This window comes from Oceanospirillum sediminis (genome assembly GCF_014164585.1).
GTDB classification, from domain to species: domain Bacteria; phylum Pseudomonadota; class Gammaproteobacteria; order Pseudomonadales; family Halomonadaceae; genus Oceanospirillum; species Oceanospirillum sediminis.
Map to the genome: position 1 here is coordinate 105,703 of NZ_JACJFM010000006.1, position 57,671 is coordinate 163,373.

Consider the following 57,671-nt stretch of genomic DNA (forward strand, 5'->3'; position numbering starts at 1 on the left):
CTCTGAAAGAGATCCCTGATAGCTCAGTTGGTAGAGCAGTAGACTGTTAATCTATTGGTCGCAGGTTCGAGTCCTGCTCGGGGAGCCAGATTGTGAAAAGCCGATGTTTTCAATGAAACATCGGCTTTTTTTATGCCTGTTTTTCACTCAGCTGTCCGTTTCATACCAGTCTCTTTTTGTTTTATGCTTGCCTGATAAGGTAGTGTCGTCTCAGGCTTTTGCTATCGCCTCTGTTTTTTCTTTCTAATCAGCTTGGTTCCGCTGATCTTCACGATCAGGTTGATCCCACTGATTAATTTCCGTTGACTCTGTTCTGATACCCTTTTAATTGCCGTTGTTGCGCTATGTAGAGGGCTTTCTGTTAAAAATCTGACCCGAAAGTCGCGATTAAAAACTAAAATCAGATGATAAAGGGTTTGACACTTTTTCTTTTTTGCAGCATTGTTTATCCATATTCAAACGGTCGTATGAAATATCTGTATTAAACAACACGGTGTTTTCTGGATCTGATCCTGATTTAAATATTTGAGTGTTGTCGGCAGATGGTCATAGGCGAAGAACAACTGGCTTCAGTAATCCGCATGTATCACAACAACAAGCATGGATTACTGAGTAAAGCACAATACCCAACTGGGAGAGCAGTGGATGATTTACGCAGGTAAAGCCATCACGGTAAAAGAGATTGAAGGCGGTATTGCAGAGCTTACCTTTGATCTGCAGGGTGAGTCGGTTAACAAATTCAATCGTGTCACTATTGAAGAACTGGGTGCAGCAACTGAAGCGTTGCAGCAAGCACAAGGCTTGAAAGGCCTGGTGATCAACAGTGCTAAAGATGTATTCATTGTGGGTGCAGATATCACTGAATTCCACGATGCATTCAATCAGTCTGAAGAAGAGCTGGTTGAGATGAACATGGCAGTGCACGAAGTATTTAACCGGGTTGAAGACCTGCCATATCCAACGGTTACTGCGATTAACGGTATTGCGCTGGGCGGCGGTTTTGAGATCTGCCTGTGTACTGATTACCGTGTCGCATCGACTGCAGCTCGTGTGGGTTTGCCTGAAGTTAAGCTGGGCATTATTCCTGGCTGGGGTGGTACCGTTCGTCTGCCGCGTATTATTGGTAATGACAACGCGATCGAGTGGATCTGTGCGACTAAAGAGAAAAAAGCAGAAGCAGCGCTGAAAGAAGGCGCGGTCGATGCGGTTGTTGCACCTGAGAAGCTGCATGCAGCAGCGGTTGACCTGATCAAAGAAGCTAACGCAGGCAATCTGGACTGGCAGGCTAAGCGCCAGGAAAAACTGGAGCCGCTGAAGCTGAATATGATTGAGTCCATGATGTCGTTTGAAACGGCGAAGGGCTTTGTTGCAAGCCAGGCCGGTCCTCACTATCCAGCACCTATTGAAGCGATTAAGAGTATCCAGAAAGGCGCGGACAATGGTCGTGAAAAGGCTCAGAAAGCGGAAGCGAAATGTTTTGCCCGTATGGCGCGTACGTCAGTGGCAAGCAGTCTGGTTGGTCTGTTCCTGAACGACCAGTATCTGAAAAAGAAATCCGGCGCTTATGAAAAAGATGCTCAGCCAGTAAACAAGGCTGCGGTATTGGGTGCAGGTATTATGGGTGGTGGTATTGCATACCAGTCTGCCTATAAAGGCACGCCGATAGTGATGAAGGATATCAATGAGGCAGCGATTCAGCTGGGTCTGAGCGAAGCGAAAAAACTGTTGGCTAAGCGTGTTGAGCGTAAGCGCATGACACCAGAGCAGATGGCTGATGCTCTGAACGCGATTCGCCCGACGCTGAGTTACGGTGACTTTGGTGATATCGATCTCGTGGTTGAGGCTGTGGTTGAGAATCCTAAGATTAAAGGTGCTGTACTGGCAGAGCTGGAAGATCAGGTGACTGAAGACACGATTCTGACATCTAACACTTCAACCATCTCCATTACTTCTCTGGCAGAGAATCTGAAGCGTCCGGAAAATTTCTGTGGTATGCACTTCTTTAATCCGGTGCACAAAATGCCGCTGGTTGAGGTGATTCGCGGTGAGAAGACCAGCGAAAAAGCCATTGCAGCAACAGTTGCATACGCTAAGAAAATGGGTAAAACCCCGGTTGTGGTGAATGACTGTCCGGGCTTTCTGGTGAACCGTATCCTGTTCCCTTATTTCGGCGGCTTTATGGGACTGATCGAGCACGGTGCAGATTTCCAGCGTGTGGATAAGATCATGGAGAAGTTTGGCTGGCCAATGGGTCCTGCTTACCTTCTGGATGTTGTCGGTATGGATACTGCCGAGCATGCCAATAATGTTATGGCGGCGGGCTTCCCGGATCGTATGGCCCGTGAAGGCGAAAGTGCGCTGAGTGTGATGTTTGCAGCTGAACGTCTGGGGCAGAAGAACAAGCTGGGCTTCTATGCCTATGAAGAAGATCGTAAGGGTCGTCCGAAGAAAGTGGTTGATGAAAGCGCTTACGAGCTGCTGAAGCCTCTGGTTCAGGATCAGCGTGAGATGACGGATGAAGAGATCATCGAACGTATGATGATTCCTCTGTGCATCGAAACCGTACGTTGTCTGGAAGATGGCATTGTGGAAACTGCCGCAGAGGCTGATATGGGTCTGATCTTCGGTATTGGTTTCCCTCCATTCCGCGGTGGTGCGCTGCGCTATATCGACAGCATGGGTCTGGAAGCTTTCTGTGCGATGGCTGATAAGTATGCGCCGGAACTGGGTGCGCTGTACGAGCCAACCGAGAAGATGCGTGCGATGGCGACAGAAGGGAAAACTTTCTTCTGAGCCTGTACTGACCAAGCCTGAATGGGTAAGACGCTCTTTTGTCTGATGCAGATAAAAGGGTGCACCTGATACGCCAGATGCAGGCCGGAGCCTGCCCGAGAACAGAATTTTAGGAGTTAATCATGAGCCTGAATCCTCGTGATGCAGTAATTGTAGATGGCGCGCGTAGTGCCATGGCTAAAGCCAAAAATGGTGCTTTCCGAAATGTGCGTGCAGAAGAGCTGTCTGCCGCGCTGATGGATGGCCTGCTGGATCGCAATACGGGCATCGACCCGGCAGAGATTGATGACATCATCTGGGGTTGTGTAAACCAGACGCTGGAGCAGGGTTATGATGTGGCCCGTAATGCTTCGATCCTGACTCGTATTCCTAAGACAGTTCCAGCACAAACCGTTAACCGCCTGTGCGGTTCTTCCATGTCAGCGCTGCATATTGCCGTAGCAAACATTCAGGCTGGCCTGGGTGATATTTATATGGTCGGTGGCGTTGAGCATATGGGGCACGTTGACATGATGCACGGTGTTGATGTCAACCCATCGGCATCTAAGCATGCTGCAAAAGCCGCTATGATGATGGGGCTGACTGCAGAATTGCTGGGCAAGATGCATGGTGTCAGCCGTGAAGATCAGGATGCACTGGGTGTGCGTTCTCATCGTCTGGCCCATGAAGCCTCTGAAGCCGGTCGTTTTGAGAAAGAAATCATTGGTGTACAGGGTCACGATGCGGATGGTTTTGTGAAGCTGATCACTCACGACGAAGTAATCCGTCCTGAAACCTCTATGGAAAGCCTGGCGCAGCTGCGCCCGGTCTTTGATCCACGCAACGGTACAGTAACCGCAGGTCAGTCTTCTGCACTGTCTGTGGGTGCATCCGGCATGATGGTAATGTCTGCTGAGCGTGCTCAGGCGCTGGGCCTGACGCCAATCGCTAAAATCCGCTCTATAGGTGTGGCGGGTTGTGATCCTTCTATCATGGGTTATGGTCCTGTACCGGCTTCTCAGAAAGCACTGAAAGCGGCAGGTCTGACCATTGATGATATGGACTTTGTAGAGCTGAACGAAGCCTTTGCGGCACAGGCGATCCCTGTGCTGAAAGATTTGGGTCTGCTGGACAAGGTGGATGACAAGGTCAACCTGAACGGTGGTGCGATTGCATTGGGTCACCCGCTGGGTTGTTCCGGTACCCGTATCTCAACCACCCTGCTGAATGTAATGGAGCAGCGTGGCGGTACGCTGGGTCTGGCGACTATGTGTATCGGTATGGGGCAGGGCGTAGCCACTGTCTTTGAGCGTCTGTAATCTCGATCGCTTTGCGATAACGGGGTTGCGCCCTTTCCTCTGAAGGATGTAACCCCTCGCAATTATTATTGCGAAAGAATTTGAGCGTTCTTACTCAGCAACGCTCAGATAAGGATGTGTGATTGAGCCTGCACATCCTGCCATATTAAGGGTTCTCCCTGCTTCTGAACCCTTAATTTTGTATATGGCACCTGCACACTTGATTAGCTTCAGGAATTCGAAGTACCGGCCTCTTCTGTCAGGCCGGTTTTTTTATGACCCTAACCTGTTGCGCCATTTTCTTTTTGACACGCTTTGATCATCATGCTCAGAACATCTCTGACAGCAAATAGAGGATAACTCCATTTTACTATTTGATCATCCGGGACCCCAGTCATTGTGTTTACCAGAAGTGCTGTATTTCAGTGTAGGGTTGCCAGACACATGATGTGACAGGAGTTTGGTATTTTGTTCGGCAAGTTATTTATTTTTATGAAAATTTATATTAAGAGTTGTCTTATTTAAGTAAATAGTCTAGCCTCGCATATGAGGTGAACTTCTTACCTTATGAGAATTTCACATTCACTAGTCTAGCGACTTTTATGGTCGCTTTGCGTACTTTATGCAACCAGCCCAGGCTTGTCCTGAGGCTGGTTTTTTTATGTCAGAAATCTGTGCAGGGAAATATTTTTCATCTGAGATATGGTGGATATAAAGATACCTGGTTCGCTGGAAGGCAGGTATCATCTTGTTTCTGCTATGTATATTTGTATGAGTGCAGAGAGATAAGTTTGTATGAGTATGTATTTTAAACTTGTCTTAAGTGTGTAAATCGTCTAGTTTGAGCCGCGAGGTGATGTTCTCACCTGATTGAGAATTTCACATTCACTAGTCTAGCGACTTTTACAGTCGCATTTTGCGTATATGATGCGGCCAGCCGGGATGCTTCCGGCTGGTTTTTTTTGGATTTGTTATCTCTGTCGGGTAACTATTCTCAGAAATAGTCTGAAGCTGCACTGATCTTCGGCTTCTCTCAGGTTCTCTGATCAAGCGCTTATTTTTGTTAATTAAATGATTTTACTGGCTTACCTGTCAGTTCTCCCAGTTGTCTTGCTATTTTGCTGGCTTTGTACAGAGGTGAGGTGCCACTCAGGTTAAATTGTTTTCCATTGGCGAATATCAGATTGACAGCGCCTTTTTTGCGGGGCTGTAGTTTATCCTGAGACAGCTCGATGGATTCAATCGCTTCGACGGGAATACGTTGCTCCTTAATCAGGTAAAAACATCTTAACCGGCGTACCAGTTCATTTTTTTCGTGATCAAGATAGATCTCATGACGAGCAAAGAACAATAGATAACCGAGGGTTCCCAAGGCTACCCATGCCGGGATAGGGAAGTCATTGGTATCGAGAAAATAGCCATTCATCGCCACCACGATAAGTATAAAGCCACCGAAAAACCAGGATATAAACCGGTTGTTTCTCCAGAGTGTGGTTTTCTTTTCCATGCTCAGGCCCCTATGATATAGCGTATCAATAAAGCCAGTATGCTCAGGCCAATCACAGGCGGCAGAATAAGTCTGGCAAAGATAGCGGTATTGTAGAAAGGCGGCGGTGGTGTAAAACCTCTGGAGGTGTCTGACGAATTATCCTGTCGCTCTGGCATCATTGATCCTGATTCTGGTATGAGTCTGTAAAGAGTGGTGCGTGTGAAGCCTGATACAGATTATAAGTTCTGTACCAGGTGACTGCTTCGATTAGAGTCCCGGTCAGGACAGGAGTTCATCGCTTGATGGCTTTGAGGATAACAAACTTCTTATTACTGGTGACGGTCACGCAGTTACCAAATAGCCGTTTTAGAGCCACATGATAGCCAAGATGTCTGTTACCAATAACCCAGAGCTCCCCGCCTTGTTTCAGAACCTGTTTTGATTCTCGGAACATCTGCTGGGCGATAAAGTCGCCAACAACATTGTTCTGATGGAAAGGCGGGTTATTCAGAATAAGGTCTGCACTGTTTTTTTCAATACCTGCAAGACAGTCTGTAGTTTTAAATATTGCATTCCGGTCGGGGAAGGCTCGTTGAAAGTTGATTCTGGCAGAATCAACCGCCATAAAAGACTCATCAACAAAAGTGATATCCGCATCAGGGAAGCGTTCCGCGGCCATCAGGCCGACAACGCCGTTGCCGCAGCCGAGGTCAATAATACTTGAGCCGTCCAGCGTTTCAGGCAAATTCTGCAAAAAGAAACGAGTGCCTATATCCAGCTTTTCCCGGCTGAAAACACCACCATGATTGCTGAGTTTAAAGCGGGTATGGTTAAAACCACAGTTTTCCAGCTGAAGCGCAATAGGATAAGGAGATACTGGTGGAGCCAGAGACAGATTTGGTTCAGAAAAGATCAGTCGGGCTTTTTTGACTGCCAGAGAAGTGTGTGTCTGACCAATCAGTTGTTCAAATAATTGTAAAGTTGATGTGTGAATATGCTTTGCCATACCGGCAGCAATAATACGGGTGTTTGATGTCAGCAATGGACGGATGCGGTATAGCTGCTCCTCCAGCATCGACAGGCTTTTCGGAATTTTGATCAGAATAATATCCGGTGACTGTCGAGGGGATTCCAGACTGGTCAGCAGGTGTACTGTATTGTCCGGGATATTATTTTGCTGCAGGTTGAATAAAGTACCCTGATGAGCCAGCCATGAATCACTTTGCATGGAAGGCGAGTATTCATTTAGCGCGGTACTCAGTGCGCCAAACTGGTCATTAATAATCAGAATGCTGGTGTCTGTTTCAGGAGATAGCTCATGAATATGATGCAGGAGGTATTCATCGGCTGCATCCCAGGCTCGCAGTGTTTCTTTTTTACGAACCGGAAAGCGGGAAAAATGGAAAGTCCCCTGGGGGCTGTTAAGCTGTTCCATCTGATTATTCACTGTTATTGAAGAAAGGTTTGCTGGCAAATATGCAGGCAATGGAGTGCAGATAATTGACTCCATTGCGCCAATCGAGGGTACTTATTTTTTGGTCGTCTGATTATTCGGATTATTTTTATCCGGGGTAATGCTGCTGACTTCCAGATAGGGCGATGCATCCAGTTTTTCTGCATTCATCATACGTGCGATACGCTGTACAGAAGATAAAAGCAGATTCTGCTCCCACTCCTCCATTCCCTGGAACTTGTTGATGAACTCTTCCTGCAGAGGCTTAGGGGAGTTTGCGAGTAACTCTTTACCATCATCGGTCAGGCGAACATGTACTTTGCGCTTGTCTACGGTGCTTCGTTCACGAACCACCAGATTTTTGGCTTCCAGACGATCCAGAATGGTGGTTACTGTCGCCTGGCTCAGGTTGACGATATTAGATAACTCGCGGATGGTATGGTTTTCATCCACCTGCTCCAGAGCTTGTAAAATAACTAGTTGTGGGCCAGTCAAGCCAGTGCTTTTATTAAGCTTCCGAGAGTGAAGATCAATGGAACGAATGATCTGCCGGATGGCCACAAGCACTTCTTCATAGGATTGCATTTGATTGACTTACTTCTACCGGGATTGTGAGCAAATAAGTAATACTAGCGATTTTATATCCTTTGATCACTATGATTTGACCTATTAAGAGAAAAAAAGCCAGCATACGCTGGCAAAAGAGAGAGTTACGGAAAATTCTGGCCGGAATTATGATGAGATGGCAATGGCCGGGTTTATGTCATGATGAGTATCTGCATCATCGTTTAAGGGATGCAGAGGAGCAGGATGGCGGCTGTTAAGGTAATGGGGCCTTGGTTGCAAATCGCTGAACGGTTTTTGTGCAATGTTTTCCATACTGTTATAAACACACATTAAGATAGAGCGAGGGTCAGCTGAAATGTTGTCAGGTGAACCATGCATGATATTGCACTCATGGAAAACAACCGTGCCGGCTTTGCCTGTCACAGAGGTTATCTCCTTATTACCCATCAACTCCTTCATACTGTGCTGAAGTGGTACTCCGAGCATCTGTTTTTTAAGCGAGGTGGCAAAATTGTTGTCTTTAGTACTGCCTTCACAGCAGACAAATTGTTTGTGAGATCCTGGAATAACGTATAAAGGACCATTTTTCTCATGGTTGTCCGTTAGCATAATCCATGCAGTTACAGCCCTCATCCGGGGCATGCCGTCCTCAACATGCCAGGTCTCAAAATCTGAATGCCAGGGAAAGGATCGACCGGTGAAAGGAGGTTTAATATTGACCCTGGACTGCATAGCATATACTTCTGAACCTAGCAGTCGACGTGCAATGTTTAATATCCTGGGGTGGCTGAAAAAGTTTTTGACTAATTGATTATGCTCAATAGGGTTAAAAATCGTACGTAAGGCATTGCTATCAGGCTCTGTTATCAGCTCCTCTCGCCCTGACATAATCTGTTTTAATTGACCGATTTTATACTGTAATGCTTCTACCCAATCCGACATATAGTCTGGTAAAACCAAAAAACCATCATTGATATAACGTGCTATTTGTTCTGGGCTCAGAGTGCTTTCGAGCTCAGGCTTGTGGTAAGGGTACACCACAGGATCATGACGATGAGTGATTGTTTCTTTTTTCCCCTGCCTTGATGGATACAAGTCGGTCTCTTGCTGTTGCACTGAAAGTCTCCGTTTAAGTGTTTATTACATTTTGCTGTGTTACCAGGCTTAAGCTATCGCCATGTAAATATTACACCTATAATTATTTTTTTGAAGTCCTTCCTTGTTTTTATGTGTTTTTTTGAAATTTTTATCTGAAAAATATATAGTTCTCTAACTATTAACAGATTGTTTTTAAATGAAGGGCTTATGTTGGATCAGTGGATCGGTTTTAGTTTGGGGGGAGAGCGTTACGTCCATTCTGTTGAGGTCGTAAAAGAGGTACTGCCATTTTCAGAAGTATTCCCGGTACCTGGCGCACCACCTGAAATTATGGGAATCGTCAATATTCGTGGTGAGGTGGTGACTATTGTTTCAGGGCATCAGCTTCTGACACTCATGAAACCTGACAAGGGAAGCAATCTTTTTATTCTGGTTCTGGAGCTGGATATTGGTCTGTGGGGCGTTGTGGTAGATGCTGTCACGGAGATTGCAAGCTTTGATTCTCAGTCTATTGAACCTGCGCCGGAAACAAGTCAGAAAGCAGAGGTCATCAGAGGGATGGTTTATAAGGATAATCTGCTGCATATTGTGGCTGATTTTACGCCCCGTTGCAGTGTTCTCTCTCAGCAGATTTAAGGTAAGAGTGATTATTTTGTCGAGTTGTTATGGCTGTACATGAGACTGGTTGCTTCCAATCTCATGTACAGTCAGTGTCATAAATTGATTTGCTTACTCAGCGGCGCAGATCGCCTCACCGTGATTATGTACTTCAATCAATTTGGCATGCAGGCTCTGAATTGCTTTATCATAATCTTCATCAGCCAGGATAAACTGGATGTCAACCTGACGCATCGATTGTTGCAGAGCTAAAACGCTGATACCCGCTTCAGCCAGCGCATTCACCATGCTGGCCAGAATACCCGGAACTTTCATATTGCTGCCGATAGCAGACACGATAGAGATCTTGTTCAGATTGATCTCTGAGTTCGGATACTTCTCCTGCATTGCCTTCTGAATACGCTTAATGGTTTTCAGATTGCCTGACAGGTAGTAAGTCAGAGTGTTGGCATTGTTGCCACGAGAAACCAGGTCACCTTTAAAGCGTTCGATAATATTCAGAATCTCACGACCGTATCCGGTCATACTACCCATCATATCCTGCTCGAAGATTTCCAGTGCGTAAACGTTCTGGCGACCCGCAATAATCTCAACAGATGGCGATTCACTGACGTAGTCGTTGGTGATCAGGGTGCCCGGATGGTCCGGTTCAAAGGTGTTCATAATGCGCAACGGCAGATCGCTCTGACGCAGGCCTTTACCTGCTTTCGGGTGGATCGCTTCCATACCCAGATTTGCCAGTTGATCCGCTACGTCATAGTTGGTGCGACCAATCGGTACCACATTATTTTCACCGACCAGACGTGGGTCGGCGCTGCTGAGGTGGAACTCTTTATGGATAATCGCTTCACGGGCATCGGTCAGTACTGCGATACGGCTGAATACCATCTCACTGTAACCGCGGTCGAAGGTTTTCATCAGACCTTCGGAACAGTGGGCATACCCCGTGGCGATTGGCAGCGTGTTTTCCAGATCAATCTCTGCAAAGGCTTTTGCAATGCCTTCGTCCAGAGTAAAGTGCTTGTCTGTGTCCCAGCCACTCAGATCAACAAACTGAGCATTTACGCCATCACGCTTCAGTAGTTCCGCCATGTTCCAGGCGCTATGGGCTTCGCCCAGGCTGGCGAGCATTTCACGCACGGTCATCAGGTGATCACCCAGGGCGAAGTGGCCGTGCTGACACACACGTTCCAGATCATTCAGGGTTTGTTCCGTCTGATCCAGACGATTTCCGATAAACTGGTTTGCTTTCTCGCACAGTTCACCTCCGCCAAACAGCTCCTGGTTGATGTTGAACAGATAGTTGCGAAGGCCAGTCAGTTTTTCACGCCATACACGTTGATCTTCAGCACCGGCAAATGCACCATAAATGCCTGGCTGACCATTTTTCTTATGCTCCAGCAGCAGGTTGGTAACACCGCCATAGGCTGATACGACCATAATTCGCTGATAGCCCTTGCGATGCAGGATGATGTTGTCACGTACCGCGGCGTAGTCGCTCATGGACGTGCCGCCAATTTTCTCTACAGAATGTTGCTTGCTCATTGAATATGTCTTTCAGCTATCCGGCTTATGCCAGAGGCGCTGCTTTCTCTCAGGTAGTCATTGATTTTTGCCACTGTCATGCTTTTTTAACATGTGTCAGTTAGCAGGGAGGGGCATTATATATGGATTTTGCATTTCTGGGACTGATTTGTGCCTGAATCTTTAGCAGGGTGTCGCAAAAGATGCGTTTATCCATATTAATGCCGTTCTGGCGACCTCAACGTTCTGGATGGCTGAGATCGCAAGGGGGTTGTAGGCAGGTATCAGGTAACGCTTTCAGCTTCCAGAGGGTACACACCGTTTTCGTCGTGAACCTCTTTGCCGTTCAGTGGAGGGTTGAATGCGCAGGCGAAAACAATATCTTCACCTTCATGGGCGCGTAACAGGTGCTTATCGTGTTTATCAAGGATGTAGATTGTACCGGGGCTAATCGGGTAGATTTTGCCATCATCAACCGTTTCTACTTCGCCATAACCACTGATACAGTAAACTGTCTCCAGATGGTTCTGATAGTGAATCGGTGTTTCTGTGCCTGCAAAAATAGTGGTGATATGGAAAGAAAAGCCCATGTTGTCATCTTTTAATGACATGCGAACACTTTGCCAGTTATCTGTTTTGATACAGCGTTCTGAATTTTCAAGATCCTGTAGCTGACGAACGATCATAATAAACTCTTTACGGTGTTCAGTGCTCTTTGCAAGTGCGTTGCAAAGAGCGCTGAAGTGATTGGAGGATTAACAGTTATACGGATGGATTTTCCGGGCTATCAGAGATTTCTCAGCTGGCTTTTTTCAGTGGTTCAATCATCTCAAAGTAATCAGCAAATGCCCGCTCAATGATATTCAGTCCCTCATCCAGTTGCTGCTCAGATATGGTCAGAGGCGGAAAGCATTTTACGACTTCGCCTTCAGGTCCGCTGGTTTCAATAATGAGCTGATGTTTGAAGCAGGCTGAAGTGATTTCGTCAGCCATTTCTCCGAATGGGCAGCAAATACCCTGCATCAGGCCGCGGCCTTTGCGGTAAAGCTGCGGATGACTGTCACAGATTTGATTCAGTCGGTGTTTCAGTTGTTCGCTTCTGGCATGGATGTGACTGGCAAATTTTTCATCAGCCCAGTAGGTTTTCAGAGCCCTGGTTGCCGTAACAAAGGCATGGTTATTACCGCGGAATGTGCCATTGTGCTCACCTGGTTTCCAGATATCAAGCTGGCGATTGAGCAGAGTTATAGCAAAAGGTAATCCGTACCCGCTCAGTGATTTTGACAGTGTGATAATGTCGGGCTTGATATCAAAAGGATCGAAACTGAAAAAGGTGCCTGTACGGCCACAGCCAGCCTGAATATCATCTGCAATAAACAGAATACCGTGTTCTTTACATAGCAGGCTCAGTTGTTGCAGCCATTCGCCGGAGGCTGTATTCAGACCACCCTCACCCTGGACGATTTCTACAATAACAGCAGCAGGTATATCCATGCCGCTGGAGTTGTCCGATAGCATTTTGCGGAAAAGTTCCAGAGTGTCAAAGTTTTCACCCAGATAACCGTCATAAGGCATGCGGGTTACACCTGAAAGCGCCTGGCCTGCACCGTTTCTGTGATGGCAGTTGCCGGTTGCTGCCAGAGCGCCCAGTGTGCAGCCATGAAAGCCATTAGTAAATGAAACCACGTTATGGCGACCGGTTACTTTACGTGCCAGTTTCAGTGCAGCCTCGACTGAGTTGGCGCCCGTAGGTCCGGTAAACATGACTTTATGATCCAGATTTCGAGGCTTCAGAATCAGATCGCGGAAGGTTTCCAGAAACTCAGCCTTTGCCCGGGTGTGCATGTCGAGGCCGTGGCTGACACCGTCTTGCTGTATGTAATCAATCAGAGCGTTTTTCAGGGTGTCATTGTTGTGGCCGTAGTTCAATGAGCCTGCTCCAGCGAGAAAGTCAATGTATTCTTTTCCGCTTTCATCGGTCAGGGTGCAGTCTTTTGCAGTAGTAAATACTACTGGAAATGAACGTGAGTAGCTCTGAACTTCTGATTCGTAATCCTGAAAAATCATATTACTCTCCATTAGATTTCTTTGATGTTTGTTCTGAATAAGTTTCTTTGATACAGGCAGGTTCAGCGATGCTTGAGTGGACCTATCTCAAACAGGTCTTCTGATTCGTGCTGATTTCTGAAATGCAGTTCCTGGTCCAGAAAAGCATGGGTGCGTGAGGCAGAACCCAGCTCTCTTGCAAGGGAACGAAAGGTTCCCCAGGAAGCATTATTGTCCGGAGATATTGTGGTGTGTATGTATCGAATACTGCTGCAGCTGTCGCGCTCCAGAATCGCTTTGATCATCTGGCTGGCCAGTTTCTGTCCGCGAGCGCTTCTGGCAACCGCAACCTGCCAGATAAACAAGGTGTCAGGCCGGTCGGGGCGAATAAGGGCTGATACAAAGCCTGATAACGTATTGTCCTGCCATGAGCAAACAGATGTATCTGCCCATATTGAGCTGCAGAGCATATAGCAGTAACTGGAGTTCAGATCCAGAGGTGGGCAGTTCTCTACCAGCTCGTGAATACTTAATCCATCTTTAAGTTCGGGTTTTTTAAATAAAAATGCAGAGGAGTATGTACTTGTGTTGTGACTACTGTCACTAAGGTCGCTAATCATGATATTTTGTTTAGTGGTCAAAGTATATTTAATACCATAAAGCTTTGCTTGGTTTCTTTCAAGTCCTGTTTTTTAAGGATTTTATTTCTGGGGTTAGAGATCTAATGTTTAGTGTTGTTGTTTTTAATGGCCAATACCTGATAAAAATTGAAACCGATAGAGTCTGGCGCAGGCCTGATGAGGTAAGCGTTTTAGCGATATGAAAGAGTGTTTTGACAGGTGTTGTAAGACAGGTTTTTTAAAACAAAAAAGAGGCCCGGACAGGCCTCTTTTACCGATATGAAAATTATCTGAATTTTTTGTGACTAAGGAATCTGTACGATGGTCATGGTGTGAGTACCTTTGACATCACCCCGCGTGACAATAACAGAATCACCGGATTCCACCGCTTTACGCTCTATAAGCTGAGCTGTGGCCTTGTCGATGGCATCTGAATCGGTGCTGGGCGTGTCAAATGGAATAGTCGTCACCCCACGATACAAAGAAACTCTGTGCTGAGTAATTTTCTGGCTGGTAAAGGCGTAAATTGGCAGACCAGAACGAATACGGGACATCAACAGTGGTGTCAGACCTGTGCGGGTCATGCAGATAATCGCTTTCACTCCCTGCAAGTGGTTGGCAGCATACATCGCAGACAGTGCTACGGCTTCATTGATGTAAGTGAAGCCTTCGTGCATTCTGTGGTTGGATTTCTGTGAGATTCGTTCCTGTTCAGCCCCCAGGCAAACTCTCTCCATTGCCTGAACGGTCTCTACCGGAAAGTCGCCTACAGCGGTTTCTGCAGATAACATAACGGCATCTGTACCATCCAGTACGGCATTGGCCACATCGAAGACCTCTGCCCGGGTTGGCAGAGGGCTGGATATCATTGACTCCATCATCTGAGTGGCTGTAATCACAACTTTATTCAGGCTGCGTGCCCTCTGAATCAATTTTTTCTGCACGCCGATCAACTGGGCATCACCAATCTCAACGCCCAGGTCGCCACGAGCGACCATCACACCTTCTGATGCATTAATGATATCGTCCATCAACTCCTGGCTGGATACCGTTTCTGCCCGTTCCACTTTAGCGATCAGACCGATTTCCTGCCCCGCTTCGCCCAGTAAAGTCCGGGCTTCACGCATATCATCACCTGATCTGGGGAAGGATACAGCCAGATAGTCCACATTCAGAGCAATAGCGGTCTGAATATCCTTTTTATCTTTATCGGTCAGTGCCGCAGCAGACAAGCCACCACCCTGCTTGTTGATACCTTTGTTGTTAGACAGCTTACCGCCTACTATCACGGTACAACGTACTTCTGGTTTACAGACTTCATTCACTTGTAGCTGAACACGGCCATCGTCCAGCAACAGAATATCTCCAGAAGCGACATCATCAGCCAGTTCTGGGTAATCAACGCCGACAGCCTGTTGGTTACCTGCATCACGAGGCATGGTCATATTCAGAGTAAAGGTGTCACCCACAGTCAGGTTAACAGGGCCTTCAGCAAAGCGAGCGACTCGAATCTTGGGGCCTTGCAGGTCGCCCAGAACAGCAACAAAACGGCCGATTTCAGCCGCTGTTTTTCGTACCGCCTCTACGCGAGCCTGATGATCTTGTGGATCTCCATGAGAAAAATTGACCCGGACAACATCAACATATTCCAGTAATTGCTTCAGTATTTCTGGTTTGTCGGTGGCCGGGCCAAGGGTTGCTACAATTTTGGTTCTGCGCATTTAAGCGTTCCTTTCGGATTGTGTACTGATCACACCGACATCAGGCGTTGAGTGGTGTCCAGCATTCGATTAGAAAAGCCCCATTCATTGTCGTACCACGCCATCACTTTTATCAGATTACCCTGTACTCGGGTGTGGTTTGCATCAAATACGGATGATGCAGGGCAGTGGTTGAAATCAACAGAGACCAGGGGCGCTTCATTATACAGCATGACTTTGGAGTCATTCGCTGCTTTTTGCATCATTTTATTAATGCTATCAGCTGTTTGTGGCCGTTCTACGACAACACTCAGGTCGACCAGAGATACATTACAAGTGGGGACTCTGACTGCAAGCCCATCCAGACGGCCTGCCAGTTCGGGTAATACCAGACCAATAGCGGCAGCGGCTCCGGTTTTTGTTGGAATCATGGACTGAGTGGCCGAACGTGCCCGATAAGGATCTGTATGATAAACATCGGTCAGATGCTGATCATTGGTGTAAGCGTGAATAGTGGTCATAACGCCATTCAGCACTGACATTTCATCATGCAGAACCTGTACAACAGGCGCCAGGCAATTAGTAGTACAAGAGGCGTTGGAAACAATCTGATGTTCACTGGTCAGCCATTGATCATTAACGCCATAGACAACGGTGAAATCCACATCAGTTGCTGGCGCTGATATCAGTACTTTTTTTGCTCCCGCGGCAAGATGTGCCGCTGCTTTATCTCTGGTAGTAAACAGTCCGGTACACTCCAGTACCACATCAATTTGCAGGTCCTGCCAGGGCAGCATAGCAGGATCTTTGATAGCAAACACCTCTATCGCACGGCCATCGACAGATAGTGAGTTGTCATCATGCTGTACACTGGCGTTAAAACGTCCGTGGACGGAATCGTACTGTAGCAGATGCGCATTAATAGATGCATCGCCCAGATCATTGATAGCGACAATATCTATCTGCTTTTTATAGTGACCTTCAAAACAGGCTCTCAGAATATTACGGCCTATACGGCCAAAACCGTTAATTGCGACTCTGATTGGATGCATAACAGACCCCTCCGTGTCGGAAATTTCAGTTCTGTTATTTCAGAGTGGATGCTAACTTGCCGGAATGCAAAGATTTTTCTGATATAAGTCCGTAGATATCCGGCTATTACATCTGTTTTTCATCTGATTTGCTGGATATCAGGTGGCAGCTAAGGTAGTTTATACGCTTTTTTTCCTGCCCTGGTGATTTTCCAGGGAAAGAGAATGGTGTTAACGAGAAACACAGAGTCAATCTACTGATGCACTTTTTAGTGAGGCCTCCTGGCCGGATAAATGAGGTCAGTGACTAATGCGTTATTGATTTTTACCTCATATTTTCGATATAAGATGCCGCACAGTAATAACCAAATTAACATTGCCCGCTGCTATGGGCATCGGGATTAAAATCAGAAAAACTGGCTTTTTCAGACGAAAGCAAGCTATTTTCTTGAGAAAACCTGTTATTCACAACAGCCTTCGATTAAGAGACATATAATGGGAAAATCGTTAGTAATTGTCGAGTCTCCGGCCAAGGCTAAAACGATCAATAAATATCTGGGCAAGAATTTTGTGGTTAAGTCCAGTGTTGGCCATATTCGTGATCTGCCAACCAGTGGCGGAGCGAAAGAGCCGGTTGATGCGAAAGCCAGAGCTAAAGCCGCTGCCTTAACCCGGAAAATGAGCCCGGATGAGAAAGCGGCGCACAAAAAGCGCAAAGCTCGTGAACAGTTGATTACTCGTATGGGAATTGACCCTGAGAACGACTGGCAGGCCAATTACCAGGTGTTGCCTGGTAAGGAAAAGGTGGTTGCTGAGCTGCAGAAGCTGGCCGCTGATGCCGATGAAATTTATCTGGCAACGGATTTGGATCGAGAAGGAGAAGCGATCGCCTGGCACCTTCGTGAAACTATAGGCGGTGACGATAATCGTTATCGCCGTGTGGTATTTAACGAAATCACTAAAAATGCTATTCATGAAGCATTTGAGGAGCCGGGGCGTCTGGATATGAGCCGTGTGAATGCTCAGCAGGCACGTCGATTCCTTGACCGTGTTGTGGGCTATATGGTATCCCCTCTTTTGTGGGGTAAAGTAGCTCGGGGCCTGTCCGCCGGACGTGTACAATCGGTCGCTGTGCGCCTGATTGTCGAGCGTGAACGTGAAATTCGTGCTTTTACTCCGGAGGAATTCTGGAGTGTGCATGCTGACCTTAAAGGCCAGGGTGTTGCACCTTTCCAGTGTGAAGTTTCTAAACAGGATGGCTCTGCATTCCGTCCGGTTAATAAAGAGCAAACTGACGCTGCGCTGGCGATACTGGAAAAAGCGGCTTTCACCGTTGCCAAACGGGAAGATAAGCCAACGAAGACCAAACCTTCTGCACCTTTTATCACTTCGACGCTGCAGCAGGCAGCCAGTACGCGTCTGGGTTTCAGCGTAAAGAAAACCATGATGCTGGCCCAGCGTCTATATGAAGCAGGCTTTATTACCTATATGCGTACTGACTCGACCAATCTGAGTCAGGAAGCGGTTGAAAATTGTCGTACTTATGTCGACGAGAACTTTGGCCAGAACTATCTGCCTGAGACGCCGAACAGTTACTCCAGCAAAGAAGGGGCTCAGGAAGCGCACGAAGCGATTCGTCCATCAGACGTGACTCGAAAATCGACTGAGCTTACGGGCATGGAGCGTGACGCGGAGAGGCTTTATGAGCTGATCTGGCGACAGTTTGTGGCCTGCCAGATGGTGCCAGCGGAATATCTGAGTACCTCCCTGGTTGTGGGTGCCGGTCCGTTTGAGCTGCGTGCCCGTGGGCGGGTACTGAAGTTTGATGGTTTTACCCGTGTGATGCCATCAAACAGCAAGAAAGATGAAGATCAGTCATTGCCGGATCTGAATGTTGGTGATTTACTGAATCTGGAACAGTTACTGCCCAAACAGCACTTTACCAAGCCGGTCGCTCGCTTTACAGAAGCAAGCCTGGTAAAAGAGCTGGAAAAACGGGGGATTGGCCGACCATCTACTTATGCTTCGATTATTTCCACGATTCAGGACAGAGGCTATGTCCGGTTGGAAAATCGGCGTTTTTATGCGGAAAAAATGGGCGATATCGTGACGGACCGCCTGGCTGAAAGCTTTACTGACCTGATGGACTATAGTTTTACCGCCCGAATGGAAGAGTCACTGGATGATGTGGCAGAAGGTCATAATGACTGGAAAAACTTGCTGAATACTTTCTATGGTGATTTTAGTCAGAAGCTGGCCGCGGCGGAGTCCGAAGAAGGCGGTATGCGCCCGAATCAGGCGGTTGAAACCTCTATTGAGTGCCCGACATGCAGTCGCCCTATGCAGATCCGTACTGCCAGTACCGGTGTGTTCCTGGGGTGTTCTGGTTATGCTTTACCACCGAAAGAGCGTTGTAAAACCACTATCAACCTGACATCTGGCGAAGAGGCAATCAGTGCTGATGCAGATGATGAAGCAGAAACACAGGCGCTGAGAAAGAAACATCGTTGTCCGAAATGTAGCACCGCGATGGATAGCTATCTGATTGATGAAACCCGGAAAATTCATGTCTGCGGTAATAACCCGGATTGTGATGGTTATGAAATCGAAAAGGGTGAATTCAAGATTAAAGGCTACGATGGGCCTGTTATTGAGTGCGATAAATGTGGCGCTGAGATGCAGCTGAAAAATGGCCGATTTGGTAAATACTTTGGCTGTACCAGTGAAAGCTGCAAGAACACGCGTAAGCTGCTGAAAAGTGGTGAACCTGCGCCACCAAAAATGGACCCGGTTGCTATGCCTGAGTTGCAGTGCCAGAAGGTAGAAGATCACTATGTATTACGTGATGGCGCATCCGGTCTGTTTCTTGCGGCCAGTCAGTTTCCGAAAAACCGGGAAACACGTCCACCCCTGTTAATAGAAATACTGCCGCACAAAGAGGAAATTGACTCAAAATACAACTTCCTGATGACAGGGCCGACCCATGATTCAGAAGGTAATCCGTCAGTAATTCGTTACAGCCGGAAAAACAAAGAGCAATACCTGATGAGCGAGGTTGAAGGAAAAGCGACAGGATGGCAGGCGTTTTTTGAGGGTGGTCAATGGGTTATCCGGGAGAAGAAAAAAACTTCCAGAAAAAGCACGAAAAGTTAGTTCTTTAAATAACAATTCGCGCTACACTATACAGATTAAAGGCCGGTTTGAAACAAACCGGCCTTTGTTGTCTGACCGGCTTTGCGATGCTGAGTATCAAGGGTAACAGATGCAGAAACCCGATGATCTCAAGTCAGTAAAAAGGTACTAACTGACTGCTTGTTGCTTATTCGGAAAATCTCTTTTCAGGTAAAAAAAATAATGTCATCTTTTGCTTCACGTACGATGCAGAAGCTGTATTCTGCACGTCTGCTTGCTGAGCATTTAAATGCACTTGAGCAGCAGGATGAGTTGGTCAGATCTGCTTTCAGAATGGCTCATACTGAAGCTGTTTTGTTTCAGATGCAGGGAGCTTTACAGTCTTTACTGTATGAAATTGCAGAAACAGCCCGACTACCTCAGGGTGAATGGCTGACGATTAAAGATTTACAACAGGCGGCAGATAAGCATGAGCGTTGTCTGCCTCAGTTAAACATTCTGCTTGAGTTGCAGAATGATAGTTTCAGCTGGCTGAATCAGTTCCAGAAGCGTTACCAGAGTTGCTGGTTACCAGAACGTCAGAGTACTGATAAAGACGTTCATGTCGCTGCTCAGACGGCTAATCTGATTAGCACTGCGCCAGAAGAGGTGTCAGAGATTGAGCAGCTGAAACTATGGTTAACGAATATGCAGGCGCTGGTCAATGATTTGCGCCAGACAATGCAGGAATTTTGATGTTGCAGGATGCCGGGTCTCAAATATTGTTAAGGGGTAACGACCTTGTCTGATAGTCCATTTCTGGAAATAGTTGAACTTTCTGATGGCGATGTCATCCTGCAGTCCGTGGACGATGAACAGGGTGAGCCTCTGGTGCGTATTCGGTTTTCTTCGGAAATCGTTGAGCATCTGGGCAGTGCCAGTTTTGATATCGCCCGTGAAATGCTGGATAAAGCGATTCAGGACAACCGATTATGGGGTGATGAAGGCGAGGACGACCTGTCAGCGGACAGGGTTGTTCATTAGCGATTATTGTGCAGCTCTTGCTGTATATCTATATGTCCCTGTAATTATAAAAATACCGGTCTGTCATGCAGACCGGTATTTTTTTGCTTCTGTGAAATTCTGATACCTTTTTTTCTGTTTCCTCTGCAGGCTATCCGACTGGCTGCTATGGTTATTTTCAGAGTAAATTTTCACTGACTGTAAAACTGGCAGGCGAGTATATTTTATATATACTATTTAGTGATATTTCTCGCAATGATGGTGTTTTATTATTTTCTGATCTGGTTTTCATGTTATTTATAGTCATTTTTTTTTGCCAAAAAAAATATCATCCAGTGTAAAATATCGCCGGGCTGCAGGATGGATATAAAAAACAGCTGTTGATGTGGCATTTTCGGGGGTTCTGACCCTTTTTCCTTAGAATCAGTTAAAAATTTAGCGATTACAAACGCTTAAATGTAAGACTTTAGGTGCAATATTCGCCAAATTGATAACCTGATTACCAGTTTTTGCCCAAGACTTTTGAAACAGAATCCGTATAATTCTGCGCCATCTGACCGGAACTAAGGACAAAATGTCTCATCTTAATGCCTGGTATTCAGGCCCTGATGGCGTGACCGGTAAACTATAACTAAAAACAGGGATATCCAGAGACTCTACAGCAGACAAGACAGGTGCTGTAGTGAGGCCAAAAGCTGATATCTGGTGTCAGTTCAATCCCAATAATTGACAATGGCGAAGCTCGTATGACCGCAAAATCTGCAGATGTGTTGCTGGTAGGGGCCGGTGCGATGAGCACCACCCTGGGGATGCTGCTGAAGCAGCTGGACCCGACGATTAACCTGATCATGGTCGAACGTTTGGACCATGTGGCTCATGAAAGTACCGACGGCTGGAATAATGCCGGTACCGGACATGCAGCCTACTGTGAACTGAATTACACTCCGGAGCAGGCAGACGGCAGTGTCAATACTGCAAAAGCATTTGCCATTAACTCTGCTTTTGAAATCAGTCTCCAGTTCTGGTCCTACCTTGTTGAACAAGGCGCTATGCCCTCCCCCGAACAGTTCATTAACCCAACACCACATTGCAGTTTTGTGTGGGGCGAAAAGAACGTTAATTTCCTGCGTACCCGCTACGAAGCTCTGAGCAAAACACAGTCTTTTACCGACATGGAATACAGCGAAGATCATGATGTTATTCGTCAGTGGATGCCTCTGGTTATGCAGAATCGTTCTGCAGATGAAAAAGTAGCGGCAACCCGTGTACGTTATGGTTCTGATGTGGATTTCGGTTCCGTTGCCCGTAACATGGTGAAATACCTGGAACAGCAGGACGGTTACGAGCTACTGCTGGAGCACAATGTTCAGGATCTTAAGAAAGACTCCGATGGTCGCTGGAACGTTACTCTGAAGGATAAAGATGGCAAGAATGTGACAATCAATGCTGGCTTTGTTTTCCTGGGAGCTGGTGGTGGCGCTCTGCCTCTGCTGCAGAAGTCTGATGTGCCGGAAGGCAAGGGCTATGGAGGCTTCCCGGTCAGCGGTATGTGGCTGGTATGTAAACGTCCTGAAATTGCACAGCAGCACATGGCTAAAGTGTATGGTACAGCGCCAATTGGTGCGCCTCCGATGTCTGTTCCTCACTTGGATACCCGGGTTATTAATGGGGAAAAAGCACTGCTGTTCGGACCTTTTGCTGGTTTCACCACGAAATTCCTGAAAAAAGGTTCCATGTTCGATCTGCCATCCAGTATTAAGAGTGATAATCTGAGTTCTATACTGTCGGTAGGTATGAGCAATATGGATTTGACCCGTTATCTGATTAGTGAGGTACGTCAGTCTCACACAGCGCGCTGCGATTCACTGCGCAATTTCTTCCCGGATGCCAAAGATGAAGACTGGGAACTGGCTATGGCCGGCCAGCGTGTCCAGATTATCAAGAAAGATGAGAAGGGTAAGGGAAAACTGGAGTTTGGTACCGAAGCGATTACAACAAAGGATGGCTCTCTGGCTGCTCTGCTGGGAGCATCACCAGGTGCATCGACCTCAGTTAATACAATGATCTCAATTATTGAGCGTTGTTTTGCTGATCGTCTGGCAACCGATGAGTGGCAGACTAAGATGAAGCAGATGGTGCCATCTTATGGCCAGTCTCTTACCGAAGATGATGTACTTTTGAAAGATGTTCGTGAGCGCACACTGCGAACTCTGAAACTGGATCGCGAGACTGAGCAGGCAGAAGCCTGACAGTTCACCTCTGGCAGCCGTTTATGACTGTGGGAGGTTGTAAACGGTGAGGCGGTTCAGGGTTTAGCGACAGAAAAGTCTCACGCCAGAAGCGAGGAAAGCCGATACTGTTCCGGGTATCGGCTTTTTGGGTTATAGGATTCCTATTTATATCAATAGTTTTCAGAATCGTTCATGACTTATGTTCGTTGAGTTGTTGGCCTGTTCTGATGACCAATAATGAGTCATTGTAATTAACTTACCAGGAAATACTGTCTGAATATGGAAGCAATGGACCCGGATATGGGCATTATGGACCCTCAGCAGCTGGTTAAACTGGCGACGATGAAAATGCCTTTTGGTAAATATCAGGGCAGAGTGCTGATGGATCTGCCGGAAGAATATTTATTATGGTTCCGCAAGAAAGGATTCCCACAAGGTGAATTGGGCAGGCTGATGGCTCTGATGCTGGAACTTGAAGTGAATGGTCTGAAAGAATTGCTGGAGCCTTTACGGCAGCACTGAATCATATGAAAACACTCTGAGCAAATATAACACTTTTGCTATAACTGATTTCTCACTTTTTCTGCTCTGTTTGCATTTTGTTGCCATCTGTTTACAGAAATAGTCTGTTTACTCCAAATATCATACATCTTTTTTACCCGGTTACATCCAGGCACAAACCAGTACACTCTTAAGCCGGTTAATCCTCTAGAATTCTGCACAGTTTTCTCTTCACTATTATCTGATAGCTCAGGATATTTCCGGGATGGAGCCCTTATAACAATAACATCCAGACAGGAGCAAGGGGCATGAAACTCCCTGAAACATATATGCGTCTGGTCGCCACACTGCCTTTGCTGGCGGCCATCAGTTATGGCTACTTAAATCATCATCTCAATCTGCAATACACTATGCTTCTGCTGATCGCAGGGTTTATTGGTGTACTGGTCCCGGTGTTTATTCCCAGCAGGAGGCACTGGATTGCTTCTGAGTCAGAAGAGGGTGAGGTCAGCACAGCTTCATTAAACGCTATGAGCCAGCAGCTGATCTCCCAATACCCTGAGTCATCAACAGAGAATCGGACCGGGCAGAGTCTGCAGCAATTGTTCGGTATGGCTCGTGCCCTGGGGCCAGTCAGCAGCCAGACCGCCATTGCAACGGCGGAGGTCTCCTGGCTGGCAGACAAAATGAATCAGCATCTGGTTTGTCAGAAACAGGAAACAGAAAAGATTGTACAGCGCCTGGAATCAATCACGGTGACGATGCATCAGGTGTCGGTCAATGCCGCCAGCGTGACAGATCTGGCTGTACAGGCGAAAGTATCCAGTCGCTCTGGCCGACAGGAGCTGGAGCAGACAATCAGTCAGATGCGGGAGATCAGCAGTAATACTGATCACACTCTGAGGCTGATTAACGATCTGAATGAAAAGTCTGAACGTATCCAGGATGTCACACGAGTCATTGAGGGTATTGCTGAGCAGACAAATCTGCTGGCTCTGAACGCTGCTATTGAAGCCGCTCGTGCCGGAGAGCATGGCCGTGGGTTTGCGGTTGTCGCGGATGAAGTACGCAACCTGGCCAGCCGGACTGCGGACTCGACTCAGCAGGTTGGCAGAATTGTAGAAGAAATTCAGTCCAGCACACGGGAAGTGGTTAAGACTATTGAATCTCTGGTGACCCGTATCAGTACCGGATCTGAAAAAATTGCAGAAACCGGCGTCCGGCTTGAGCAGATGAGTGCTCAGTTTGATGAAGTTGAAGACCAGATTTCTGGTATAGCAGAGGGTGTTAGTCAGAGTTATAGCCATGTTGAAGAGATCTCAGCTTCGGTGAAATCTCTGAAAGAGGAAGTCGCCGGAGGCCATCAACAGATGAATGTGCTGGCGAAGCAGGCAGATCAGCTGATGCATAGTGCTGAGAAAATTACCGCAACTCTGTCAGATCATGCCGCAGAAGGTCAGCACTATCAGGCTTATCAGACTTGCCTGGAAGGTGCCAGGCGTATCCAGGAGGTTTTCGAGCAGGCGATCAGCAAAGGACAGATTACCTTTGAAGCGCTGTTTAACAGAACTTACCAGCCCATCGCCGGATCGAATATAGGCCGCTGTTCCAGCCATTATGATCAGTTTACTGATCAGGTACTGCCTTCTATCCAGGAGGAGTTATTACAGCGACATAATTATGGTTATGCTATCCTGCTGGATGATCATTGTTATATTCCTACCCATAATCGACAATACAGTCATCCGGAAACCGGAGACCCGTCCATAGATGCTGTACAGTGCAGGGGTAAACGTATTTTTGATAACCCGGTCGGTGTGCGTGGGGCCAGAAATAAAGAAAAACTGCTACTACAAACCTACAAACGGGATACCGGTGAAGTACTCCATGATCTGTCAGTCCCGGTTGTGATTAATGGCCGACACTGGGGAGCGTTCAGGGTGGGGTATTTACCAGAATAGAAGTTTTTTAACAGGCAAACTGATTTATTGGAGAAACAGATATGCCTGTAAAGGATGACAGGACATTGCTTAGCCATCAGCTCTGCTGGTGGCTTTCGAATATCAGGACATACCAGGGAGGTTTTATGTCTGGATCTTTTATTGCTGAGCACTCGTTACTATTGGCAGCTGCTGTTCCACTCATCTCAGAAGCTGACTCATCTCACTTAACTCTTCTTGCTGTTGATGCTTCTCCGCCTGTTATGCTGGCAACAGAATTTAAGACGACCCTGCCGGTAGATCATTATCTGATCAGTGAAAAGCTGGACGGGGTCAGAGCATTCTGGAACGGAACGGCTTTTCTTACCCGTCAGGGGCATGAGATTAAGGCTCCTGACTGGTTTACCTCAGGATTGCCGGATATCCGGCTTGATGGCGAGCTTTGGATTGGCAGACAGCGTTTTGCGGAATTATCGGGCATTGTCCGCCGTGAGCAGCCTGATGATGACTGGACACGTGTGCATTACGTTATTTTCGACCTGCCAGAATACCCCGGTGTGTTCAGTCAACGCAGTAAGCAGCTGACACAGCTGGTGGCAAAGATTGATCAGCCCTGGATAGCAGGTGTGGACTATTTTCAGCTGAGCAACTTGTCAGAGCTGGAGAGCACATTGAAGCAGTTAAGTCAGGCTGGTGCAGAAGGCCTGATGTTGCATCATAAAAAAGGAATTTATCAGGCTGGCAGGAGCACTGCATTACTGAAATATAAACTATATCAGGATGCTGAAGCCGTAGTGGTGGGCTACACTCCAGGTAAAGGTCAGTTTTCTGGTATGACGGGTGCCCTGGTGGTGCGTTTACCGGATGGTCGGCAGATGAAAATAGGTTCTGGTCTTAGCCATAGTGAGCGACGTAATCCACCTGCTAAAGGAAGTACAATCACTTACCGTTTTAATGGTTACACCACAACAGGATTACCTCGTTTTGCCCGCTTTATGCGGGTCAGAGATGACTTTATCTCTTCTCAGTCGACGATACAGACAGAGTAAAACACATCAGAACAGTTATCTGATATCGATAGAAAAGTCCGGTATAAACAGAGCATAAGTTGAGAGTTGACCACTTATGCTCTGTAGCCGAATCGGCAGATCCGTTTGCCAATCTGTTTTCTGCGCTGAATTACAGCTCATCAATCTGGCGACGAATATCTTCAACTTTGCGCTGCATCACTTTTTCCAGATGATCAATCTCTTTCAGCAGCAGGGCTTTCTTATCTTCTGATTTTTGCTCTGCAGCAACCAGCTTATCCAGTTCATCGACAGCACGAAGATAGAAAGGAGATGGCTCTGTGGTATGACGATAGGTTGTCAGGCCTTCATTCACCCGGCGATCTTTATGAACACGCTGGAATTTGAATTTTTTGCTTTTAGCAAACCAGTCACCCGAATGTCGGTGGAAATAGATTTTCAGAATGTCATGATCACCTTCTATACGAGAAGTATATTTTTCGATATCACGAACATTGTCGATTCCCATCTCTTTCAGAGTTTCAAACTGGTCTTCCTGGATCATGGTAAGCCTCCCGAGCGGCGTATTAACAGCTGGATAATAAATTTCTCTTAGATAGCAATATTAACTTAATCTTAATTCTGCATTCCCCGATACATGCGACATATTCTTTTAAAAAAAAGACAAAGGAAAGACATAATCACTGAATATTCTGAGTTTCTGGATGTGGCTCACAAAAATGTATGAGGCCACAGTTTGTTTTTTGATCTTTATCAAACGGTCTTCCTGCTTAACCCGGGTTAAGTGCATATCATCCATTGTGAGATAACCTTGTCGCCATCAGCAACATACATAAAGAGACATCACATGAATACTATTGAAGCCATTTACCAACGCCGTGCCGTAAAGCAGTTTGATCCTGATTTTGAGATTAGCAAAGAAGATGAGCTACGTTTACTGGAAGCCACTATTCAGGCTCCCACCGCCTATAATATTCAACACTGGCGTTTTCTGGTTCTGAGAGATACGGAACACAGGGCATATATTCGTCAGCATCTGGGCTTTAACCAGAGTCAGATGACAGATGCCTCGTTGCTTATTTTGCTGACTGCCGATACCCTGGCATGGCAGAAATCACCGGAGCGTTACTGGGCTAATACCAATACGGATACGCAACAGCTGATGACAGGGATGATAAATGACTTTTATAGTGGGCGGGAATGGCTGCAAAGGGATGAGGCCCAGCGTTCTATTGGTATGGCTGCACAGACACTGATGCTGACAGCGAAAGAGCAGGGGTTCGATACTTGCCCTTTGATGGGGTACGACATTGAAGGTGTGGCTGAAGAGGTTCGTTTGCCAGAAGGTTTTATTCTGGGGCCTATGATAGCCGTAGGAAAAGCGATCAAACCGGCTCACCCTAAAGCGGGGCAATTACCACTGGATGAACTGGTCATCGAAAATCACTTCTGACTCAATTGCAGATGATCCATTTATACTTGAAGGAATGCTGGTGATGTTGCTCGCATTGTTTCAGGTGCTGGCAGGCAAAGATGGGTAAAGCGGACTGAGGATGGTATGTGTGAGTGACTAACTAAACGTCTGATTCGGGAAAATGCCCGCATCAGACCCACTCAACACATCCTTCTCCCAGATAATCAGCCAGAAAATCCCGCGGCCCCGCCAGAACATTAATACTGAATACCTGATGATCGTGAGTGATCGCCAGTCTTTTCAACTTTCGTCCAGCCAGCCATACTTTTTCTGACAGCTCGAAAACACTGTACTCTTTGGTTTTAAAAAGCACCTGCTCTACCGGATAATGATTGTCGTCTACTGTCACTACTCTTCGCGTTTCTGCTAGCTGCTCAAGCGGGTTGTTCAGAGCGGAGTGGATTGCTGATGCCATAATCTTATCCTCGGAAAACACTGTTCTGCACCTGAAGTCTATGCTTCATAATATAGTTATGGCCCTGATTTTCTGGTATTACAGTGGATTACATGCATCTATAAGGTCAAAAATAAACTTATTAAAAACAATCGGATATCAGTAAAGCTTTTTATAGTTCTACAGAATATCTGCTTATGATCCTCGATATATTACTGTCAGCCTCAGAGCATTTAGTCCAGATAATCTGCTAACTCGGGATAGATATCGGCCCAGGTTGTACCCTGACAGCAAAAAGCGCCATGACTCAGTAGCGAAATAAAAGTCCGTGGTTCAGTATATGCCGCATTCATTGGCGGGAAATATCGAAATGGTTTTATTTCGCTACGAATCGCTTGAAAATTTTTATAGCGTAGAGTCGTTGGATTTCAAGGCATCCAGATTGGCTTTCAGCCAGTGCTCAAAAGAGCCTGAATAGACTTTATTCAAACTGTTAAGCTGCCAGTGGGTTTTGGGATATGCAGCATCGGACTGTCCCGGTTTATCGGATAACCAGAGACACCTCATACCATTATCATTTTCTTCTGCATCCAGCACAGGCAAACTCAGTGCGTACAGCAGAGGATTCAGCTCAGGCTGAGTAGTGCATAGTCCGTCCCATTGTTGCTGCCAGAGCATATCATCCAGACTCAGGGCGAACTGGCTGATAGCCTGATCATTTTGTTGCTGATTCCGGGTGATCTGTGGCTGATGCTCTGGCCATAAGCGGGCAAGATCTTCGGCAATGATACGGTTCATCACTTTCAGGTTAGCGGGGCTGAGCCAGAAATAATCCAGACCGGATTCCGCACTCTGCTGGCGGCTGACGCGTGCGCCTTCTGGTTTTAGCTGAATGGCGGCATCCACAGGAATAATGTGAATATTGTGGTGACGAAGAGTCGGATAAACCCGTAGTTCGGGCCAGACTGATGCCACATTAATGACAGCAGTATATTGTGGTAATTCAGAGGCTTTTTCAGGCAATTTATTTTGTAGCCAATAACCAATTCTTTTAACCGGATAGCGCTTAGCGGGCAGATAATCTGTTTGTACAGAAGTGCCTTGCAGCAACGCTCGTGTCAGCAGATCGGTCACAGGCAATGTGGTTGCGATATGTGCCTGATTTTGCTGGCCAGCAGCTACAGCATGTCTGACAGGCATTAATGCCAGCAATAATAATCCACATAACGCAAATCTGGCATAACCAGCCTGCTGTTGGTGTGCAGAAAAAAATGAATAAAAAGAGTGGGTGAGACATCTGAGCATAGTGGTCTGTTTCTCTTAATTGGTCATGATATTCGTTTGGCCAGAAAAAGGACGGGGCTATGGTCCGTCCCGTCCTGATGGTGATGATCAGGCAATACGTAATATTTTCAGTTGATTCAGCAGTACAGTACTCAGGAACAGGGTACTGGCAAGGAGTACGATAGCGGCTCCTGAAGGCACAGGCAGTTCAAAGGCCATCGGCAGTACCACTCCAGCAACACAACAGCCGGTTGAGATCAGTAATGTCCGGATAAAGAACTGACGAATATTACGACTGATCAGTCGGGCCGTTGTAGCCGGAATCAGCAGTAAAGCTCCAACCAGAACCGCACCGATAATTTTCACTGCCGCGACTGTGACCAGAGCAATCAGAAGGATAAAGGCATAATCAAACAGGGTAACTCTGGCTTTTTCACCACCCACGCCCTGAACCCGTGCCAGATCCGGTTGCAAAGAGGCCATCAGAGCCTGATTCGCAAATCTCAGAGCCAACAGCAGACTAATAGCAGAGATAATCGCCAGGATCAGCAGATCTACTGGTGTTACGGTCAGAATAGAGCCGAACAGCACATTTTCCAGGATATGTACGTTGACCTTTTTTGCCACATATAGCAATAGTGCGGCACCCAGAGCGATAGCAAAGGCCAGAAAGACGCCTACCAGGGCATCATATGGTACCTGTGTCCGGCTTTTGACCCAGTGCAGTAACAAGGCAAAACAGAGACAGAAACTGAATAAAGCAGCGACAGGTTGAGTGGCGGGTTCCCCCAGTAAAATACCAATGGCAATACCGGTCAGAGCACCGTGGCCAACGGCCTCAGAGAAAAACGCCAGGCGTTTAACCACCACCAGGGTGCCCAGAGCGCCCAGCAATGGACCGGTTAACAGTGCTGCAATGAGAGCATAAGTGACAAAAGGATACTGAAACATCTCTGGTAACATGCCTTGCGTCACCAGAGTGGTGATAAACTGATGCAGGCTGTCAATCATGAACAAACCTCCGAAGTGCTGCTGGTCCGGGATACTGTCAGTGACCTGGCCGGTATGTCATCCTGATTGTGGCTGGCACCATAAATCTGTTCAGGAGAGCCAGAGCGTTCTATGCCCTGATTAACGACAACGACCTGATCAGCGTGCCGACGGACAAAATCATGATCATGATGTACCATCACCAGAGTGCACCGCTGTGCTTTTAACTGAAGAATCAGTTGTTCAATGGTCTGTTGCGCATCCTGATCCAGGCCCGTCATCGGTTCATCCATAAACCACAGCGTTGTGTCCTGAGCCAGCGCACGGGCGAACAGCAGACGTTGACGCTCTCCACCTGACAGCTGGCCCAGCTTTCTCTGTGTTTTATCCTGCAGACCAACTTTCTCCAGCAGGCTCTGAAGTCGTTGTTTCTGGGCTTTACTCTTTTTCAGAAAAAATGCCCGTGTATGAATGCTGGCGTGTAAATAATCTTCAACGGTAACAGGTAAGGTGGCATCAAAAAACGCCAGTTGAGGTATATAAGCAGGCAAACTGGCTTTGCCTGGCCATTGCCAGTGAATGTCTCCGCTATGGGGCATAAGTCCCATCATAGATCTCAGCAGAGATGATTTACCGGCACCATTCGGGCCTGTGAGCAAATGAAGCTTACCGGCTTCAAGCGTCAGGTTGGCAGGTTTAAGCAGGGTATTATCGCCAATTATCAGACCTGTCTGGTTCAGTATGATGGATGGTCCCATTTATTCTGCTCCTGCCGGAACAGAATCTGACGACAGGGCTTCTGTCAGCGCCTGGCTCAGTGTTTTCAGGTTCTGTTCCATCTCCAGATAAACCTTATCTTTTCCATAGGAGCCGTAAGTCATATGAGAGAAATGATGTAACCGGATACCTGTGGCTCTTTCAATCGTGCTGACGTAACGGTTGTCCATGTCCAGTTCGGTAAATAGCAGGTTGACATTGGCTTTACGGATTCTGTCGATAGTTTTCTGCAGTTGAGTGGCGCTGGGTTCAACGCCATGAGCGGGCTCAATGACAGTATCAATGCCAATACCAAATTCCTGCAGAAAGTACCCGTAGGCGTTATGAGTACTGGCGATGCGAACCTGACTCAGATCCTGACCCGATAGCTCTCTCATATAATTGTTTTTCAGGCCGCGCAGTTTTCTGGCATAGATAATGGCGTTTTTCTGGAAATAACGCGCATTATCCGGGTCGAGGTTACCCAGCTCACGGGCAATGGTGTAGACCTGTCGAATTGATGCATCAATAGAAACAAAGGTGTGGGGGTTCCAGGCGTTCTGAGTGTTGGCTGCAGCCAGCAGAGGCACATCTTTATTGGCATTAATCAATGTCAGCCGGTCTTTCAGTTCCGGTTGGCTATGAATCAGTTTTTCAACGGCATGAGTCGCAAACTCATCATGTCCGATACCATTCAGCACCAGCGCATCCATTGTGAGTAAACGTTTCAGGTCAGCGGGTTGTAGTTCATAACTATGGGGATTAAATCCGGCATCGACCAGAGGCACAATTTCAGCTCTATCCCCGACGACGTTCGCGACGTAGCTGTAATAAGGGTGAAGTGTAATACCGACTTTTAATGGCGCAGCCTGCAGATTACCGGATAACAGTACCAGAGTGCTCAGCAACACTGACAGCGCCCGGCCAGAAAAAACAGTTAATATTCGGATAGCTTTCATACTTGAGGGTCCCGGATGTTCAGAATTCAGTAATCTGTAATTGCCAGTGTTCAGTCTCGTGACAACTCTGATGCTTTCCCGGATCTGACTGGCGGGTATAAATATGTCCGGGGGATTGTGAAGATTCCGGAATCACCAGTAGAAAGGTCGTACGGGTTTGCAGAGCGATACCCAGGTAACAACCTCTATCAGGCATTTGCCACTGATAATCAGCGGTCACTGAATGAAAGGGAGGAATCATCATCTCTTCCAATGTTTTAATATCAGGCCACAGGTTGTCGGTTTGCTGTAAAAATCGGATTTCTGTAATCGCATTACTCAGGCTGGTCAGCATGGCTTTGTCCTGAGTGTTCAGCTCCAGATGGCTGGATTTTTCCGGTGGTATTGTCTGGTTAAACCAGATTCCTGTTCCACCGGCGAGTAAGATGAGCAGCAGAGCCAGCAAACACCAGCGGGTTTCTTGTTGGCCATTCAGGGGATGGATGATCTGAATCTCACCAGCAGAACCCCCTGGCCCTGCTGGTTGATCAGACTGACGCTCGTCCCTTTGTAAATATTCCTTACTATAACTCGTCATAATCAATCTCAACCGGCGCTTCGTGCCCGGCATCAAAACGGATGTAAAACTCTCCCTGAGGGCGTTCGAAAACCACCTGAGAGGCCTGGCTGGTTTTCAAACTCAACAGAACATTGTCGTCGTAATCCAGCACTGTAACTTTCTTGTTAACGGCCAGGCTGCCATCGCTGAAACCAGCTTCGCACGTTACTGAATTGCTTTCGATAATACAACTCATTAACGGATAGTGAGCATTCGCATTTATGGATGAAAGCAGCAGCAAGGCTGCACACAGACATTTAAGATGTCTGTGCACAACCCGCAAGTCAGTCATCCGAAACCATTGTGTGCTTGTCATCATTGCAGGGTCCCAACGTTATGGAAGTTGAGTTTCAAAAGTCATGTACAGGATATGTCCGGCTTCGTCCGCTCGGTCATTGTTTATTTCCTGTTTCAGGTATGCACTCAGATACCAGGGACCAGCCATGTCAGGAGTGAAACGTACCATACCGTCTTTATCTGATTTTATTTTGATCATCTGGCGATCATTGCGGTATTTAGTGCCATGAGGTGTCAGCTCAACATCGACATCTTCGGCAGGTTTTCCATCCATAAATAGCTGAAACTCAGTTTCTTCTCCGGCAACAACATCACTGGGATGGGTTGGTCCTGCCAGTTCAAGGCCTTTGTTTTTCAGTGTCAGGACACTGTTATCTGGTGCCTGCCAGGTAATAAAGCTCATAGTTGAAATCTGGTAGAGCATGGTTTTAACATCACGGGCGTTATCTGGCAGACGTTTTTTAGCTTCCAGTTTGTCAACGAACATGCGTTTTTCGGCATCGCGTTTGCCTGAAACGTAATGGGTGATATAAACCGGTGGGCGCTGAGTGGACAGCTTCCAGGTACCAGGCTGATCAATTTGCAGGTCAAATACACTGCGGCGATGCCCTTTAAAGTAACTGCTTACACGTTGTTTACTGCCATCCGGAGCAATGATCTCTGCTTTATCCAGAGACAAAGGCTTATCAACGCCAAAAATAGTGTGAGACGCTGAGGCATCAACGGTAATCCACTCCGCTTCTTCACCGGACAGATTAAATTCATGAGGCAGTAACCACATAGGGTGTGCCATGGCCAGGCCGCTTGCTGACAGGCTTAATGCTGCCGTCAGCAGAGCTTTTTTCATATGACGCTTAATCGGATGAATGGCTGAATCAGATAAAAAATTTAAAGGCATAAGAGCTCCTTTCAGATAACGTATTAAAAAAGCAAAGTTCAGTATTGCTGTACCACAACAGGTCCCAGCTCTTTACCGGCTTTGATGCGATAGGTTTGCTGGCCATCAGGCAAAGTGAAGCCTTGCTTCAGCTGAGTACGACTACCGTGCTCTCGCGAAGCCTCTAGTCGAAGTGTGTACTTACCTGGTGAAACAGCCTGTCCGGACATATCCGTACCGTCCCAGTTGAGAGTAAAGGTTCCGGGTGCTCGGGTTGCGCCTGAGATACCATCCAGGTCTTCTTCCTGATAACGGCCTGATTTTCTCCACCAGCGGCGCAGATCTTTCAGCCATTTCTTGTCTTCATGCCAGACAGCCAGTGTCTTAACCGCTTTGCCTTTTTCGTTTTCAATCCAGACAGCAACATAGGGGCGCTGATACTGGCCGCTGGCAATTTCAGGCAAAGTGAACTCAATATTCAAAGCCTTCTGGTCAGATGAAGCTTGCAGAGCTCCGGATAAAACCAGTCCGGATGCCAGCAAAGCGGTAGCAATCAGCTTATTAACAGAGGGAGATAAAACAGAAAACATCAAAGTGTGCTCCAGTACATCAGTAAGAGAATGCCTGTTCCCACTCCGCTGATACCCAGTAACCGGGCCCGGCGCTTTTTCTGAGGCAGTAATAGCCAGAAACCACTCAGGGTAAACAGCAGCATGATCAGAGCGGACAGGTCGATAAATAGTTGCCAGACAGGGCCGGAGTGACGCCCTTTATGCAGATCGTTAAGGATATGAATCGCTCCGGCATTTTTTTGCTCCAGAACGACTTCGCCAGAGTTCAGGTCAAACTCTGCAATGCTGTAACCACCGGGTTGCTGGATATCAATCACCAGCAAGCGTTCTTCTTCATCCCAGTCCAGGTGTATTTCCTGGCCTCTGACACTGTATTCATCCCGTAACCAGTGGATCAGAGGGGCTGCCAGGGTGATCACATCGTCTTGATCAGGTGAATCAGAGTCCGCATTCAGTGAGTCTGGAGGCGTGCTCTGAACAGGTATCAGAGTCTTCAGTAAGTTTTCAGGCAGCTCAGCTTCTGTCATTTGAGAGGGTGGAGTATCGCTGAACCAGTCCTGATGGTTCAATGTGATGCCCGTAATAGTGAAGAACAGTATAATCAGCAGCATCAGCATGGATGAATACAGATGGATGGCTCTTACGGTACGGTGTGGAAACAGGTTTGCCAGTTTATCTATCACGGTTATTCCTGAACTTATTATTTCAGATATTTGCCTATCCCGGATTCTGCTGCAGAACGTTTTCCGATACGCAAAAAGGGCCGAAGAGATAAACTCCCCGGCCTGCGCGATGAAACAGAACGGTTGTTATTTTATTATTGTCTTCAGTATCATGATGCTGGCTGTCAGAAGCTGTAAGCTGCTGTCAGTTTAAAATTACGGCCTGGCTCCGAATCATCCAGAATCAGCTGTCCAAACCTTGGGTGATTGCTTTCACCGATGCGGGATACATGAGATACATAGTACTCATCAAACAGATTCTCTATACCTGCCGTCAGCACCAGGCCTTCAGCCGCAGCCGGAGACCAGCGAACAGAGAGACTGTGTACGTCATAGCCCTTTTTATCCAGCTTGTCTTCGTCCAGAACGACCTGAGACTCCCACTCCAGCTCCAGGTTATGAGCAGGCAGAGCATAGTCGACAGTCATTGAAATGGTGTCACCGGACTCATCACTGACAGGCTCACCGGTTTCTTTAACCTCTGAGTTAGTTCGAGCATAAGTCAGTAGCAGACCAAGATCATCTTTATCCATTTTTACGCTGGCTTCGAAGCCTTTCAGAGTGACTTCATTCTGATTGTGCCAGCCAGAGTCACTGCTATATTCAATACGATCATCAATCTGAGTGTTAAAGAGTGTCAGAGCCATTGCGAGCTTATCCAGACTACCAACATTCTGCTGATTAAAGCGGAAACCCAGCTCGCTATTCAGACCGGTTTCTGGTTTCAAGGCAGGATTTGCCGGATTGACAGTGTCGGCGTAGAAAGCTTCTTCCAGGTTAGGTCCCTGAAACAGGCTGGTTGTTGCAGCCCGCAGAGTGAAACTGTCAGAGACATCCAGCTCTCCCGCCAGACTCCAGGTCGTTTCATCGTATGTTTTGTCTGCCATAGAGGTGTTCAGGTCATAATGATTCTGGCGAATACCAGGAATCAGGCGTGCATTACCAAACGCGATCTCATTTTCCACATAAAGAGCCGCATTGGTCGCATCTTCTCCACCGTAATCAACACCATCTTTATGCACTCTGCTCTCTTCTTTATTAATCTCGCCGCCATAGCGCAGAGTATGGGTAATATTGCCGGATTCAATCAGGGACTCCGCCAGAATCTTCGCACCGGTATTCTCAACACGACCGGCTTTCACCCGATAGTCGTCGGTGTTTTCTTCGCGCTCCAGTTCAAGCTCATTACGGTAGGCGTTGGCTTTCAGATACAGGTTTTCACCTTTGTCCAGCTCATAGACGGCCGTCAGAGTGGAGCGGTCATAAGTGGTTGGATAAAGTTTGTCGCCGGTAATCGCTTTGTTGGTAGCAACACCCATATCCGCACGGAAAGGATAATCGCCATCATCCTTATAGCGGTCATAACCCAGCTCAATCCGGTTTTCATCATTCAGATCGAAACCCGCTTTCAGCATACCGTTTACGATATCACCATCGTTGCCGAGGCTTTCACGGCCTTTGCCATCTTCAGGGTTATCACGATCTACCTGATAAATGTACGCCAGCATATCGACGTTGTCTGATACCTGGCCATAGCCTGTCAGGGAGTAACCAAAGTATTTATTGGATGCCACATTGCCCTGAATACGAGCACCAAAGCGCTGATCGGCCCGCAACAGGTCAGCAGCATCTTTAGTTTCAAACTCTACCGCACCACCCAGTGCACCAGTCAGTACAGAGTTAGCACCCACCTGAATGTTAGCAGCCTTCAGAATATCCGGATTGATCAGCAGGTTTCCTGCATGATGGTACATGTAAGCATTCTGACTGGCACCATCAATGGTGATATTCAGGTCGGTATCATCCAGAGCACGAATATTAATTTTCTGTACCATAGAGTGAGTACCACCAATCTCAACTCCTGGCAGAGATCGCATCAAATCACTTAAATGATCCGCTTGTTTCAGCTCAATATCATCATCACCCAGAAAGGCAGAGGTACTGGATACCTGTGTAGCCCAGACCTCAGTGGTTCCCGTTGCTGTGGATTGTTCCTGTGCCCAGGCTGCCGTGCTGGCCATTCCGATAGCAACTACAAGCGGCAATTTTTTAAGTGATGGTTTGCTTTTCATTTAACACACCTTTCTGATAATGGTTCTCAATGGCGGTGTGTATTCTCGGGATATTTAATGTTAATGAGAATGAAATTTACACTCTTTACGTTTCAGGGTGAAAAAAGAACCGCTTCGGGTAGAGATTACAGAGTTTATTGAGTAGAGATCACAGGGTTTGTTGTACAGGGCTGTAAGCAGGTATGATGCGAGTCGCTCGATAACAGGAGATACAGGCATTGTCCGATATGACAGATACAGCAATACTCTATTCTTTCCGGCGTTGCCCCTATGCTATGAGAGCCAGGCTGGCCATTATGAGTGCAGGTCAGCAGGTTGAGTTACGTGAAATTGTGCTAAAAAATAAGCCTGAACATATGCTGACCATAAGCCCGAAAGGTACGGTTCCTGTACTGATCTTACCGGATGGACAGGTGATTGATGAGAGCCGGGACATTATGCAATGGGCCCTGAATCAGAGTGATCCGGATGGTTTGCTGAAGACTCCGGGTGGCTGGCAGTATGAAGCGCTCCAACAAAAACTGGTTGCACTGACAGATTATAACGACGGCGAGTTTAAACATTGGCTGGATCGTTATAAGTACGCGGATCGTTATCCTGAAAAAACGGCTGAAGCTTACCGTCAGAAAGGGGAACACTTTCTGTTACAGCTGGAACAGCTCTTAGCCGAGTTACGGACTCAGTCTGAAGGCGATTATCCGGCAGCACAGGCGCGCCCTGTCTTTCTATCTGGTGAGGCCCCATGCCTGGCAGATATCACCATTATGCCTTTTATCCGTCAGTTTGCGCATGTCGACCGGGACTGGTTTTACAAAGCGCCTTACCCTGAATTACACGCCTGGTTGCAATGGTGGATTGCCAGTGATCTGTTTACGCAGGCAATGAAAAAATATTCGCCCTGGTGTGATGGCGATGAGCCAATATATATTCTGAACTAAATAAATTTGCCCTGTGTGGAAGCGATTCTGAAATACAGCCTGAATGGAGATAATGATGAAAATTGAAACGGAAGAACAACTAAGAGCGCTCTATGGCTATCCTGTCGGGCGCGCTAAGCAGAAACAACTGCCTGCTCTGGAGCAACACTCCAGGCGTTTTATTCATACCTCTCCTTTTGCTGTTATTTCGACCTGTAACATTCATGGTCAGGTAGATGCATCTCCTCGTGGTGGCCAGCCTGGCTTTATTCATGTGCTGGATGACAATACGCTGTTGATTCCTGATGCCAAAGGCAATAACCGGCTGGATAGCCTGGTGAATATTGTTGAAAACGGTCAGATCGGTTGTCTGTTTATGATTCCGGGCGTTAATGAAACCCTGAGAGTGAATGGTGAAGCGTTTGTCTGTACTGATGATGAGTATCTGGATCGCTTTGTTCAGGGAGACTCTGCGACAGAAAAGCATCGGCCACAATCGGTTATTCAGGTGAAGGTAAAAGAAGTCTTTTTACACTGTGCAAAGGCTTTTATGCGCTCCCGGTTGTGGTCGGCTGATGCCCGGATTGAGCGAAGTGATTTTCCAACGATGGGACAAATGCTGAACGATCAGCTAGGAGACGCCGCTAAACCGGAAAGCCAGCAGGAGATGGAAGCTCGCTATCTGGCTTCTTTATAATTTAAGTGCCTGCTCATAATCTTCGAAGCAACAGAACAAAGGAATGCCAAATGTGTGAACTGGAGACTGGTATTAAGCTTTCACTCCAGAATTGGAAGAATATGCTGAAACTGCTCACGGGTGATATCGCTGGGGTATTTTTGTCTCATTTCCGGGATTACCCTGGAAATGAGAGATTATGAACAGGCTCTTAGTAAGAAGCCAGCCTGTCGGAGCAATAATCGGCACTCAGAAACCAGAAAATCAGTTAATCCAGAGTGATTGAGCCTCAGGCTCTGCCAGCATACCGTCCTGTATAAATATAGTGAGTGATGGCTGTACCAGATACTGTCCCGGTTGAACCTGATTACCTTCCAGATCCAGACCATTCCAGACCTTAGTAAAATCCAGGCGTTCGCCTGATTTCAGCACCCCGGAGATGACCACCTGAAGAAATACCATGTCATGAAATGGTGACCAGATCAGCTTATCAGATTGGGTGATACTGATATCATGTGCCGGATGAGTCAGTTGATATTTCAGGTCCTGAGTTCCGTTATTAGTAATCTGATAATCAAAGGTAACCGGCTCCCCTCTGAGAAAAATCTCATTGGGCTGACCAAAGCGATCCCGAATAACAAACTGTATTTCAACTTTATCCGGTGTCACCACTTTTTGCTCAGGTAGCGTCATTCTGACGGTTGTATCGCTGTCGGTTCGTCCCAGACATCCTGAAAGAATCACCACCATAAACAGTAATATGGCTTTTATTCTGTGCATCATCTCTGTTCCCTGTTTTATTCATATCATGCTGATTGCTGCAATATATTTTCAGCTCAGAGTACTCAGGGGTAAATCCGTATTCAGCCATGTCTTTGTAGCAAAGTGCATCACTATTGTCTTCGAAGAGTACATGCCGATACATTTGCTCTCATTCATCCTGCTTATCCGACTTAAGTTGTATCGCTGTCACAAGGAATTAATTTGAAGTCGAAACATTTTATCGGCATACTCGGTGACGTCATTACATCATGACAGGCTCTATAGCTGACAAGGGTCAATCAAATGAGTAAAGAAAAATCAGAATCAGAAATAGAAGAGAAGAAAAAAAATACTTCTCTCAGGTTGAGCAACAAGACTCTGAAGGCTCTGAAAATCAAGGCAATTGAAGAAGAAACCAGTGTTCAGAAAATAGCCGAACAACTGATTGAAGATTACCTTGCCGGGCATATCAAACTTAAAAAACGGAAATAGCGTCTTATGGTTAAGCATTCCAGGTGGCTGATACAGGATGCCGATCAAAGTGAACAGATTCTGGAAAGAATGCAGACACACTTTCTGCCCGATCTTATTTGCCACGAGCAGGATACTCTCACCTTTTACGATGACTTTGAATGGCGTTTATGGCGTAAGGATTTTCTGCTGGCCAGTAATATCCGGGGCCAGATTATTCTGACGGAAGGTAACGACAGCCAGACCTTTGATAACGAAGTATCGCCTTCTTTTGCCAGAAGCTTCAGAAATCAGAATCTCAGCGACAGATTGTGGCAAGTTTCTGATATTCGCCGGTTGCTGCCTATGGCAGAAGTTGAGACCAGCGTCAGAGAGTATGCGTTACGTAATTTCGAAGACGAAAAAAAGGTCTGCAAACTGGTCATCACCCGCTCTGGCTATGCCGATATGTGGGAACTGACCAGCATGAGAGGTTACGACAAGGATTACCGTGAAGCACTGAGCTGTATTCTGGAAGCAGAGCCGGAAAATCCGGAACGTCATTTGTATCGCCTGAGTCTGGAGTTGCTGGATATCAAACCGGGCAAGTATAAATCCAAACCAAAAACCAAAGTGCCACCCGAGATGGCATCTGCTGACGCATGCAGCAAAATGGTTCGCAAAATGTGGAAAAATGTCCGCATTAACGAAGACGGTATTATTCAGGATCTGGACACTGAGTTCCTGCATCAGTATCGGGTTGCTCTGCGCCGTATGCGGGCGTTATTTGCTCAGATGAAGAACTATATCGGTCCTGAGCAAAGCCTGTGGTTTAAGGATGCTCTGGGTGATCTGGCCAGAGAAACTAACCGTTTACGGGATCTGGATGTCTATCTGGAAGACCGGGATTACTATTTTGGTCTGGTTCCGGAAAAGCTACAGCCCGGACTTGAAGAGCTGTTTCAGCATTTTACCAGGGAACGCAACCGGGAACAAAAACGGGTGGCGGCGTACCTGCAGAACACTCCTTATTTGAATAAGGTATCAGCGATTGAAGAAACCCTGAAGAGCTGTCCATCAGAACCCGGTGAAAAAGGCCATCTCCCAATTGCTGAAGTGGCCGCTCAGCGTATCCGTAAGCGCTATAAACAAATCGCCAAAGATGCAGCCCTGATTCATGATCAGACTCCGGATGATGATGTGCATGAGATTCGTCTGGATTGTAAGAAACTGCGTTATCTGCTGGAGTTTTTCGGCCCGGTGCTGGACAAAGAGCGGGTTCGTCCGGTGATGCAGGCCCTGAAAAAATTGCAGGACAATCTGGGGCGCTTTAATGATTACTCCGTGCAAAGAGAAAGCCTGGAGCATTATCTGGAAAACCACAAAACCTCTGAAGAGATACAAAAAGCCGTTCATGCATTGTCTGGCGTACTCTTTATGAAACAACAAAAAGAAAGAGAACAGGTATGTGGTCAGCTGGAGGATTTTCTGGCCGATGACGTACGACAACTGATTAAGCAACTGACCCAGCCGACGTCTATGGCTCAGTCATCAAAAGGGAGCCCTGCATGAAGATTCTGGCCTGTTATAGCATTAAAGGCGGCGTAGGAAAAACAGCGACATCCGTTAACCTGGCCTATGCGGCGGCACAATCCGGATTACGCACACTGCTGATTGATCTGGATTCACAGGGAGCTTCCTCATTTTATTTTCGTGTCCGTTCCGGCAAGAAAAACTGGGGAAAACGCTTTTTCAATACGTATGAAGAGCTGCTGAAACAGATCAAAGCATCAGATTATGACAATCTGGATATCATTCCGGCCCATCAGTCTTTCCGGCACTTCGATGCGCTGCTCAGTGATCACAAAAAGCGCCATCGTCGTCTGCGTCAGGTGCTGAAAGGTCTGAAGCAGGAGTATGATCTGATTATTCTGGACTGTCCGCCTACACTGAGTTACCTGAGTGAAGCGGTTTTCCAGGCGGCTCAGATGATTGTGGTGCCTGTCATTCCAACAACGCTGTCTGAACGCACTTTTGAACAACTGCAGGACTTCTTCCGGGATAAAGAGCTGAGACTGGATAATATTTATCCGTTCTTTTCTATGGTACAGCGCTCAAAACACCTGCATAAGAACACCATAGAGCGCATGCAGGTACGCTATAAAAATATGCTGGAAACCCAGGTGCCTTTCTCCAGTGATATTGAGAAGATGGGGGAACACCGCTCTCCCGTTGCCTGCTATGCAGCCCGCACCGCCGGAGGTTCCTCCTATAACCATCTCTGGCAGGAGATCTCTCAGGTTATGGATAGCTGACGGGGCCGGGTATGAGCAGAGAGCGTATAGCCGCTTTACCTGTCAGAAAACGGAAAAACCGGGCAGATGAGATCTGCCTGGTCACTTCCCGTCAACATGGATACTGGATGATCCCTATGGGGAAAAAGGAGAGAAAACTATCCAAAGCAGATGTTGCCCGACTGGAAGCTTATGAAGAAGCCGGAGTACTGGGGACTCTCAGTCGCCGGAAATGCTTTGCTGTGAATACCTGTTCCGGTAAAAAAGGGAAAAAGCGCAGCGTTATCATTTATCCGATGAAGGTGCGTAATATTCTGAAGCGCTGGCCAGAAAAAAGAGAACGCAAGCGTTGCTGGATACCTGTTAAGAAACTAAAGAAGTATCTGGCAGACAAAACTCTGGCCAAAGCGATTAGTAAACAATTAATCTGATAACTGCTATTTATTACTTCTACTCAGAAAAGATACAGAGTCAGGACTCAATCACAGATTCAGGACTGGCTCTGTAAAACACAATTTATTCCGGCATCTCGTCAGCCAGCCATTTGCTCATTTGAGGGAAAACCACTTCCATTCTGTCATTCTCCGCTGAAGCGAATGCACACTGTGTCATTCCCAGCCAGCTCAGAATCGGTGTGCCAAAATATTGCTGTTGAGAGAAGTTATCAATAATACTCTGTGATCCCCCTTTATAACCATCAGGGTGGAAGACTATCTCTGGTGCCAGGTTCAGGTGTTTTAATGCTGCCCACGACCAGGCTATAGCAGCCATTTCTTCGCTGGGGTTATGGCCAACATAAGCCCCTGTTTCATGTCTTCGGCTGGCAGGAATGACAGCCAGATGCCCAGCTTCATGTAACAGATCGCCAGGATACTTAAGCTGTTTTCTGTCAACCAGAATAATGCCATCCTTAATAAGAATGCCGGGTAAAAAAGTATCTTCCGGTACAGACTCAAAGCGAACGGTGAGGCCAATATCCTGAATAAAAGAGATAATCTGATCTGCATAATCTGTTGTATCTTCAGTCATCCTGTAGTCCTTTATTACATAACAAAAAACTGATATCTGGTGATGATAGTTTCACAGACTCACGCAAAGTTATATTACGAGAGATAACAGTAATGATCTGAAGAGATTTCTTTTGTCTTTTTTATCAGATAGTTATGGTAAATCAAATAATAAGGCTTCAGCCTGATTGCTGATATCCAGAGTTAATCGTTCTTCATCAGTAATGGTCATGCCATCTCCGGTCAATAAGGTTTCACCATTTACGACCATCTCTCCACCAACCATATGTAAATAAAAAGTCCTCTGTGCAGATATATTGAGCTGTTCATTCTGATGATCAAATTTCAGTTTATATAAGCTGATATCCTGGTTAACTTTCATCGAACCATCTCTGGCATCAGCAGATGCAATCAGTGTCACGCCCTTTGCATCAGAGAAATTTTTTTCATAATAGGCAGGCTTAAGGCCATGAGTATCCGGGCGAATCCAGATTTGCAGAAAGTTCAGGTTCTCTGTGGCAGATGGGTTAAATTCACTGTGCCTGATACCGCTTCCGGCGCTCATCACCTGCACATCCCCAGCTTTCAGTACCGTGTGAAATCCCATAGTGTCCTTGTGCTCAATACTGCCTTCTACGACATAACTGATGATCTCCATGTCCTGATGCGGATGAGTTTCAAACCCCATTCCCGGACTAACCCAGTCATCATTAATTACTCTTAATTCAGATATTCCCATATGCCTGGGATCGTAATAACTGGCAAAAGAAAAAGTATGTCGGCTATTCAGCCAGCCGAAATTAGCATGTCCACGGTCATTGGCTTTACGAAGTGCCAGCATAATGTTGCTCCGTTTTATGGTGTCAGTATGGATCAGAAGTGTTATCAGGCAGGTCGGCTAATATCCGGCGAATAAAATATGCTATTGCCTCAGTGCCTGCCTGATTTGCCTGTCAGAGTGGTCGAAAGATCAGGCCTGTCGGGCTGTTGTGACAAAGTCTGTATTTTTGCCATCACTTCCCAGTTTATACTGCAGAATCCGATCGGCTGATAAGGCACCACCACCAGAGAACACCAGAGCGACAGAGATGGATAACAGTGCCAGGCCAAATTCATAACCATTATTACTCATGAACAATCCGTTGCCGATATGAACTGCCAGAATGGCCACTACCATGGTAAAAGCCAGCACCAGAGCCGCAGGGCGCACCAGCAGTCCCAGTAACAGAGCTAATCCACCAAAGAACTCGGCACTGCCTGCCCCCAAAGCCATCAGATAACCTGGTTCAAGACCAATAGATGCCATCCATTGTCCAGTACCTTCCAGACCATAACCTCCGAATGCACCAAATAGTTTTTGTGCACCGTGGGCCATAAAAATGATGCCTGCAGGAATACGCAGCGCCAGTGCAGCCAGGTTATTGTCTGTTGTTACAATTTTTTTGATGATTGAATCTTTCATTCTCGTAATCCTCAGTATTCTTTATCTGTGCTATTCTCATTAGCTGCTGAGCTTGCAACATCGTTTGCCTCAGCGGATGTATGCACTATAGCGCTGAGCAACAGGAAAAAATAACGGAGAGTTTTGATTTAAAAGATCAAAAAAATTGAACAATGTCTTCCCCTATTACACTTGAAGCGTTAAGAATTCTGGATGCTATCGATCGCAGAGGAAGCTTTGCAGCCGCTGCCGATGAATTGCACAAAGTCCCTTCTGCACTGTCTTATACGGTCAGCAAGCTGGAGGAAGAGCTCAGGGTTGTACTGTTTGACCGAACTCGCAGAAAAGCCCGGTTGACGCCGACGGGGCGTATGCTGCTGGATCAGGGCAGACAGATACTGGTTGCAACAGAAGAACTGACCGCCAGAGCGAGAGAGGCAGAACAGGGCTGGGAAACAGAGCTGAGGATCTGTATTGACAGTCTGCTGACCCCCGAGCCTGTTTACGAATTAATTGCTCAATTCCATCAAATACAACCCAGAACACAGATCAGGCTGACAGAAGAAGTACTGGGGGGCAGCTGGGATGCGCTGAATGCTAACCGTTGTGACCTGGTCATCGGTGCTTCCGGTGAACCACCGGCTCAGGGATTTAAACGCCATTATCTGGGAGTAGTAGAATTTGTGTTTGCCGTTGCAGAGCACCACCCGCTATGCCAGAAGCCACAACCTTTGTCGCTCAGGGATATCGAAGCCTGGCCTACTGTTATTGTGGCAGACAGTTCACAGGATATGCCGGGGCAATCCATTGGCTTACTGGATGGCCGCAGCCGGATTATTGTGCCAACTATGGAGTATAAAATTCGAGCTCAGATCGCCGGAACCGGTGTAGGCTATTTGCCTCGCTACCGGATTCAGCAGGCTCTGGAACGAGGGCAGCTTCGACAGCTGTTACTGGCTGAACAGAGAAGCCAGCCCGATATCAGTGTCGCCTGGCGCGGCAGCAGTAAAGGTAAGGCTCTGCAATGGTTTACTGATCAGCTCAGACATTATCAGTTTGATAATCAAGCCGGACTAAGAGCCTGTTAACACGTTATACAGGCCCTGAGAGCTGATCGGTTATTGATTCGGTCTTATTAACCAACCACTCTGTGTCCCCGGCCACGCATACACTGAACCACAATGTGCTTTCTTTCTTCACGGGTATCCCAGGCCCGGCCACCAGCGCCTGCGGCACCACCGATAATGGCTCCGGCTACAGCGCCTTCACCACCATCTTCCAATGCTCCGAATAAGGCACCAATTCCAGCACCCATCAGCCCTTCTGATTTAACATCATCATTGGTGTAACTTCGTTGTTCTGCCAGAGATGAGCAGGCCGCCAGATCATTGTGGTAGCGCTGGCCTTTCGGGCCATCAACAATGGGCTGGTAGGATGACGCTGTTGATCCGCAGCCTGTTGTGAATGCAGTCAGGACAATCAGACTTGTGGCAAATAAATGTTTTATGGTTAGCATGGCAAATCACTCCGGGTTAGCTTTGATCTGCCTGCTATGATAGTAGCTGATTACCGGATTGATCTGTATTGCCTCTGTATGCCATTGTCAGGTGCAAACGCCTGCTTTGTTATTACTGACATTACATTCGGGATGGATTGTTATGTTCTGTTATGAAGCCGGTATCGGCTCAGACCAGTGCAATAGATAATCCTGTAATGATGATAGCACCACCTGCCAGACGCGAGTTCAGTTTATTCCAGGCCATAGAGTCGAAGCGACCCAGTGTAATACCGGTTAACTGTAATAAAGCAACCGACAGTGCAAGTCCTGAAGCATAAGCCATCCCATGTGTTTCCGGTGGCATTTCTGAACCATGGGCAATACCGTGGAATAATGCGAACACACCTGCAATCATAGCCCCTGTTTCTGTTGAACAGCGCGTGGCTGAGGCGAGTAGTAAGCCGGTAACGATCATGGAGATCTGCACAGTACTTTCAGCCCAGGGAAAACGTATACCTGATGCCGCCAGAACACCTCCTATCAGCATCATGACGATAAAAGCTGCAGGAATTTTCCAGTAAGAGGCATCCTGGTTTCTATCACTGAGATGGGTGGCCCACAACCCGGTTGCCAGCATCACCAGCAGATGATCCAGCCCGCTGAAGGGGTGGCTGAAACCGGATAAAAAACTCAGCTCCGTAAATACTTCTCCAGGGCCATAGGTCTCATGGGCCAGGCTGTAGTCTGATATCAGAAGTGCAAGTCCGGACAGGCTTGCTCTGGTCAGAGCGGTCAACATAAGGGTAATCCTGTAATACGCTGTGAAGTGTTTCAATCTTTCTTTTAAGATATTCTTTTATAATCAAATGATTAGATGCTTATTACATATGATAATCAGTCCTTAATAATAATCCGAGTATAGCACCAGGTTATTCTGATAAAGTGAGACCCATCGCGCATTTCAGCGACAGGATACAAAGCGCAACGCTTTTAACCGGATAAGGGAAAAAGAAATTACAAAAAGTCAGAGCTTCGTAACTGAAAGCGCTTCGAAGCAGATTGATGGCTACTTAAAGAATCATAGCGGCCAGGCCAAGGAAGATAAAAAAGCCCAGAGTATCGGTAGTGCCGGTAATGATAACGCTGCTGCCCAGTGCCGGGTCCTGCCCCAGAGCTTTAAGCAGAATAGGGATGCCGACACCGATGCAGGCGGCAAACAGCATCGTGCAGAACATCGCCAGTAACATGACGAATCCCAGATTGATATTCTGATACAGAAGCAAGGTCAGAAATCCGGTAATCGTTCCCCAGAGAGCACCATTCAGTAAAGCGACCGATAACTCTTTTCTGACTAATTGCAGCCGATTGTCCGGTGCCAGTTGTTGTGTGGCCAGCCCTCTGATAACCAGAGCAACAACCTGATTTCCGGCATTGCCGCCAATGTTGGCGGTAATGGGCAAAAGAGCAGCCAGAGCCACTGTCTGACTGATCACCTGTTCAAACTGGTCAATAATCTGTGACGCGATAAAGACAATCAGAAGATTCAGAGCTATCCACGGCCAGCGATTCCGAGCTGAACGGCTGATAGGATCAAACAGGTTTTCTTCGTTACTGAGACCAGCCTGCACCAGCATCTTCTGTTGAGCCAGCTTATCCATCAGATCCATCAGGGCACTGACTCTGAGAACACCGACCAGTTTATTATGGCTATTCACAACCGGCGCTATGATCAGTTCATAACGCTCAAAGCTTCTGGCAGCATCCTCGGCCTGATCCCTGGTCTGGAAATATATGCCCACGGGAGACATAACCTCAGCGACACTCAATTGTCCCTGATGAATTAACAGGTCTTCCAGTGTCAGCATACCTGTGAGGCTACCTGCTTCATCAGTGACCATGATATAGCCGGTATTATCGGGCAATTCTCCCTGATCTCTGAGTTTACTCAGTACATTATCCAGGCTCATGTGTTGTGTGACGGCCGTAATATCAAATTCCATCCAGGCCCCTACACAGTGCTCAGGAAAACTCAGAGCAGATCGCACGGCGTCTCTGTCTTCTCCGGGCAGGCTGGATAGCAGGTCTGGTATGATTTCTTTCGGCAGGTCATGTACCAGGTCAGCGATCTCATCATTTTCCAGATGCCTGGCCACAGCAGACAGATCATCGGAATGGGACTGTCTGATCAGTTGCTGACGAATAGGATCTGAGGCCTCCAGTAACACTGCTCCAGCGCTTTTCTGCTCCACATGATTCCAGATTAGTGTTCGCTGTTCAGGCGGTACTGATTCCAGTAACAGGGCAATATCAGCCGGATGCAACCGGTTGACCAGTAGCTCCAGTTCAGCCAGATGCTGTCTCTGCGTCACAGCATCGGTTAGTGCTTGTCGGGGCTGTTGGCTCTGTTTCTGCAGCCAGGCTTCGATGACTTCCTGCCGATTGATCAGTTCCTGTATTCTGGAAATAACCTGAGTAAGTGCCTTGTTCATCCCGAGTAAGCCATGACTGAAAATTGATCTGCCAGCTTAAACCTTCAGTATGACAACTCATGCAGTGTGGCTTTTTAAATAAAGGAGTATTTTAAATAAAGGAGCATTGTGCTCAGGGAGCCGGTATGTCTCCATTATTGATATCAATTCTGGCAGTGCAGCCACCCTCTGCATTATTACTCAAACTGAGTGTCCAGCTGTACTTGCGGCATATATCATGAGCAATCAGCAATCCCAGACCAAAGCCCTCAACGCCTCTGGGTTTACTGTCCAGCCCTGTACCTGTGTCTGACACTGAAATATTGTCAGCTTCCACGCGCAGAGTGACCCGGCCCTGTTCGGTACAGGCAAAAGCGTTCTTAATCAGATTACCTAACAGGATTTTCAGACTGGTTTCCGGAATAATGACCTGAAGTTCATGATCCAGCTCTACTTCAGCTATGACTTCTTTGTCTTTTAACAAAAGACGGTGGGCTTCAAGAATATCGCTCAACTCCTGGTACCGGAGCGGGCGCGGTGATAATTTACTGATATCTTCTTCCCGGGTCAGAGAGAGTAAGGTGCTGACAAAGTCATTCATTTCAGTACTGGCGTGATGTAGTCTCTGGCGCTGTTTCTCGATAAATGCAGGATCGTCTGAATGTCCCAGAAGAGAAACTGCACCTTTGATTACCATCAAGGGGGTCCGTAATTCATGGCTGGCGTAACGATTAAAAGCCCGCTCTCTTTCCAGTAACTGATGAATCTTATTCTGATACTGGTTAAGTTGTTCCACCAGTTGTAGTACTTCTCGGGTAGCTACTCCTTCTGGTGGTGGAATCGGCTCCAGGTCCTGAGCTGAACGCCTGGCGAGAGTTTCGGACAAGCCTGAAAGAGGTGCCGTCAGGATTTCGGATATCCGCAAAACAATCCATAAACTCAGACACAGAAGAGCAAAGCTGAGCACCAGCTGTTTTGTCTGTGTCTGAAATACTTCTTCTTCACTCTGCTCATAAACAGAATCCAGATGCAGCAGATAAATAAATTTCTTTTCTCCCTGAAGGCTTATTTCTGTGCGCATTATGTAATATTCATATTCACCTTCGCCTATAAGATCGGTATTAACTTCGTACGCGATATCTGTGCTAAGGGAGTCCAGAAAAGTTGGCTCAACAGAAATACCCGATACTCCAATAGGGTTGTCCAGGTAGACATGACTGAATGGAGGAATGGTTAAACTATTAACTTTATTTCCTTTTCCCCATAAATTCTCCAGCTGCTTTTCCGCAACAATCGCATCTTGTTTCATTCTGTTCTGAGCTGTTAACTGCTCCATATCTTCCAGAATGATTTCAAAGATTGCCAGATAAAAAGTGATGATGGCGAAGGCCAGAATGGAAAAATAGATAAAGGTCAGTTGTTTTGCCGTGCGAGCCCGTTTTATGCCTGCCTCCCCATATTCGAACTCTGGCTGAATGCTGGGCTCTGATGAATATTCATCTGATGATGGATATTTCACTGTGCCTCCTCAGAAACCAGTTGGTAGCCGACTTTTGTTACGGTTTTAAGGTAGTGGTGACTGAAAGGCTTATCGATCTGACTACGTAGCTGGTAGATATGGCTGCGTAGCACATTACCGTCGGGTTCGTCTTCTCCCCATAAGGCGTTGATCATTTCGTCTTTGCTGACTACATCCGGCGCTCGCATAATGAGTAGCTTCATCAGGGTAAACAGCGTTGGGTTCAGAGAAAACCGGCAATCCCCACGGGTCAGAGTATGGTTGTTCATATCCAGAGATAACTGGCCAAAAGATAAAAACTTATTGGCGGTCTGACCGTTCCTGCGCCGGGTCAGTGCATTGATACGGGCTTCGAGAATATCCAGATCAAACGGCTTGACCAGATAATCATCAGCGCCTTGCTGGAACCCTGTCAGAGTATCTTCCCGGGTATCTCTGGCGGTCAGCATCAGAATGGGCGTATCGATTCCCTGGTCACGTAACTTATTACAGACCGTATAACCGTCCATTCTGGGCAGCATGACGTCCAGAATGATCAGATCGTAATAGTTTTCTCTGGCCAGATCATAGCCTTGCTGACCATTACTGGCGTAATCCAGGGTATAACCTTTTATTTCAAAAAAATCGAAAATAATACCGGCAATATCCTGATGATCTTCAACAAGCAGTAGTTTCATGCTGATCTGTATCTCTTCATTGATAAGGGTTGTACAGGTAGCTTACTTTTATGAACGAATGAATGGAGTTTTATGAGTGGTGCTGGCCATCAGACGTTATTTCTGATTGCTCAATTAAGCATGATTTCGGGTGAAAAAAAAGTCAAAAAATTTGCTCAGAAAAAGATAAGGGTATGATTTATCTGGCCTGATTGATGTGAAAAAAATGTCAGCGACCTTTTTCTTATGTTGTTGTTACTAAGCTACCGCCAAACGATAGTGAGGCCCGTTTTATGACAACACTGACACTCTTTCCAGCACAGACTGCCGATCGTTCTGATCAGGCGGATGCTCTGCTTAACCGTTATCAGGATCAGAGTTCTGCACAGAGCAAGTCATCGCCACAGAGTCCTCTGTTGTCTGTGGTAATTCCTATGTACAACGAAGAAGAAGTGATTGAAGCCTGTCATCACAGAGTCTGTAAAGCACTGGACCAGCTTCATGACGCTTGTGAAGTCGTTTATGTGGATGATGGCAGCCGTGATAATACCTGGTCTCTGGTTGAAACCCTGGTCAGTCCGCGCCATGAAATTATCGCTCTTCGTCTGAGCAGAAACTTTGGTAAAGAAGCGGCCATGTCAGCGGGCCTGAAAGCGGCTAAAGGGCAGGCGGTTATTCTGCTGGATGCTGATTTGCAGGATCCGCCGGAACTGATGCCGGATATGGTTGCTCAGTGGAAGAAAGGCTATGACGTTGTTGATATGCAGCGCAGAAAACGGTTTGGCGAAAGCTGGTTTAAACGCACAACGGCAGCGGCTTTTTATAAATTGATTAATCGACTGTGCGATATGCCTATTCCTCAGAATGTGGGGGATTTCAGGTTACTGGATCGCAGAGTGGTTGATGAAATTAACCGATTACCTGAACGTAACCGTTTTATGAAGGGGTTGTTTGCCTGGCCTGGTTTTAATCGCACAACTCTGGTATTTGATCGGGATCCTCGTCAGGCCGGAGAGACCAAATGGAATTACACCCAATTACTTAATCTGGCATTTGAGGGGATCAGTTCTTTCAGTACCTGGCCTTTACGGCTGGCAACATTAGCCGGTCTGGTGGTTTGTCTGCTGGCGACCGTACTGACTATGACAGGAGGTTCGACGGTGCTGTTGGCTGTGTTGTTGCTAGGAGGTGTGCAGCTGCTGTCCGTCGGATTATTAGGTGAATATGTCGGGCGGTTATTTATTGAAGCAAAGCAGCGACCTTTATATCTGGTGATGCAAGAAGAACGTAAACCGGCCTCAGATACCTGGCCTGAAACAGATATCAGAGAGGCAGAGCTGTGTCAGTAAATACATCGTCTGTACCTTCAGAAAAAACTGAATTATCTGAGCATGACTTAAAAGAGCCTGTTCTACAGCCGCAACCGATCATCCGAACAGTGTGTGATAATCATAAAGAGCTGATCTGTTTTATGGCGCTGATGGTGTTTATAACACTGCTGCTGCGTCTGATGTCTCTGGGGTTGTATCCCCTGATGGATACAACAGAAGCCCGGTATGGTGAGATGGCCCGGATTATGTTTGAAACCGGGAACTGGATCACACCGATGTTTGATTATGAGGTGCCTTTCTGGGGTAAGCCACCTCTGTTCAGCTGGATGAGTGCCGCAGGCTTTGAGGCTTTTGGTGTTAATGAGTTTGCTGCCCGTGTCCCTCATTTTATGACGGGGATGATCATTATTGCGTTGACGGGCTGGTTTGCAGGGCGAAAAATGCCTCCGGTGGCCTGTTCTGCTAATAAAGCCAGTATTATCTCTGAATCTGGGCCGCTTAAGCAGAAGAAAGAGGGCGGGCTGGAGCAAAGCTGGCTTGCAGCCATGTTGCTAACGACAACCTGCGCTTTTCTTCTGATGTCCGGAGCTGTGATGACCGATACGGCACTGACACTCGGGGTGACCCTGAGTATGATCGGCTTCTGGCAGGCATGGCATAGTGGATCAAAGGCCTGGGGTTATCTGTTTTTTGTCGGGTTAGCGATTGGTATGCTGGCTAAAGGGCCGCTGATACTGGTGCTGGTAGGGATCAGTCTGACACTCTGGCTGGTGTCTGATAATCGCTGGATGAGTATACATAAACGTTTGCCCTGGATTGGCGGTTCCGCGTTGTTTCTGACGCTATCTCTGCCCTGGTATCTGATCGCTGAAAGCCAGACTCCTGGTTTCCTTAACTACTTTATTGTTGGTGAGCACTTTAAGCGCTTTGTTATCAGTGGCTGGCAGGGAGATCTGTATGGCTCCGCCCATAATGAAGTACGTGGGACTATCTGGCTGTACTGGCTTATGGTGTCGCTACCCTGGGGACCACTTTTGTTATGGCAGTTGTATCGTTATCTGAAGAAACGTCCGGTACTGGCAGAGGGTAAACCTCAGGGATACACGGGGTTTTTATGGTGCTGGATGTTATCGCCTATGATGTTATTCACTTTTGCAGGCAATATTCTGCCCAGTTATGTGCTACCCGGAATACCGGCGATGGCCTTGCTGGTAGCAGAATATCATCGTCGCCAGTCGTTACCGACAAGGATTTTCTCAGCGGGACTGCTGGCCCCTGTGATAGTGATTGCTGTGGTATGGGGGTTAAACTCCGATGTCAGTAGTAAAGAGGCAGAAAAGAAACTGCTGGATCAGTGGATGCGTCAGCCAGAGGCCGTTAACAGTGAATTGATTTATCTGAGAAAAAGACCTTTCTCCGCTCAGTTCTACTCCAGAGGCAAAGCGATTCAGGCCCCTTTGCCACTGAGCACCGTTTTACAACAATTAGAAAGTCCAGCCTTTATCGTGCTGGAGAAAAAGAAAATTGCACAGTCTGTCGAAGCTCTGAACCGTTTTTGTCAATCGCGAGGGGACGCCAGAAAACGCAGACTCTATTATTGTCAGCCGGATAGCTGACTTTCAGATTTGCCGCTGCTGGCAAGAGCGTATCTTTCTCAGTTTTTATATATGCTCTCGTTATTGTCCCGAAGGAAGGCTAAACCTTCGGGACCTTTTTCTCTGCTACTGACTGGCTAACCTGAATATCCAGATAATATTCAGATCACTGAAAACGCCTGACATATCTCTTTCAGTTCTGCCCGTAATACCTGTTTACGTTCCTCCGTTGCCCAGCTGCCATCAATCGCATTACGTGTCAGGGTCACCAGTTGCCGCTGGTCAAGATTCACGGCCTGTTGCAGGGCGTTAAGATTATCATTCATATAGCCACCGAAATAAGCCGGATCATCTGAGTTAATCGTTGCTTTTAACCCGGCATTCAGCATAGCTGGAACAGGGTGTTCATTCAGATCACTGACAACACACAGCTTCAGGTTAGACAGAGGGCATACGGTCAGAACCTGCTGATCTGCTGCCAGGCGTTTCACCAGTTCCGGGTCTTCCAGTGAACGATTGCCATGATCAATACGGTCCACCTTTATCAGATCCAGTGCCTGCCAGACATACTCCGCAGGACCTTCTTCACCTGCGTGAGCGGTCACCTTCAGTCCTTTATCTTTACAGGCTGCGAAGACCCGGGCAAACTTTTCCGGAGGATGACCGGTTTCAGAGGAATCCAGACCTATGGCGTAAATTTCTTGTAAATAGGGTTCAGCTTCTGCCAGAGTGTCAAAAGCGCTCTCTTCTGACAAGTGACGTAAGAATGACATGATAAGACGATAGCTGATATCCAGTGTTTCTTCGCCCTCTTTAAGGGCTCTGAGTATGCCGTCAATCTGAGTACTGAAGGGAATCCCCCGTTCCAGGTGTCCCTGAGGGTCCCAGAAAATCTCCGTATGCCGGACATTATCTGCTTTGATACGTTTCAGATAGGCTATGGTCAGATCATAATAATCTTCTTCTTTTTGCAGTACATTCATACCCTGATAGTAAATATCCAGGAACTCCTGCAGATTATTAAAGGCATAGGCACTTCTGAGTTCTTCGACACTGCCATATGGCAAACGAATACCGTTGCGCTCAGCAATAGCAAACATCAGCTCAGGCTCAAATGATCCCTCGATATGGAGGTGTAGCTCTGCTTTTGGCAAAGCTGCAATAAATGAAGACAGATCAGACATGGGGTGCTCCTTGGATTAATACCGACTACTTTCTGCTGGTTTTATATGAGTCAGCCGCATCCTGTAATTCATCTCAGGCACATCTTGTGCTATGAAAACAATAACCCAAACCATGACGGGTTATCAGAGCTGGCCTGATTTTGAACCTTACTGGGGACGCTGTAAAAAGGCGCGATTTTTAAACCTTACCTGGTTAAATGTAAAGGGAAAATGAGGTTTTGTCGTTAAATAACAGGTTTATTACGTTGCCGCCAGAGTCTCAGGCTTTGCCAGCAAATAGGCAGAATGATCAGTAGTATACCCAGCAGGGTGTACCAGTGTGCTGGCTCGTTAAACCACCACACCCCCAGCAGTAACGCAAAGAGCAAGCCTGAGTACTCTGCAATAACGATCTCACCGGCATCATTACTGCGATAGGCTCTGGCAGCAATAACCTGATAAAAACCTGTGGTCAGAGAAACGATAAAAGCCAGCAACAGCATATTGGTCTGAATCGGATGCCAGAAAATAATAGCCAGTATGGCTGTCAGAGGTAATGCCGTCAGGTTACTCCAGAACACCATTCCACGCATGGTCTGATCTTCCGGCATTTTGCAGGTCAGCAGATTAAACAGAGCCAGGGTAAATGCGACTACCAGTGCACTTAAAGCGGCCCAATGGATATCATCAGGGCGTAAAGCAATCAGCACTCCGGCAAACCCCAGGCAAACCTGAGTGATCTGTATCCGGGTCAGTGTTTGCTTCAGCCAGATCCGGGCCAGCAACAAGGTTACCAGAGGTGCGGCATAAAATATCACATTAGCAGTGGCCAGGCTCAGATGTAACAGTGCATACAAGGCACAGATGCCTCCAAGCAGGGAGAGGTGCCCTCTCACCATATGTATCCCGAGTACACCGGGTTGCCGTTGCGATACCGATAACTGACTCCAGAATGGATAAACCAGAATCAAAGAGATGATCTGCCGCAAAGCCAGGTACTGGAACAGCCCGGATACTGAGCCGATTGCTTTAATCGCCACATCTCCCAGTGTCAGAATCAGATTGCCCAGTAATAGTCCCAGGATCGCTATAGCCGGACCCGGAGTGATCAGTAATCCGGGCCACTCATATGCTTTACTCATGGGATGGGATTAAACAACATATGAATATGAGGAATGCCATCTTCCATATAAACCTCAGATATTGTTATGAAACCGTGCTGAGCATAAAACGATTCCAGATGAGCCTGGGCGCCAATTTTAATCGCGGTGTCTGGCCAGTACTGCAGAGCATGTTCTTTAGCTCGTTGCATTAACTGATGCCCCATACCTTTAATTCTGTAATCAGGATTAACCAGCACTCGTCCTATGCTGCTCATAGCCTGATAGGAGCTGTCCGGGGGCAATAAACGGGCATAAGCGATTAATGCAGGTTCAGATGGGGCCTGATCTTTATCCGTTAGTTCCGGAGTGCCATAACCCATTAGATGCAGGCAATCCGGCAAACGATCCAGATTATCCAGGTCGCTGTAAGCACATTCCTGCTCAACAACAAAAATATCACTGCGCAGTTTCAGCAATTGATAGAGCTGATCAACAGAAAGTTGTTTAAAGGTTTTGAGCTGCCAGTTCATAGATGGTTTTCCTGAAAACGCTGATATTTATCGTTAATAACTGTGATATCCGGGTAACCTGATTCCTTAATGAAGCCGTTATAAAGCATTTTTGCAGAAAATAATCCGCTCCGGGGCTACGGTCAGATGCATTAAAATGCGTTTATCAGGCGAGAATCACGTCTGCCGGAATGTTAGTACGACTTTAATCAGAGTTCAGTGTTAACGCATTAACAATTGTTAAGAAGAATTAAATGACAGGAGTGATCCGTATTTTAATACCGTCCGAGTCTATATTACATCAATGCCTGAGCAGATATATTGCGGATATTATCCGTTGTTGGCAGGACAATAAGGCAAGCTTTTATAGCAAAATGTTGTTCAGTTACTTATTAATAAAAATGAATATTTCAACTCAGTCTTCTATATTTGTAGCTAATATTTGTTTTCAATCAGGCTGATCTCCGGGAGATGGTTATGTTGCTAAGGGTCGGGCTTTTTCTTTCTGTTTTACTGTCATTTAATCTCTTTGCTCAAACGTTGACATTTGGCATTGTACCTCAGCAGTCAGCTAAAAAAATGGCTGCTCTCTGGTCGCCGGTGCTGAGGTATCTGAGTGATACTTCCGGGCTTAAAATTCAATTCGCTACCGCAAAAAATATCCCTGAGTTTGAGAAAAGGCTACTGGCAGGGGAATATGATATTGCTTACATGAACCCTTATCACTACACCGTTTTCAGCCAGAAGCCAGGCTACAATGCTATCGCTAAACAAAAAGATAAAAAGATCAAAGGCATTTTAGTTGTGAAAAAAGACAGCCCTTTGACGGAGCTAAGGCAGTTGAAAGGCGCTAAACTGGCGTTCCCTTCACCAGCCGCCTTTGCCGCCAGTGTCTTACCCAGGGCAAAAATGGCTCAGGAAGGTATCGAGATTACACCTGAATATGTCTCATCCCATGATTCTGTTTATCTGAATGTAGCCCGAGGCTTTTTCCCCGCCGGAGGCGGGGTCATGAGAACGTTTAACAATACAGACCCTGCTGTCAGAGAGCAGTTAAAAGTGCTGTGGACAACACCTGGTTATACCTCCCACGCAATAGCCACTCATCCTGATGTGCCTCAACAAACCCGACAAGTCCTGATAAAAGCCATGTTGAAGATGAATGAAGATCCTGCCGGTCTGGCATTACTGAAAATGCTGAACTTTAAAGGGCTTGAAGCGGCAAGTGATGATGAAT

At 46.9% G+C, this 57,671-nt stretch carries 56 protein-coding genes and 1 tRNA gene (1 of these 57 running past the window's edge); 22 read left to right on the top strand and 35 right to left on the bottom strand.

What is annotated here, in order from left to right:
* Window positions 1–12: 12 nt before the first annotated feature.
* The 3 genes from H4O21_RS06775 to fadA all read left to right on the top strand — a co-directional run bounded on the left by H4O21_RS06775 (window position 13) and on the right by fadA (window position 4,091).
* Window positions 13–88 (top strand) — tRNA-Asn (locus H4O21_RS06775).
* A gap of 557 nt (window positions 89–645) precedes the next feature.
* Window positions 646–2,793, top strand: a complete 2,148-nt coding sequence (fadB, locus tag H4O21_RS06780; RefSeq protein WP_182808084.1) for a fatty acid oxidation complex subunit alpha FadB — start codon at window positions 646–648, stop codon at window positions 2,791–2,793.
* Between the two features lie 122 nt (window positions 2,794–2,915).
* Window positions 2,916–4,091, top strand: a complete 1,176-nt coding sequence (gene fadA, locus H4O21_RS06785) for an acetyl-CoA C-acyltransferase FadA (RefSeq protein WP_182808085.1) — start codon at window positions 2,916–2,918, stop codon at window positions 4,089–4,091.
* Between the two features lie 1,042 nt (window positions 4,092–5,133).
* Here fadA and H4O21_RS06790 read toward each other — a convergent pair.
* The 5 genes from H4O21_RS06790 to H4O21_RS06810 form a co-directional block, all read right to left on the bottom strand.
* Window positions 5,134–5,577 (bottom strand): hypothetical protein, encoded by a 444-nt coding sequence (locus H4O21_RS06790; RefSeq protein ID WP_182808086.1) that lies wholly within the window; start codon window positions 5,575–5,577, stop codon window positions 5,134–5,136.
* A gap of 2 nt (window positions 5,578–5,579) precedes the next feature.
* Window positions 5,580–5,738, bottom strand: coding sequence for a hypothetical protein (locus tag H4O21_RS06795; protein WP_182808087.1), 159 nt, complete (start codon window positions 5,736–5,738; stop codon window positions 5,580–5,582).
* Window positions 5,739–5,851: 113 nt separating this feature from the next.
* Entirely contained in the window at window positions 5,852–6,994 is a 1,143-nt protein-coding gene (locus tag H4O21_RS06800) for a methyltransferase (RefSeq protein WP_182808088.1), read from the bottom strand.
* Window positions 6,995–7,087: 93 nt separating this feature from the next.
* The gene (locus H4O21_RS06805) at window positions 7,088–7,597 is read right to left on the bottom strand and encodes a MarR family winged helix-turn-helix transcriptional regulator (RefSeq protein WP_182808089.1); all 510 of its coding nucleotides are present in this window, start codon (window positions 7,595–7,597) and stop codon (window positions 7,088–7,090) included.
* Window positions 7,598–7,744: 147 nt separating this feature from the next.
* Complete coding sequence (locus tag H4O21_RS06810; protein ID WP_182808090.1) at window positions 7,745–8,695, bottom strand: phytanoyl-CoA dioxygenase family protein; 951 nt, start codon at window positions 8,693–8,695, stop codon at window positions 7,745–7,747.
* 189 nt (window positions 8,696–8,884) lie between these two features.
* On the opposite strand from H4O21_RS06810, the gene H4O21_RS06815 reads away from it, so the two are divergent.
* The gene (locus H4O21_RS06815; protein ID WP_182808091.1) at window positions 8,885–9,313 is read left to right on the top strand and encodes a chemotaxis protein CheW; all 429 of its coding nucleotides are present in this window, start codon (window positions 8,885–8,887) and stop codon (window positions 9,311–9,313) included.
* 93 nt (window positions 9,314–9,406) lie between these two features.
* Here the strand turns inward: H4O21_RS06815 and H4O21_RS06820 are convergent, their stop codons facing one another.
* From H4O21_RS06820 to gap, 6 genes are all read right to left on the bottom strand, one after another.
* A complete protein-coding gene (locus tag H4O21_RS06820; protein ID WP_182808092.1) occupies window positions 9,407–10,840 on the bottom strand; it encodes an aspartate kinase in 1,434 nt (477 codons plus the stop codon).
* Window positions 10,841–11,103: 263 nt separating this feature from the next.
* Complete coding sequence (locus tag H4O21_RS06825; RefSeq protein ID WP_182808093.1) at window positions 11,104–11,505, bottom strand: ectoine synthase; 402 nt, start codon at window positions 11,503–11,505, stop codon at window positions 11,104–11,106.
* Between the two features lie 112 nt (window positions 11,506–11,617).
* Entirely contained in the window at window positions 11,618–12,886 is a 1,269-nt protein-coding gene (gene ectB / locus H4O21_RS06830) for a diaminobutyrate--2-oxoglutarate transaminase (RefSeq protein WP_255487178.1), read from the bottom strand.
* A gap of 62 nt (window positions 12,887–12,948) precedes the next feature.
* Window positions 12,949–13,506 (bottom strand): diaminobutyrate acetyltransferase, encoded by a 558-nt coding sequence (gene ectA, locus H4O21_RS06835; protein WP_255487179.1) that lies wholly within the window; start codon window positions 13,504–13,506, stop codon window positions 12,949–12,951.
* A gap of 284 nt (window positions 13,507–13,790) precedes the next feature.
* Complete coding sequence (gene pyk, locus H4O21_RS06840) at window positions 13,791–15,206, bottom strand: pyruvate kinase (protein ID WP_182808095.1); 1,416 nt, start codon at window positions 15,204–15,206, stop codon at window positions 13,791–13,793.
* A gap of 29 nt (window positions 15,207–15,235) precedes the next feature.
* Window positions 15,236–16,237 carry a type I glyceraldehyde-3-phosphate dehydrogenase gene (gene gap / locus H4O21_RS06845; protein ID WP_182808096.1) on the bottom strand — a complete coding sequence of 334 codons (1,002 nt, stop codon included), beginning with the start codon at window positions 16,235–16,237 and terminating at the stop codon, window positions 15,236–15,238.
* A gap of 474 nt (window positions 16,238–16,711) precedes the next feature.
* On the opposite strand from gap, the gene topA reads away from it, so the two are divergent.
* The 7 genes from topA to H4O21_RS06880 all read left to right on the top strand — a co-directional run bounded on the left by topA (window position 16,712) and on the right by H4O21_RS06880 (window position 26,071).
* Window positions 16,712–19,369 carry a type I DNA topoisomerase gene (topA, locus tag H4O21_RS06850; RefSeq protein ID WP_182808097.1) on the top strand — a complete coding sequence of 886 codons (2,658 nt, stop codon included), beginning with the start codon at window positions 16,712–16,714 and terminating at the stop codon, window positions 19,367–19,369.
* Window positions 19,370–19,570: 201 nt separating this feature from the next.
* Window positions 19,571–20,083: a DUF6586 family protein gene (locus tag H4O21_RS06855; protein ID WP_182808098.1), complete on the top strand. Its 513-nt coding sequence runs from the start codon at window positions 19,571–19,573 to the stop codon at window positions 20,081–20,083.
* Between the two features lie 45 nt (window positions 20,084–20,128).
* The gene (locus H4O21_RS06860) at window positions 20,129–20,371 is read left to right on the top strand and encodes a hypothetical protein (protein ID WP_182808099.1); all 243 of its coding nucleotides are present in this window, start codon (window positions 20,129–20,131) and stop codon (window positions 20,369–20,371) included.
* Between the two features lie 725 nt (window positions 20,372–21,096).
* On the top strand, window positions 21,097–22,599 hold the full coding sequence (gene mqo, locus H4O21_RS06865) for a malate dehydrogenase (quinone) (protein ID WP_182808100.1): 1,503 nt from the start codon (window positions 21,097–21,099) through the stop codon (window positions 22,597–22,599).
* Between the two features lie 261 nt (window positions 22,600–22,860).
* The gene (locus tag H4O21_RS06870; RefSeq protein ID WP_255487180.1) at window positions 22,861–23,103 is read left to right on the top strand and encodes a DUF3820 family protein; all 243 of its coding nucleotides are present in this window, start codon (window positions 22,861–22,863) and stop codon (window positions 23,101–23,103) included.
* Between the two features lie 287 nt (window positions 23,104–23,390).
* Complete coding sequence (locus H4O21_RS27795; RefSeq protein WP_182808101.1) at window positions 23,391–25,043, top strand: methyl-accepting chemotaxis protein; 1,653 nt, start codon at window positions 23,391–23,393, stop codon at window positions 25,041–25,043.
* Window positions 25,044–25,168: 125 nt separating this feature from the next.
* Window positions 25,169–26,071, top strand: a complete 903-nt coding sequence (locus H4O21_RS06880) for a DNA ligase (RefSeq protein ID WP_182808102.1) — start codon at window positions 25,169–25,171, stop codon at window positions 26,069–26,071.
* A 130-nt stretch (window positions 26,072–26,201) separates the two neighbouring features.
* On the opposite strand, the gene H4O21_RS06885 is transcribed toward H4O21_RS06880, so the two are convergent.
* Window positions 26,202–26,594, bottom strand: coding sequence for a DUF3461 family protein (locus H4O21_RS06885; RefSeq protein ID WP_220495543.1), 393 nt, complete (start codon window positions 26,592–26,594; stop codon window positions 26,202–26,204).
* A gap of 303 nt (window positions 26,595–26,897) precedes the next feature.
* On the opposite strand from H4O21_RS06885, the gene H4O21_RS06890 reads away from it, so the two are divergent.
* On the top strand, window positions 26,898–27,503 hold the full coding sequence (locus tag H4O21_RS06890; RefSeq protein ID WP_182808103.1) for a nitroreductase family protein: 606 nt from the start codon (window positions 26,898–26,900) through the stop codon (window positions 27,501–27,503).
* Between the two features lie 151 nt (window positions 27,504–27,654).
* On the opposite strand, the gene H4O21_RS06895 is transcribed toward H4O21_RS06890, so the two are convergent.
* From H4O21_RS06895 to H4O21_RS06945, 11 genes are all read right to left on the bottom strand, one after another.
* Window positions 27,655–27,939 (bottom strand): hypothetical protein, encoded by a 285-nt coding sequence (locus H4O21_RS06895; RefSeq protein ID WP_182808104.1) that lies wholly within the window; start codon window positions 27,937–27,939, stop codon window positions 27,655–27,657.
* Window positions 27,940–28,323: 384 nt separating this feature from the next.
* Entirely contained in the window at window positions 28,324–29,223 is a 900-nt protein-coding gene (locus H4O21_RS06900; RefSeq protein ID WP_182808105.1) for a TroA family protein, read from the bottom strand.
* Window positions 29,224–29,310: 87 nt separating this feature from the next.
* Window positions 29,311–30,213: a metal ABC transporter permease gene (locus tag H4O21_RS06905; RefSeq protein WP_182808106.1), complete on the bottom strand. Its 903-nt coding sequence runs from the start codon at window positions 30,211–30,213 to the stop codon at window positions 29,311–29,313.
* The gene (locus H4O21_RS06910) at window positions 30,210–30,950 is read right to left on the bottom strand and encodes a metal ABC transporter ATP-binding protein (RefSeq protein ID WP_182808107.1); all 741 of its coding nucleotides are present in this window, start codon (window positions 30,948–30,950) and stop codon (window positions 30,210–30,212) included. Before H4O21_RS06910 ends, H4O21_RS06905 begins: the two co-directional genes overlap by 4 nt.
* On the bottom strand, window positions 30,951–31,907 hold the full coding sequence (locus tag H4O21_RS06915) for a metal ABC transporter solute-binding protein, Zn/Mn family (protein WP_182808108.1): 957 nt from the start codon (window positions 31,905–31,907) through the stop codon (window positions 30,951–30,953). It lies immediately after the preceding gene.
* A 19-nt stretch (window positions 31,908–31,926) separates the two neighbouring features.
* Window positions 31,927–32,484: a DUF6162 family protein gene (locus tag H4O21_RS06920; protein WP_182808109.1), complete on the bottom strand. Its 558-nt coding sequence runs from the start codon at window positions 32,482–32,484 to the stop codon at window positions 31,927–31,929.
* Entirely contained in the window at window positions 32,471–32,824 is a 354-nt protein-coding gene (locus tag H4O21_RS06925) for a hypothetical protein (RefSeq protein ID WP_220495544.1), read from the bottom strand. Before H4O21_RS06925 ends, H4O21_RS06920 begins: the two co-directional genes overlap by 14 nt.
* Window positions 32,825–32,839: 15 nt before the next feature.
* Window positions 32,840–33,700 carry a DUF4198 domain-containing protein gene (locus H4O21_RS06930; protein ID WP_182808110.1) on the bottom strand — a complete coding sequence of 287 codons (861 nt, stop codon included), beginning with the start codon at window positions 33,698–33,700 and terminating at the stop codon, window positions 32,840–32,842.
* A 38-nt stretch (window positions 33,701–33,738) separates the two neighbouring features.
* Window positions 33,739–34,269, bottom strand: a complete 531-nt coding sequence (locus tag H4O21_RS06935) for a DUF2271 domain-containing protein (protein ID WP_182808111.1) — start codon at window positions 34,267–34,269, stop codon at window positions 33,739–33,741.
* On the bottom strand, window positions 34,269–34,934 hold the full coding sequence (locus H4O21_RS06940) for a PepSY-associated TM helix domain-containing protein (RefSeq protein ID WP_182808112.1): 666 nt from the start codon (window positions 34,932–34,934) through the stop codon (window positions 34,269–34,271). The genes H4O21_RS06935 and H4O21_RS06940 overlap by 1 nt, the downstream gene beginning before the upstream one ends.
* A 164-nt stretch (window positions 34,935–35,098) precedes the next feature.
* The gene (locus tag H4O21_RS06945) at window positions 35,099–37,045 is read right to left on the bottom strand and encodes a TonB-dependent receptor domain-containing protein (protein ID WP_182808113.1); all 1,947 of its coding nucleotides are present in this window, start codon (window positions 37,043–37,045) and stop codon (window positions 35,099–35,101) included.
* A 227-nt stretch (window positions 37,046–37,272) separates the two neighbouring features.
* Between H4O21_RS06945 and H4O21_RS06950 the strand changes: the two genes are divergently transcribed.
* Together H4O21_RS06950 and H4O21_RS06955 are read left to right on the top strand one after the other, a co-directional pair.
* The gene (locus H4O21_RS06950) at window positions 37,273–37,983 is read left to right on the top strand and encodes a glutathione S-transferase (protein WP_182808178.1); all 711 of its coding nucleotides are present in this window, start codon (window positions 37,273–37,275) and stop codon (window positions 37,981–37,983) included.
* Between the two features lie 52 nt (window positions 37,984–38,035).
* Window positions 38,036–38,659, top strand: a complete 624-nt coding sequence (locus H4O21_RS06955) for a pyridoxamine 5'-phosphate oxidase family protein (protein WP_306667869.1) — start codon at window positions 38,036–38,038, stop codon at window positions 38,657–38,659.
* Between the two features lie 243 nt (window positions 38,660–38,902).
* Here H4O21_RS06955 and H4O21_RS06960 read toward each other — a convergent pair whose 3' ends face one another.
* Window positions 38,903–39,421 (bottom strand): BsuPI-related putative proteinase inhibitor, encoded by a 519-nt coding sequence (locus H4O21_RS06960; RefSeq protein ID WP_182808114.1) that lies wholly within the window; start codon window positions 39,419–39,421, stop codon window positions 38,903–38,905.
* A gap of 282 nt (window positions 39,422–39,703) precedes the next feature.
* Here H4O21_RS06960 and H4O21_RS06965 point away from each other — a divergent pair, with 282 nt between their 5' ends.
* Genes H4O21_RS06965 through H4O21_RS06980 form a run of 4 tightly spaced genes read left to right on the top strand, consistent with a single transcriptional unit; the run spans window position 39,704 to window position 42,575 of the window.
* Window positions 39,704–39,892, top strand: a complete 189-nt coding sequence (locus tag H4O21_RS06965) for a CopG family transcriptional regulator (protein ID WP_182808115.1) — start codon at window positions 39,704–39,706, stop codon at window positions 39,890–39,892.
* Window positions 39,893–39,898: 6 nt separating this feature from the next.
* Window positions 39,899–41,422, top strand: coding sequence for a CHAD domain-containing protein (locus tag H4O21_RS06970; RefSeq protein ID WP_182808116.1), 1,524 nt, complete (start codon window positions 39,899–39,901; stop codon window positions 41,420–41,422).
* Window positions 41,419–42,165 (top strand): ParA family protein, encoded by a 747-nt coding sequence (locus H4O21_RS06975; RefSeq protein WP_182808117.1) that lies wholly within the window; start codon window positions 41,419–41,421, stop codon window positions 42,163–42,165. Before H4O21_RS06970 ends, H4O21_RS06975 begins: the two co-directional genes overlap by 4 nt.
* A gap of 11 nt (window positions 42,166–42,176) precedes the next feature.
* A complete protein-coding gene (locus tag H4O21_RS06980; protein WP_182808118.1) occupies window positions 42,177–42,575 on the top strand; it encodes an NUDIX hydrolase in 399 nt (132 codons plus the stop codon).
* Between the two features lie 85 nt (window positions 42,576–42,660).
* On the opposite strand, the gene H4O21_RS06985 is transcribed toward H4O21_RS06980, so the two are convergent.
* The 3 genes from H4O21_RS06985 to H4O21_RS06995 form a co-directional block, all read right to left on the bottom strand.
* Complete coding sequence (locus tag H4O21_RS06985) at window positions 42,661–43,173, bottom strand: hypothetical protein (protein ID WP_182808119.1); 513 nt, start codon at window positions 43,171–43,173, stop codon at window positions 42,661–42,663.
* Window positions 43,174–43,305: 132 nt separating this feature from the next.
* Window positions 43,306–43,992, bottom strand: a complete 687-nt coding sequence (locus H4O21_RS06990) for a pirin family protein (RefSeq protein WP_182808120.1) — start codon at window positions 43,990–43,992, stop codon at window positions 43,306–43,308.
* 129 nt (window positions 43,993–44,121) lie between these two features.
* The gene (locus H4O21_RS06995) at window positions 44,122–44,613 is read right to left on the bottom strand and encodes a DoxX family protein (protein WP_182808121.1); all 492 of its coding nucleotides are present in this window, start codon (window positions 44,611–44,613) and stop codon (window positions 44,122–44,124) included.
* 152 nt (window positions 44,614–44,765) lie between these two features.
* Between H4O21_RS06995 and H4O21_RS07000 the strand changes: the two genes are divergently transcribed.
* A complete protein-coding gene (locus tag H4O21_RS07000; protein ID WP_182808122.1) occupies window positions 44,766–45,680 on the top strand; it encodes a LysR family transcriptional regulator in 915 nt (304 codons plus the stop codon).
* A gap of 47 nt (window positions 45,681–45,727) precedes the next feature.
* On the opposite strand, the gene H4O21_RS07005 is transcribed toward H4O21_RS07000, so the two are convergent.
* From H4O21_RS07005 to H4O21_RS07025, 5 genes are all read right to left on the bottom strand, one after another.
* Window positions 45,728–46,108: a YMGG-like glycine zipper-containing protein gene (locus H4O21_RS07005; RefSeq protein ID WP_182808123.1), complete on the bottom strand. Its 381-nt coding sequence runs from the start codon at window positions 46,106–46,108 to the stop codon at window positions 45,728–45,730.
* A 169-nt stretch (window positions 46,109–46,277) separates the two neighbouring features.
* Window positions 46,278–46,889 carry a HupE/UreJ family protein gene (locus tag H4O21_RS07010; RefSeq protein WP_182808124.1) on the bottom strand — a complete coding sequence of 204 codons (612 nt, stop codon included), beginning with the start codon at window positions 46,887–46,889 and terminating at the stop codon, window positions 46,278–46,280.
* A 271-nt stretch (window positions 46,890–47,160) separates the two neighbouring features.
* On the bottom strand, window positions 47,161–48,579 hold the full coding sequence (gene mgtE / locus H4O21_RS07015) for a magnesium transporter (RefSeq protein WP_182808125.1): 1,419 nt from the start codon (window positions 48,577–48,579) through the stop codon (window positions 47,161–47,163).
* A 112-nt stretch (window positions 48,580–48,691) separates the two neighbouring features.
* On the bottom strand, window positions 48,692–50,077 hold the full coding sequence (locus H4O21_RS07020; protein WP_220495546.1) for a sensor histidine kinase: 1,386 nt from the start codon (window positions 50,075–50,077) through the stop codon (window positions 48,692–48,694).
* Window positions 50,074–50,754 (bottom strand): response regulator transcription factor, encoded by a 681-nt coding sequence (locus H4O21_RS07025; RefSeq protein WP_182808126.1) that lies wholly within the window; start codon window positions 50,752–50,754, stop codon window positions 50,074–50,076. The genes H4O21_RS07020 and H4O21_RS07025 overlap by 4 nt, the downstream gene beginning before the upstream one ends.
* Before the next feature lie 272 nt (window positions 50,755–51,026).
* Here H4O21_RS07025 and H4O21_RS07030 point away from each other — a divergent pair, with 272 nt between their 5' ends.
* The gene (locus H4O21_RS07030; protein ID WP_182808127.1) at window positions 51,027–52,082 is read left to right on the top strand and encodes a glycosyltransferase family 2 protein; all 1,056 of its coding nucleotides are present in this window, start codon (window positions 51,027–51,029) and stop codon (window positions 52,080–52,082) included.
* Window positions 52,073–53,680 (top strand): ArnT family glycosyltransferase, encoded by a 1,608-nt coding sequence (locus H4O21_RS07035; protein WP_220495547.1) that lies wholly within the window; start codon window positions 52,073–52,075, stop codon window positions 53,678–53,680. Before H4O21_RS07030 ends, H4O21_RS07035 begins: the two co-directional genes overlap by 10 nt.
* A 140-nt stretch (window positions 53,681–53,820) precedes the next feature.
* Here H4O21_RS07035 and H4O21_RS07040 read toward each other — a convergent pair whose 3' ends face one another.
* From H4O21_RS07040 to H4O21_RS07050, 3 genes are all read right to left on the bottom strand, one after another.
* Complete coding sequence (locus H4O21_RS07040; protein ID WP_182808128.1) at window positions 53,821–54,843, bottom strand: adenosine deaminase; 1,023 nt, start codon at window positions 54,841–54,843, stop codon at window positions 53,821–53,823.
* A 224-nt stretch (window positions 54,844–55,067) separates the two neighbouring features.
* Window positions 55,068–55,964, bottom strand: coding sequence for a DMT family transporter (locus H4O21_RS07045; protein WP_182808129.1), 897 nt, complete (start codon window positions 55,962–55,964; stop codon window positions 55,068–55,070).
* Window positions 55,961–56,455, bottom strand: coding sequence for a GNAT family N-acetyltransferase (locus H4O21_RS07050; protein WP_182808130.1), 495 nt, complete (start codon window positions 56,453–56,455; stop codon window positions 55,961–55,963). The genes H4O21_RS07045 and H4O21_RS07050 overlap by 4 nt, the downstream gene beginning before the upstream one ends.
* A 456-nt stretch (window positions 56,456–56,911) precedes the next feature.
* Between H4O21_RS07050 and H4O21_RS07055 the strand changes: the two genes are divergently transcribed.
* Window positions 56,912–57,671 carry the 5' portion of a phosphate/phosphite/phosphonate ABC transporter substrate-binding protein gene (locus tag H4O21_RS07055; protein WP_182808131.1) on the top strand. The gene runs 53 nt beyond the window's last position, so the window shows 760 of its 813 coding nt (coding positions 1–760); the start codon lies at window positions 56,912–56,914; its stop codon lies off the right edge, out of view.

Coding starts and splice junctions, on each gene's coding strand:
- fadB (WP_182808084.1), top strand. CDS start 646: ATGATTTACGCAGGTAAAGCCATCACGGTAAAAGAGATTGAAGGCGGT.
- fadA (WP_182808085.1), top strand. CDS start 2,916: ATGAGCCTGAATCCTCGTGATGCAGTAATTGTAGATGGCGCGCGTAGT.
- H4O21_RS06790 (WP_182808086.1), bottom strand. CDS start 5,577: ATGGAAAAGAAAACCACACTCTGGAGAAACAACCGGTTTATATCCTGG.
- H4O21_RS06795 (WP_182808087.1), bottom strand. CDS start 5,738: ATGATGCCAGAGCGACAGGATAATTCGTCAGACACCTCCAGAGGTTTT.
- H4O21_RS06800 (WP_182808088.1), bottom strand. CDS start 6,994: ATGGAACAGCTTAACAGCCCCCAGGGGACTTTCCATTTTTCCCGCTTT.
- H4O21_RS06805 (WP_182808089.1), bottom strand. CDS start 7,597: ATGCAATCCTATGAAGAAGTGCTTGTGGCCATCCGGCAGATCATTCGT.
- H4O21_RS06815 (WP_182808091.1), top strand. CDS start 8,885: ATGTTGGATCAGTGGATCGGTTTTAGTTTGGGGGGAGAGCGTTACGTC.
- H4O21_RS06820 (WP_182808092.1), bottom strand. CDS start 10,840: ATGAGCAAGCAACATTCTGTAGAGAAAATTGGCGGCACGTCCATGAGC.
- H4O21_RS06825 (WP_182808093.1), bottom strand. CDS start 11,505: ATGATCGTTCGTCAGCTACAGGATCTTGAAAATTCAGAACGCTGTATC.
- ectB (WP_255487178.1), bottom strand. CDS start 12,886: ATGATTTTTCAGGATTACGAATCAGAAGTTCAGAGCTACTCACGTTCA.
- pyk (WP_182808095.1), bottom strand. CDS start 15,206: ATGCGCAGAACCAAAATTGTAGCAACCCTTGGCCCGGCCACCGACAAA.
- gap (WP_182808096.1), bottom strand. CDS start 16,237: ATGCATCCAATCAGAGTCGCAATTAACGGTTTTGGCCGTATAGGCCGT.
- topA (WP_182808097.1), top strand. CDS start 16,712: ATGGGAAAATCGTTAGTAATTGTCGAGTCTCCGGCCAAGGCTAAAACG.
- H4O21_RS06855 (WP_182808098.1), top strand. CDS start 19,571: ATGTCATCTTTTGCTTCACGTACGATGCAGAAGCTGTATTCTGCACGT.
- mqo (WP_182808100.1), top strand. CDS start 21,097: ATGACCGCAAAATCTGCAGATGTGTTGCTGGTAGGGGCCGGTGCGATG.
- H4O21_RS06870 (WP_255487180.1), top strand. CDS start 22,861: ATGGAAGCAATGGACCCGGATATGGGCATTATGGACCCTCAGCAGCTG.
- H4O21_RS27795 (WP_182808101.1), top strand. CDS start 23,391: ATGAAACTCCCTGAAACATATATGCGTCTGGTCGCCACACTGCCTTTG.
- H4O21_RS06880 (WP_182808102.1), top strand. CDS start 25,169: ATGTCTGGATCTTTTATTGCTGAGCACTCGTTACTATTGGCAGCTGCT.
- H4O21_RS06885 (WP_220495543.1), bottom strand. CDS start 26,594: ATGATCCAGGAAGACCAGTTTGAAACTCTGAAAGAGATGGGAATCGAC.
- H4O21_RS06890 (WP_182808103.1), top strand. CDS start 26,898: ATGAATACTATTGAAGCCATTTACCAACGCCGTGCCGTAAAGCAGTTT.
- H4O21_RS06895 (WP_182808104.1), bottom strand. CDS start 27,939: ATGGCATCAGCAATCCACTCCGCTCTGAACAACCCGCTTGAGCAGCTA.
- H4O21_RS06900 (WP_182808105.1), bottom strand. CDS start 29,223: ATGCTCAGATGTCTCACCCACTCTTTTTATTCATTTTTTTCTGCACAC.
- H4O21_RS06905 (WP_182808106.1), bottom strand. CDS start 30,213: ATGATTGACAGCCTGCATCAGTTTATCACCACTCTGGTGACGCAAGGC.
- H4O21_RS06910 (WP_182808107.1), bottom strand. CDS start 30,950: ATGGGACCATCCATCATACTGAACCAGACAGGTCTGATAATTGGCGAT.
- H4O21_RS06915 (WP_182808108.1), bottom strand. CDS start 31,907: ATGAAAGCTATCCGAATATTAACTGTTTTTTCTGGCCGGGCGCTGTCA.
- H4O21_RS06920 (WP_182808109.1), bottom strand. CDS start 32,484: ATGACGAGTTATAGTAAGGAATATTTACAAAGGGACGAGCGTCAGTCT.
- H4O21_RS06925 (WP_220495544.1), bottom strand. CDS start 32,824: ATGATGACAAGCACACAATGGTTTCGGATGACTGACTTGCGGGTTGTG.
- H4O21_RS06930 (WP_182808110.1), bottom strand. CDS start 33,700: ATGCCTTTAAATTTTTTATCTGATTCAGCCATTCATCCGATTAAGCGT.
- H4O21_RS06935 (WP_182808111.1), bottom strand. CDS start 34,269: ATGTTTTCTGTTTTATCTCCCTCTGTTAATAAGCTGATTGCTACCGCT.
- H4O21_RS06945 (WP_182808113.1), bottom strand. CDS start 37,045: ATGAAAAGCAAACCATCACTTAAAAAATTGCCGCTTGTAGTTGCTATC.
- H4O21_RS06950 (WP_182808178.1), top strand. CDS start 37,273: ATGACAGATACAGCAATACTCTATTCTTTCCGGCGTTGCCCCTATGCT.
- H4O21_RS06955 (WP_306667869.1), top strand. CDS start 38,036: ATGATGAAAATTGAAACGGAAGAACAACTAAGAGCGCTCTATGGCTAT.
- H4O21_RS06960 (WP_182808114.1), bottom strand. CDS start 39,421: ATGATGCACAGAATAAAAGCCATATTACTGTTTATGGTGGTGATTCTT.
- H4O21_RS06965 (WP_182808115.1), top strand. CDS start 39,704: ATGAGTAAAGAAAAATCAGAATCAGAAATAGAAGAGAAGAAAAAAAAT.
- H4O21_RS06970 (WP_182808116.1), top strand. CDS start 39,899: ATGGTTAAGCATTCCAGGTGGCTGATACAGGATGCCGATCAAAGTGAA.
- H4O21_RS06975 (WP_182808117.1), top strand. CDS start 41,419: ATGAAGATTCTGGCCTGTTATAGCATTAAAGGCGGCGTAGGAAAAACA.
- H4O21_RS06980 (WP_182808118.1), top strand. CDS start 42,177: ATGAGCAGAGAGCGTATAGCCGCTTTACCTGTCAGAAAACGGAAAAAC.
- H4O21_RS06985 (WP_182808119.1), bottom strand. CDS start 43,173: ATGACTGAAGATACAACAGATTATGCAGATCAGATTATCTCTTTTATT.
- H4O21_RS06990 (WP_182808120.1), bottom strand. CDS start 43,992: ATGCTGGCACTTCGTAAAGCCAATGACCGTGGACATGCTAATTTCGGC.
- H4O21_RS06995 (WP_182808121.1), bottom strand. CDS start 44,613: ATGAAAGATTCAATCATCAAAAAAATTGTAACAACAGACAATAACCTG.
- H4O21_RS07000 (WP_182808122.1), top strand. CDS start 44,766: ATGTCTTCCCCTATTACACTTGAAGCGTTAAGAATTCTGGATGCTATC.
- H4O21_RS07005 (WP_182808123.1), bottom strand. CDS start 46,108: ATGCTAACCATAAAACATTTATTTGCCACAAGTCTGATTGTCCTGACT.
- H4O21_RS07010 (WP_182808124.1), bottom strand. CDS start 46,889: ATGTTGACCGCTCTGACCAGAGCAAGCCTGTCCGGACTTGCACTTCTG.
- mgtE (WP_182808125.1), bottom strand. CDS start 48,579: ATGAACAAGGCACTTACTCAGGTTATTTCCAGAATACAGGAACTGATC.
- H4O21_RS07025 (WP_182808126.1), bottom strand. CDS start 50,754: ATGAAACTACTGCTTGTTGAAGATCATCAGGATATTGCCGGTATTATT.
- H4O21_RS07030 (WP_182808127.1), top strand. CDS start 51,027: ATGACAACACTGACACTCTTTCCAGCACAGACTGCCGATCGTTCTGAT.
- H4O21_RS07040 (WP_182808128.1), bottom strand. CDS start 54,843: ATGTCTGATCTGTCTTCATTTATTGCAGCTTTGCCAAAAGCAGAGCTA.
- H4O21_RS07045 (WP_182808129.1), bottom strand. CDS start 55,964: ATGAGTAAAGCATATGAGTGGCCCGGATTACTGATCACTCCGGGTCCG.
- H4O21_RS07050 (WP_182808130.1), bottom strand. CDS start 56,455: ATGAACTGGCAGCTCAAAACCTTTAAACAACTTTCTGTTGATCAGCTC.